A 57,671-nucleotide genomic window follows, 5' to 3' on the forward strand; every position below is an offset into this window, starting at 1 on the left:
CGCCGCTCTGCCAAACCGCTAAGGTAACATCATGAATGCTTGCGAAAACTGTGTTGTTCGGAACCATGCGATTTGTTCGGTCCTCGATATGGACGAACTGAGCCTGTTCAGCAGGATAGGCCGGACCATCAGCTTGGAAAAGGGACAATCGCTGATCTGGGAAGGCGATCAGTCACTGATCGTTGCAAACATTGTTTCCGGACTATTCAAGCTGACGACATCGCTGGATGATGGCCGCGAGCAGATTATCGGCATTGCCTATCCGGCGGATTTCGTCGGTCGGCCGTTTGGAACCACCAACGAATATACCGTTACAGCCCTAACCGACGCGCGGCTGTGCGTGTTTTCCCGAACTGATTTTGATCGCTTTGCACCGGATCATCCGGAGATGGAACACAAGCTGCTGCAAAAGACACTTGATGAACTGGATCGCGCCCGACGGTGGATGCTTTTGCTTGGCCGAAAGTCCGCGCCCGAAAAGGTCGCAACCTTCCTGTTGGAAATGTCGCAAAAACTCGCTGGATCCGGTTGCGATACGGCAGACAAGCAACTCAACGAGTTTGAATTGCCATTTGGGCGGCAGCAAGTGGCTGATATTCTCGGACTCACAATTGAAACCGTCAGCCGTCAGTTGACACAGATGAAAAATTCAAACCTGATCGACCTTCCGGACCGGCGTCATGTGAATATATTGGAGCCTGAACGGCTCGCGCAGATCTCGTCTGCACAAACGGCCGTATAGACATATTCAACTCCGGTTACGGACCGTATAGATCCCCAAATGATCAGTGCCCCATGAGCAACGGAAAGCGGCTTTTGTGCAATAGTTCGCGGGTCACTCCCCCCATCAATGTTTCGCGCAACCGGGAATGGCCATAAGCTCCCATCACGATCGCACTGGCTTCGATTTCGGCAGCAAATTCCTCAATGACTTCAGAAGCCTTGCGTTTCCTTGCGTTGATCTGATGGAGATTTGAAGCAATGCCATATCGCGAAAGATAGGTCGATGCATCAAGCGGAGGCAGTTCCCTGCCCTCATCAATGGTAACAATATGGACATCCGATGCCAGTTTCAGGGCCGGCAACGCAAACCGGATCGCCCGGGCAGCTTCCTTGGATCCGTTCCAGGCAATTGCGATCGGTTTTGTGGAATCGAAAGAGTTGCTCTCGGCGGGAACGATCATCGTGGCAGCGTGCGCGTGAACGGCAACATCGCCTGCAATCGGAAGGGGATCGTTATCCTTTGCCCCTTTTCCGGCCTGTTGACTGACGATCAACAGATCCGCCAGTCCGCTCTGTTCGATTAGCAAGGAAGCCGGATCGCCAAGACCGACCTGCCAGCTCCAGGGCACGTCCTCTGATTTCAGCTGCGCTTCCACCTTTTCGCGATGTGCTCGTTCAAGATCCTGCATTTCCGTAAAATTGATGTCAGCGACAAAATGACCTGCCATCGGAGCATATGTCATAGGCGCGATCTGGATGGATGGTTGCATACAGGTCAGATGCGCTTCGTGCGCCCTTGCAAGATCAAGTGCAACCTGCAGACGCGATTTCAGGCCGCTGTCATCGCCAATGTGTAGCAAGATCGTTTTCATGGTAGTCTCCTCTTTAACTGCCGGTTATTTTGATCGAGTCCCCTCCGCGTTGCATTGATCTGGAACAAATTTACTCAGCCAGCCTCTCAAGCTGCTTCTTGCGCCCCGCGAACGAGCTGCCCAGGGCGTGCATCCGTGCCCTTATCGAACAGACGAATAACTTCACCGGATACGATTGTCGCGTCATATCCGCTCGCCCGCTGGTGCAGGCGCCGCCCGCCAGCAGGCAAATCCCGAACGATTTCAGGTAGATGCAAAGTCAGGGCATCGAGGTTGATCACGTTGACATCGGCCTTGGCCCCAATCTTCAATACGCCGCGATCATGCAAGCCTACGGTACGGGCCGGTTTCTGGCTGAGCATGTGGATCGCGTCAGGCAGATCGATTGTCTTGTCTTGTTTGCCCTTCACCCAGTGGGTCAACAGAAACGTGGAAAAGCTGGCATCGCAAATGGCGCCATAATGTGCACCACCGTCACCCAAAGCAGGAATGCAGTTAGGATGGCTGAGCATTTCATGCACGGAATCGAGACTGTTATTCTCGTAATTACCCAGCGCACCCAGCAATAATCCTTTGCCATCGGTATCAAGAAAGCGGTCATAGGCGATATCTTGCGGCGTGCATCCACGTGCAGCGGCCAAAGCTTCCAGGCTCTGTTCAGCAGGCGGGGCGTAGTTTGGCGGATCGTCGAGCGGGTATAGCCAGCGCCAGTTCCGGCCGAGCTCGTTAAACGGGTGACCGGGATCAGGTTCTTCGGAAATCAGCGCCGCTCGCAAATCCGGGTCGCGCATCGCGGCGACCTTTTCAGATACTGGCAAATGCGCAATTTTCTGCCAGCTGGGGCACATGATAAAAGGATGGACGGATAGCTCCAGTCCTTCAATAATCCCGATCGGACGCGGCATGACCTGTCCTGTCACGGCGGCGCTTTCGGGATTCGTTGCATTGGATTGCTCCATCATCGTCAACACGTTGCGCCAGCGCGGCGGCGCATCATTTCCGCTCGCCAGCGTGAAGGTTGCCGGGCGACCGGTTTCCGCGACGACGGTTTCGATGATCGGATATTCCTTGTCGAAGCCGACAAAGGCATCCAGCACGATCTGAAATGTACCCCCACCGGCATCCGTCATACCGCCGCAGATCGCCGTGAGTTCTTCGACATCGGTCTCGAATGTCGGGATGCTTCCGCCATCGGCCGTTTTGTGAATACTGAGCCGTGATGTTGCAAAGCCAATCGCGCCAGCTTCTATCGCCTCTTTCGACAAGGCCCGCATCTTCGCCAGATCGTCGGCATTGGCCGGTTCGCGGTTGGCACCGCGTTCACCCATGGCATACACGCGCAGCGGGGAATGGGGGAGATATACTGCAACATCAATGTCGCGCTTTCCCTTGTCCAGAACGTCGAGATATTGAGGGAATGTCTCCCAGTTCCATGGCAAACCTTCGGCCATGACGACACCGGGAATATCCTCGACGCCTTCCATTACGTTGATTAGCATATCATGATCATTCTGACGGCAAGGCGCAAAGCCGACTCCGCAATTGCCCATCACTGCAGTTGTCACGCCATGAGAAGAGGATGGCGCCATTTCTTCGGACCATACGGCTTGACCGTCATAATGCGTATGCACATCGACAAAGCCCGGTGTGACGATGCGGTCCTCGGCATCAATCGTTTGCGTGGCCGTTCCGGTCACGTTGCCGATCGCCGCAATCCGGCCATCCTTGATTGCAAGATCCCCCGCAACCGGCTCATTCCCGGTTCCATCCACGATCAAACCGCCACGAATTAGCACATCAAAATCAGTCATGATTCACACTCTCTCTTGCTGTCAGCCGGATTTCACATCACGAAACGGCATATTGCGATCTACTTCCATTTCCCGCGGCATGCCCAATATCCGCTCGGATATGATATTGCGCTGAATCTGGTCGCTGCCTCCTCCAATGCTGTTCATATAGGCTTTGGCAGAATCGAAATTCATATCCGAAGAGTCGGTAAATTCTTCACCATCCAGCAAGCTCGCGGTGCCCAGAATTTCGGCCGCTACTTTCGCTTCGCCATGCTGGATACGGGACATGGCCAGCTTGCCCAGCGACATGAGCGAGGACGAGCCATTGGCCAATATCTCCGCTTTGGCGCGCTGCATGTTGAGAGCATTGAGCTGACGATAGGCCACTGCCTGTGCGATTTTCTGACGCAAGACCGGATCGTCCAGCTTGCCATGGCGTTTGGCCAGTTCGACCAGCGGCGGCAGCTTGCTTTTTTCCTTGCCTTGTCGCTCGGTGGCGCCCTCGCCCATGATCAGCCGTTCATAGGCCAATGCGGTTTGCAGGACTTTCCAGCCGCCGTTTAGTTCACCCACAATGAAGCGCGCAGGCACACGCGCTTCGGTGATAAAAATCTCGTTAAACTCAGACTCGCCAGTGATCTGGTTGATGGGACGGATTTCGACGCCAGCTTGTTTCATTGGAAATATAAAGAAGCTGATCCCGCCATGTTTGGGGACATCCCAGTCTGTGCGGGCCAAAAGCATGCCATAAGTTGCTTCGTTGGCATTCGAGGTCCAGACCTTTTGGCCGGAAATTACATATTCTCCGCCGTCTGGGCCCGCTTGCCATTCCGCCTTTGTACGAACACCAGCGAGGTCGGATCCCGCATTCGGTTCGGAATAGAGCAGGCAGCTGAAACTGCCGGTCAACATGTCGCGCAGCAGTTCTGTTTTCAGCTCCGGACTACCGAGCCGATAGACGGTGACAGCCCCCAGATTATAGCGATCCTGTGATCGTCCGATCACCTTTCGCTTTCTGAATATCCTGTCGATGGTCCGTGCTTGAGCGGAATTCAGCCCGCGTCCATACCATTCCGGAGACCATGTCGGCACAGCATAGCCGGCATCCAGCAATTTCTCCAGCCAGGGTTTGGGATCTGACTTGTCCATCCCTTTTCCGCACCGTTTTTCGTCATCCCAGTGCGTATCAAGCCAGGCATTGACCTCGGTGGCGAGATCCAATTCGGATTCCCGTACATTGTTTTCCATTACGCTGCCTCCAACTGAGCAAGATATTGCTCGCGATGGTGATCGGAAGATCCAAAGAGCCAAAGCCCGGTCCTCGCGCGGCGCCAGTACAGATGTGCAGGATGTTCCCATGTATAGGCGATACCGCCATGCATTTGAATCGCTTCTGCTGAGACATCTCGATAGGCGTCGGCACAAGCAAAGCCGGCAAGATTGATTAGCGCCTGTGCATCTTCGGCTTCCGTGGCGATCGCCCGTGCGGCATGTTGCGCGGCCGAAGTCGCAGATTCCACTTCAACCAGCATGTCCGCCGCCATGTGTTTAAGTGACTGATAGCTGCCGATCTGACGACCAAATTGATGACGCGTGCGCAGATAGTCCATGGTGATCTCGAATATGCGCTTCACACCGCCCGCATGTTCACCCGCCAGCGCGACCCGAGCCAGGTCCAGCGCGGTGCTGTAGGATTGTGCATCGATACCCGGCAGATGTCGAGCCGATACATCGGAAAAGTCGATTTTGGACAATCGTAAAGTGGGGTCATTGGCTTTGAGACGGGAGATGGTCAGGGCGGATTGCGAAGGGTCAACGAGAAATGCTGCTAAACCGCTATCGGTCCGCGCAAAAACCAGCAACGTGTCTGCTCCGGCTGCATGTACAATGTAGGAAGCCGTCCCGCTGAGAGTCCAGTCCTCGCCGTTTTTCGATGCGCTGACTGCGATATCGTCCGCTGTCCACAGACCGCGTTCTCCCGTTGCCACCACGGCAAAAATCTTGTCCCCAGAGCAGATCGCACCGAGCAATTCCTCTTTCAAGGCTGCGTCAGATACATCAGAAAGCAATCGCGCGGCCCACACGGAAGTAGAAATAAACGGACTACATAACAGATGCTTGCCGGCTTCTTCCATCAAGCTTTCCAGCAATATGGCATCGCCGCCAATACCGCCATGCTTGGGATCAATGATGAGGCCAAGCAAACCCATATCCGACATCAGTCGCCACAGATCATGATCATAGCCATCTTCCATAACCATGGCATTGCGGACATGATCTTCATCACTATGCTCCGCCAGCAGCCGGGCAAAGCTGTCTCGCATGGCCGCCCGCTCTTCGGTCGAAATTATGGACACAAACACCTCTCCAAGCCTTGTCTACTATTTGGCATCCTCTCAGAATGCGCAGAAATTATCGCATCAAACCGGCAAAAAACAACCTGTCAATAAAGAGGCTTCAGGCACGCAAAGCTGCATAAGTAGCGTCGATCAAGCTCTGACCCCGGTCGTTGAGCAAAAGGCCCGCACCCATTTTGTTCATCGTGTAACTGAAGGCCAGATCATGGTCCGGATCGGCAAAACCAATAGAACCACCAGCCCCCACATGTCCGAAAGCGGCTTCACCCAGCACAGCCGACATCTGATCGCCGCCAGGATAGGCGCGGTTATCCATCGATTTCATAAATCCGGACGCAAATCGCGTCGGCGCCAGCAAGGTCGCATCAATCTGGGTCGCTGTTGACACCTTGCCCATCTCCGCCAGTCGTGCCGCCGAGACCAGCGTCACACCATTGATGCTACCGCCATTGGCCAGTGGTTCGTACATGGCAACCTGACCGCGCGCATTGGCAATCCCGCCTGCCCCACCGATTTCCGCCTTGTGGGCTTCCGGATCGTTGGGCGTCCATCCACCATTGTTGAGAAAGGACAATGCCTGGATCGACTGCGGTTCGGTGAGCAGTTTTTTGGTGAAGGGAGACAGTTCCATTTTGGGATCGGGCACAAAAGGAATTATGGGTGCAATCGGCTGGGAAAAATCATCGGGTATTCCGATCCAGAATTCGGCGCTCAAAAGTGACGCTACTTCATCACGGAAAAATGTGCCCAACGACTTTCCTGAAACACGCCGAACCAGTTCGCCGACCGTCCAGCCAAAATTGACCATGTGATAGCCATTGCGCGTGCCGGGTTCCCAAAACGCCTCTTCATCTTCCATGCGCTGGATCATGTAATCCCAATCGAGAAACCCGCCAGGTCGGATGGGCTCCCGCTGCGCCGGAATGGCGCTTTCATGGTTGAGCATCATCTGGACCGTCGTCAGTTCCTTGCCGTTTTTGGCAAATTCCGGCCAATATTCTGAAACCGGAGCGTGTAACTTCAGCAACCCGCAATCGACCAGGATATGGGCGCATAAAGCAGTGGCGGCCTTGGTACAGGAAAAAACGATCGAAACCGTATCGCGTTCCCATGGTGTTTCTGTGGCTGGATCGGCCGTACCACCCCATAGATCAACCACCGTTTCACCGCCGACACTCACACAAACCGATGCGCCCACCTCTCCGCGCTCTGCAAAATTTTTCGCAAATTCTTGTTCGACTGCCGCAAATTTGCCGGCAGCCTTGCCATTGATATTATGGCTCATATGGGGTCACTCCAAATCTGATTATTGCAAGGGTTCACTGTTTGCTAGCCTTGCGGAATATTCTGGTTGAATCGCTCATCCCGTGCGCAGACGTCATAGTCTTTCTGGATCATGTGGTGGCGGTGGTCGATAAAGGGTTTCATTTCGGGATGTGTGAATATGTAGAAGCGATCTGCTTCCACGCATTCCGCAACATAATCCCCGACAATGTTTGCGCTGATCCCGCCTTCAACGACGGCCTTGATTTCCTGAAAACGAGGATCTGCCATGGCTTCTTCCTCGCTCTGATCCATGGCCGGCCGGCCAAGACTGCTTTTGTGGATATCAGTACTCACCCAGGCCGGGCAAAGGACGCTGATACCGATGTTGCTTTCTGCCAGCTCTGCCTGCAGGCTTTCCGAATAGCCTACCACAGCAAACTTGGTTGCATGATAGGGCGCCATGGTCGGTGATGCGACATGCCCCGCCATCGACGCCACATTGACGATATGCCCACCCTCTCCGTGGCTCTTGATCAGGGGCAGGAACGCCTCGATGCCATGAACAACGCCCATCAGGTTAATCCCGACTATCCAGTTCCAGTCCTTCAGGCTCGTCGCACCCGACTCTCCGCCAAGGGCGACGCCTGCATTGTTCACGATGATATGGACAGAACCAAAGGCAGCGATCGTAGCATCTGCGGCGGCCTGAACTTCATTTGGTTTTGACACATCGCAGACGATAGATTCTACCGTCGCCCCGGCATCACGGAGGCTCTTTTTCGCAGTTTCAAGCTGAGACTCATTAATGTCTGCGAGCATCAATCTGGCTCCACGTTGCGCCAGGCTTCGAGCCATGGCAAAGCCAAGGCCCGATGCGCCGCCTGTTACGAATGCGGTCTTTCCGGCGATATCTGTCATAGGTGTTTCTTTCTGTTTTAAAATTGTCAGCGGCTGCAGGAAACACAGCCACCAGGTGGGGTTCAGAGTTCCGGAACAGAGCTAGTCATTATCGTTCAGTCTATCAATCGGCTTCAAGTTCTCGATCATTCCAGGATTGGAATTTCGCAATTATCCGTTTTTTGCCGCGATGCTCCAACAGCGCCAACGCCGGGATCAGCAACTGCAAGATTACCGCCCCGAACAACACACCGAACCCGAGGCTGGCGGACATGGGTATCAGAAACTGGGCCTGAATGCTGGTTTCAAAGGTGATCGGTGCAACACCGAGAAATGTTGTCAGGGAAGTGAGCATGATCGGGCGGAAACGAGATTTTGCCCCTGACAATATGGCTTCCTCGATCGGCATCCCATTGCGCAGATTTTCGTTGATAAAATCGATCATCACCAGCGAACCGTTCACAATGACACCTGACAGGGCGACAATACCGAAAATGCTCAGGACAACCAGTTGCAGCCCGAGCAGCATATGCCCGATCAGCGCACCGATAATGCCAAAAGGAATAACCGCCATGATGATAAGCGGCTGGACGTAGGATTTAAATGGAATTGCCAGCAAAGCATATATCGCAAGCAGTGACAGAAGCATGGCCGTACCAAGACTTCCGAACGATTCTGCCTGTTCTTCCTGCTCGCCGCCGAAGCTGTATAGCAGTTGAGGGTAATTGGCTTGCAACTGGGGCATGATATCGCGATCTAGCGCGTCGGCAATTTCCTGACCGGTTATGACATCACTATCAATATCCGCAGTCACGGTGGTGACACGCCGACCATCCGTCCTCCGAATAACCGAGGGCGCCTCGCCAAAGGAGACATCCGCCAGTGTGGCCAGCGGAACTTCGCCGCCGGGCACGCGAACACGAAATCTTTCGACGTCAGAGATTGAATTGCGTTCTTCTTTCGGCAAACGAATATACACTCTGACATCCTCACGTCCGCGCTGCACCCGCAACGCCTCGCTACCGAAAAAAGCTGCCCGGACCTGCAAGGCGACGTCTTGCAAGGTAACGCCCAACGTCCGTGCTTCCGGCTTCAAACGAAGCTGAATTTCCTGCAATCCCGCATCCTGATCGGATTGAATGTCAAAAATGCCGTTGAAGCGTTTGAGCTCTTCCATCAATTGCGCGGATACTTCGTCAACGACTGCGGGATCAGGATCCGACAACTGAACACTGACCGGAGCTCCCACAGACACAATATCAGATGCAAACACCAGAGATCGGACTTCTGGCAAAGGACCTACGGTTTCGCGCCACAAATTCTCGAAATCCTTCGCGGCAAGATCCCGATCATCACCAGGCTCAAAGCTAAACTGCACATTCGCAACACTCGAGGAAAGCTGGCCTCCGGTTTGCTGAGGGCCTCCGTCAATTGCGGTCCGTCCGACAATAGTAGAAATCCCGCGCAACGGAGACGGCTCTTCATGATCCTGACCGGCTTCGAATTTTTTCAGCGCCTCGCGCCCGCCAATTTCGACTAATTCCGCAATTCTGGCAGTATCCTCAATCGTGGTGCCTGCAGGCATTTCGAGATTGGCAGTAACCACGTCGCCTTCAACAGAAGGGAAGAAACCCACCTTGATTACGCCTGCCGGAATAAACGATGCGAACAATATCAACAGCGCTATTGACGCAGCCACAATCACATATGGCATTTTCAGCGAAAAGTTCAGCGCACGGTCCAGCGGACCGTCGACAAATGCCTGATAATATGTATCGACCTTCTTCTGCAGCCTTTCAAAAAATCGGGTTACCGGGTTTCGGGTTGGTGTTCCGGGTGCCGGCAAATGGCTGAGATGATTTGGCAGGATCAAAAGGCTTTCAATCAAAGACAATATCAGAACGCACAGCACCACCAACGGAATATCGGCAATCAGCTTCCCGATCACACCGCCGACCGTTAAAATCGGCGAGAATGCAGCCAGTGTAGTGAGCACGGCAAAAATGACCGGTACAGTTACCCGCCTCGCGCCTCTCACTGATGCACCAAGGCCGGTCCGCCCCCCTTCCCTTTGCGCATAGATATTTTCACCAACCACAATGGCATCATCCACCACAAGACCCAGCGCTAGAATGAAACCAAAAAGAGAGAACATATTGATGCTCGATCCCGCAATATCCAGCAACGCAATCGCCCCGATAAACGTCACGCCAATGCCGACCGCGGTCCATGCTGCCAAGCGGATGTCCAGAAACAGGGTCAGTGCCAGCAGAACAAGGACCAGTCCGATCGCTGCGTTCTTCATCAGCAGGCTCAACCGGTCTTGCAGTAGCTCGGCGTCATCGGACCAGATGGCATAGGAAACGCCCTCTGGCAGCGATGGCGCAAAATTCGTCGTCAGATAATCCTTCACCGCAGCGGCAACATCCAGAACGCGCTCGTCACTGGTTCGGAAAACTTCGACAAACGCCACTGGCTGACCGTTATAAATCGAAATCAGGTCCGACTCCTGAAATCCATCCTTTATGGTGGCAACCTGACCGAGCCTGATGAGAGTTCCATCGGTATTGCTGACCAGCACGATGTCTTCGAAATTTTGCTGATTGTAATTCTGCCCGATGGTGCGGACGCGGACTTCTTCGGTAGAAGTATCAATGGAACCGGCTGGACTGTCGAGACTATTGGCTGCGACAGCACGCGAAACGTCATTCAGTGAAATCCCCAATGATTGCAACGTACTCTGTGGTACTTCTATGGAGACTTCATAGTCTCGAATCGAGCTGGTATCGACGAATGAAACCTCGTCCAACGCCGCCAGAGAATCCTCCAGCCCATAAGCGACTTCTTTCAACGCCGATTCCGAAACATCGCCGAAAATAGCTATCCGCATGACTGTTTGTCGGGTCGTCAGTTCCCGAACGTCGGGCTCTTCGGCGTCGTCCGGAAAGGTTTGAATCTGATCAATTTCGGCTTTGATATCGTCCAGTGCGCGATCGATATCCACACCATATTCCAACTGCACCGAAACGGTTCCGGACCCCTCGGTGGCATTCGCCTTGATCTTCTTTATACCTTCGACAGCCTGTACGGACTCTTCGATTTTCTGGACGATGGATTCTTCGACCTCGTCCGGCGTCGCGCCCGGATACACGACCTGTACCTGTACGGTATCAAGGCTGTTTTCCGCGAAGACTTCCTGAACAATCGTGCGGAAGGAGAAAATCCCAGCCACCAAAATGAAAATCATCAACAGATTCGCCGAAACCCCGTTTCGCGCCATGAATGCAACAAATCCTCGCTGCTCCATAACTTCCCTGCTGGGCTGTTCGGGGATTCGGGTCATGAGGCGCTATTGGCCTTTTTCCTGGGTTTGTTTGCCTTCGGTTTTTCAATTTCCGGCTTTGTCAGTGCTGGCTTTTCGGCCCGTGCCTCGGCGACCCGGACCTTTTGCCCCTCAGTAGCCGCTTTCAAACTGCCAATGATCACAACAGATTTCGCATCTAGACCATCGCTGGCGATAAGAGCCTGTGTGTCGGTGCGCTGCAAAAGTTCCACCGAAACTATCCGCAAACGACCATCCTTGACCAGCCAGATCGTGTTCCCCCGCCGCAATGCGGCGAGCGGCAGGACCGCGTATTGATCCAGCTCCTTGCCATTCATTTCGGCATCAACAAAACTGCCGACAAAGAGTGGAGGTGCAGCGGATGCCGTATTCCCGTTCCCTTTCGTCCCCTGTTCCGCAGCCGGAGCCCCGCCCCTCAACGGATTGGGGATACGCAGAAAGATATCGATCGTGCGGGTTTGTGGATTGAGGACGCTGCTCGCACGATCCACAAATGCCTGCCAGCGATATCGTGTACCGCCATATTCCGAATAGACCGAAGCCTCGATCCGCCGACCGGAGTCACGTTTCCAAAGAGCGGGGATAAGGGCTGCATCTTTTTCTGATAGGGGAATGACAGCCTCCAGTTCGGAGGTTCCCACCATCGAGCCTAGCGATTGTCCTGGCGCCACGTAACTGCCAAGCGCGACCTGCTCTGATCGTACAACCCCGGAAAAAGGAGCCCGAACAACGGTACGTTTCAAAGAGATCTGTGCGTTGGACAACTGGGCTTGCGCGCGCCGGAGTCCGGCTCGGGCGGACTGCAATTGCGGCTCTCTTGTCGCGAGGCCGTTCGGAATTCTCGCCACGGGCTTCTTTTCCGAAACGGCAGTTTTCAGCTGTTCCGGGGGCAATATCCGCGCTGCATAATCGCTATCATCGACACTCGCCAGGGCACTATTTTCACTGCCCCGTTTTTCAAAGCGCTCCAGTTCTGCCTTGGCAAGTGCCACTTCCTCTCGTGCTTGCAACAAGGCAACGTTCTGGGCCGCGACATCGGCTTGAGCAGTTTGCACTGCATTGCGGTAATCAGCCGTATCTATTCGGAACAGCGTCGTTCCTCGCGTCACGGTTTGCCCTTCCCGCAAGCGCGGGTTCACGTAAACAAGCTTGCCGGCGACCTCTGCGGCCAGCGTAACTTCTTCCCGTGCCCGGACCGTGCCAGATCCACTGACCAACAGATTGCCCGACCGAATCTCGACCGGCGTAACCTGAACCAGCGGAATCAGTTCTTCTGACGGTTTGCCCTCCGGATCGGTTTGAAAATAAATCAGCAGAGCTGCGACTATTATTGCTCCCAGCACAATCAGACCACCTATAACGCTCTGTCGGTGCATCTAGTCTTCTCCCTGATTTACTGGACGGACTTCGGTGTTCTGAAGTTCCAAATCCCAGTTTCCGCCCAAAGCGCGATGAATCGCCAGACGGGACAAGGCAACATCCTTGCCGGCGGATGAAAGCGACGACTGGACCTGAAATTTGGCCCTCAACGCGTCCAGATACTCAACGTAGCTGCCGACACCGTTTGAAAACCTGCGGGATTGCAACTCAGCGGTGGCTTCTGCCTCCCCGAGCTGGGAGAATAGAAAGCGATACCGCTGACGTTCTTCTTCATATCTCTCCATCGCAACGCCAACTTCCTGATAAGCTGTTAGAACAGTACGCGCATAAATTGCTGTTTGCTGGGCATATTGAGCATCGGCAATAGCAATGTTGGCGCGAATACGCCCGCCCTGAAAAATCGGTGCAGTCAAACTGGCCCCGAGGCTCAATACCCAATTATCAAATATGTCGAACACGCCAGATACATTCGCAGCCTGGGTGCCGGTATTTGCCGAAAGCCCAAGCGATGGAAAACGCTCTGCCTTGCGGGCGCCAAGCCTAAAACGTGCTGCCTCCAGACGTTGCCCTGCGGCAGAAACGTCAGGGCGCTGGGCCAGCAAGTCGATTGGCAAACCTGATGGAATATCCGCAAATATCAGTTGCGGTGCCATTTCAGCTTTCAGAAAAACATCCATGTTGCTGGAATAGCGTCCGACCAGAACCGCGAGTTGCCCCTCGATTGCTGCCAACTGGCTTTCCCTTTGGGGCAGGCTCGCCTGAACATTTCGAAAGTCCTGACGGACCTGATAAAGTTCGAAGGATGTAACCAGTCCGCGCTGATACCGGTTTTCCGTTTGCTCTACCCGATCCCCTAGCACATCAATGGTCTTGGCGGTCAAAGCAATCTGATGTCGCGCATCGACGATGTCAAAATAGCTGGTAATGGTTTCCGCAAGAACGGCAAGCCGTGCTGCTTGCATATCTCCAGCAGCAGCAAAAGCATCCGAACGTCCGGCTCGAGCCTCGTTTCGCAATTTGCCCCAGATATCCAGTTCATAAGAAAACCCGAGTCCGGAAGAATAGGTTTCGGTCTCGAGTCTTTGAGCGCCGGCTCCTCCGAATCCGCCAAAGGCTGTACCAGACAAGGGAGAATCAGAATAATTGCTACCCAGGTTGGCATTAATCTGGGGGAACAAACCGCTTTTGGACAATCTCGCTTGCGCCTCCGCGGCACGCAAACGTGCACGTGCTTCGGCAAGATCGAGGTTTTTATCCAAAGCCGCTTCAAGCAAACTGTTCAGCACAGGATCCTGAAATGCCCTCCACCATCCAGCGGATTCATATGCGCCATCTGCTCCGGATTTGTTGAATTTCGCGGGGATTTCAGCAGCGATTTCAGGCGCAGCGGATGGCGGAGCCAAGCTGACACAACCGCTGGTCATCGCTGAAAGCAAAGCGAGAGACATCAGTGATGGGAAAAACCGGTCTACCAAAATATGATCCGTATTGATCCGGCCAGGAAAATACCAAGCAGTTGCAAAATGCCATTGAAAAAAATGAACGTCAACGTTTTATTTGAACGCGATCGTTCATTTTGCTAGAAACGAACTTCACAAAGGGGTCTGGCCGTGACCAACACAAAAGAAATTCATCCGCAACCGATTACCAAACGCCGTGCAAGCCAACGGAAAATCGATGAAATTCTGGTCGCTGCGCGATCGGAATTTTTCACCAATGGATTCTCTGCATCGACAATCGAAGCCATCGCTGCTCGGGCCGAAGTGTCAAAAGTAACAATCTATAGCTGGTTCAAGGATAAGGATAACCTGTTCGCCGAAGTCGTGCGCGCGGAATGCAACCACATGCGCCAAAACTTTATCGTGGAAAACCTTGAGGACCGAAGTCTGCGCGAGATATTACTGACCGCCGGGGTTGGGATGCTCGAATTTCTGATGCGTGACGAGATGGTAAGGTTCGAGCGCATGTTGGCTGCAGAAGTTAATCGCGATCCCAAAATTGGCGAGCATTTCCTCAACAACGGACCGCGCACGTTGTTGACTGCTCTCACCCGGTTGCTCACCGTTGCGATTGAGAACGGCGATATAAAAAGCGATGACGCAACGGCGTCGGCAGAAATGTTCGCCGGACTGGTCATGGGCCGCATGGATCTGTTTATGCGCTATGGCAAAAAGATCAACATGACGGCAGAAGATCGGGAAAAACGCGCAAAGCGCGCGGTCGATGCCTGGATGCTCATTCATCGAAACTAGGCAGGCTCGGTTCGTCTCAACCCGATGCCGTTTATCGAAATCAACCCCATCTTGGTCGAAATCGGCTGAATAAGTTACGTTTGTTACGATAGCCCCACTCTCGTGTTCTGAGGAGGGGTTTGATGAGCTTGACGAATATCGCCTTGAAATATCCGGCGGCTATTGCTGCAGCGCTCGCGCTGATAGCGCTGATCGGACTGGTGTCTGCATTCAGTACCCCGATCCAGCTTTTCCCAAATATCGAACGACCGAGCCTGACCGTACAGGCCAACTGGCGCGCCGCCAGTCCCAAGGAAATTGAATCCGAAATCACGATTCCGATTGAACAGGAATTGCGCGGGCTACCAGGACTGTCATCGGTTCAGTCCTGGTCCAACAATGGCAATGTCTGGCTTAACCTTGAATTTGCCCTGGGCACCAACATGGACAAGGCCTTTGCGGAAGTATCCAGTCGGGTTCAACGCGTTCGAAATTGGCCGCTGGATGCAGATCGACCTTCGGTAGGCGGTGCCAACGGCGATCAGGGGGAATCGCTGATCTACCTGTTCCTGCAGGCTCTTCCGGACAGTAATATGGATGCTGAGGCACTGGCCCGATTTTCCCGGGATACAATCATTCCCAAAATTGAGTCCGTAGAGGGCGTGCAGGGTGTCAGCCTTGAAGCCCCGACCGGCGAGCGAATCTTGCGGATCAAATTTGATCCCTGGCGGATTGCCCAGCTCAATCTTACGATCGAAGAACTCGCCCGCGCGGTCGGACGGTTTCAGGATGTCGGCGGCGGCACGGTCGATGTCGGTCGGCGGGGCTATGCCTTGCGGTTTGAAGGGAATTTTACCGCAGATCAGATTGGCGACCTGACTGTTGCCCAGCGCGGCAACACGGTTATTCGCATGCGCGATGTCGCCGACATTAATGTAGGCCCTGACAAGGCGTTTGGCGTGACATATCAGAACGGCAACCCGGCCATCGGCATGCGGGTTATTCGGCAGCCCGGAAGCAATACACTCGATGCCATTGACGGTGTTCTGTCTGAAGTTGAGAGCTTTAACGAGAACGAACTCAATAGTGTCGGCGCCAGAATCGAGAAGAGCTTTGATCCGTCGGTATTCATCAAGCGCGCGCTTTCATTCCTCGGCGGCAATTTGCTGCTGGGAACGTTCCTCGCAGTGGGATTACTCTGGCTCTTCGTTAGAAAATGGCGCGCCACGCTGATCATTGCCGCGACGGTCCCGGTCTGCCTTCTCGCAACTCTTGCTGTTATCGGCATGACCGGAAGGACGATTAACGTGATTTCACTGGCCGGCCTCGCTTTTGCGACCGGAATGGTACTGGATGCCGCCATCGTGGTGATGGAAAATTTCGTCCGGTTGCGAAAACAGGGTCGATCTCCAGGCGAGGCAGCCGTTGAAGCGGTAACGCAAGTGTGGCCGGCACTGTTTGCGTCTACTGCAACGACTGTCGCGATCTTTATCCCGATCATGTTTATCGAAGATGTGGAAGGTCAATTGTTTGCGGATCTCGCATTGACGATCGCGATTTCAGTTGTAGCCAGTCTGATTGTCGCTGTCACCGTTCTCCCCGCTGCCGCCCGTCATTATGCCGGCACGTTGGATATGGAAGATAATGACAGCCGATGGGACGGCTATGCAGACCGCATATTCAGCCTCATCGACAGTGACAAAAAGCGGAAGATCTGGATTCCCTCCCTGATCATCGCACCCCTGGCAATATCGTGGCTGCTGTGGCCCCAAACCGACTATCTGCCCGACGTCAAACGTGATGCCGTCGATGCGTGGGTAGGATTGCCCTCCGGTGCGACACTGGAATCTGCCCGCACGGAAATTGCAGAAGAAGTCGTACAACGCCTCGATCCCTATTTGACCGGTGAAAAACAGCCGGAACTGCTGAACTATTATCTGTTTGTGAACCCTTGGGGCCTCAATACCGGAATCCGGATCAAGGATCAGTCTCGCATCGAAGAGATGACCGGCATCGTGAACAATGAAATACTTGCCGGCTTCCCGGACGTTCAGGCCTTTGCTCAGCAAGGCAGCCTGTTCGGAAATTTTGGCGGCAATGGTTCCATTGAACTCTATCTGCAGTCTGAAAACGATGAGTCGTTAAGAGAAGCCGCTCTGGTCGCCGTTGATGCAGTGCAGGCAGCCATTCCCGGCTCCATGGTTCGGCCAAACCCCGACCCTAATGTTGTTGTGCCTGAATTGCGGCTGACGCCCAATGATCGTCGCATCGCCGAACTCGGTATGACCCGGGATCAGGTAGGTCGCGCAATGCGGGCTTTTGGTGATGGCCTGTATCTTGGCGAATATGTATCGGACGGGGAACGGATGCGCGTTATCCTGCGCGGCCTGGAAGCCGCTGGACCGGAAGCCATTGAAGGGGCACCGCTGGTGACCCCCAATGGTGGCATTGTTCCCATGCGTGAAGTCGCCACCCTTCTCAGGGGTGTCGGCCCGACCCAGATCAGTCATGTTGATGGCCGAAAAACAGTCACGCTTAACATCAGCCCTCCCCCCGGAGTCGCTCTCGGTGAGGCACTGGAAAAAATCCAGACAGAGGCCGAGCCAGCCATATCTGCCGCACTGGAGACCGGTGATACGCTGCGCTATGGCGGTGATGCCGATGCGTTGCTCAAGGCAATCAAGTCACTCAGCACCAATTTCATACTGGCAGGCGCATTGTTGTTTGTCATCATGGCCTCCGTATTCCGGTCCGCCCGCGATGCTGCACTTGTGATAATCGCCCTGCCCCTTGCAACGGTCGGAGGTGTCATTGCCATCCAGATACTTAATCTGTTCAAGCCCACGCCGCTGGATTTGCTGGGCATGATCGGGTTCGTCATATTGCTCGGTATCGTGGTCAACAATGCCATCCTGCTGATGGCGCAGGCACGCGACAGCGAAGCCGAAGGCATGACACGTACAGAAGCTGCCAAGGCAGCGCTAAGGTTGAGACTTCGTCCGATACTGATGACCACTGGTACATCGGTCATGGGCATGCTTCCACTGGCTCTTGTCCCGGGGCCCGGCAGCGCGATTTATCGCGGTCTTGCGGTAATCATTGTCGGAGGCGTTCTGGTTTCCACAATCTTCACTCTGGTATTGCTGCCTGCGCTTATTCAGCTGGGATCTGCACGCAAGGATGTGCCGAATCAGCCAGATGAACCGCGTGGTCCCCGCAACACGCCCGAAAACAAACCCAAGCCAGAAACCCCCCGGCCGGACTTTGGTTCCGGTCCTGCATTGGAGCCCGCCGAATGAACCTTGCACTCCCTGAAGTTGTCCGTGAAAACCTGCGTTGGTTTTTAGTCGGCGGCGCGCTGTTGATTGCTGCGGCATTTTACTTTCTGGTCTTTGCAACGGACCCCGCAGAAGGTCAGCAGGGTGGACCGGGCCAAGGCGGTCCTCCGCCTGCAATCGTCAGCCTGACGGCGGTTGAACTGTCGGCAATCACACCGAATTTCACTGCTCCCGGGGATATTGTGGCTGACCGGGACTCTGTTGTCGCCGCCGAAGTTGCAGGCCGCATCCAGCGAACCTTGAACATTGGTGCGCGCGTGCGGCGCGGCACCGTTATCGCGGTCATCGATGATCGGGCAGCAAAGCTGGCCCGTGATCAGGCCAGAACAGAAATTGCGCGGCTGAAATCGGATTTAACCTATCAGAACCGACTGGTTGGCCGCCTGGAACAACTGCTCAAGGAAGAAGCGGAATCAGAAGCGTCACTGGATGAAGCCATTTCGTCTCGGGACCAGACACGCGCGCGCCTGGCTGCGGCACAGGTTGCACTGAACACTGCCAATTTCGACTTGTCACGTACGAGCATACGTGCACCGTTTGACGGACAGATGGTGGAACGTCGGATCGAAGTTGGCGAATATGCGACGCCTGGCCGCGAGATTGCCCGCATTGTCGGACGTCAGGGATCCGAAGCACGCGTTCGCATACCAATAGCCGCAGCCGGCTCACTTTCACCCGGCCAAGAAGTCACGATTATTGCAGATGGACAGGAACGAAAATCGCGTGTTCGCACCGTGATCGAAACCGGCGATGAGGTCAGTCGAACAATCGAGGTTCGTGCTCCCATGGGAACCCACAACATGAAAATGGGTAGCGCCATTTCGATTACAGTCCCAACGGGATTAGAGACGGAAGTGCTAACTGCACCACGCGATGCGCTGGTTCTGCGAGACAGTGGAATCTTCGTCTATGTTGTCGATATGAAGGAAAAAACAGCGAAGAAAGTGGATGTCGTAGTCGGTGAGCCGGATGGCGACAGGGTCGCGATTTCCGGACCGCTCAAGGCCGGCGACATGATCGTTGTTCGTGGCGGCGAACGTTTGCGGGATGGCCAGTCAGTCAGCTGGAAAGAAGACAAGAAGCCCGAAGAAAAATCCGATGGGAAACCCGAAGCTTCCTCCGACACATCGGCTGGATAGAACAGAATGAACCGTCATTTTTCATCTCTCGCCATCCTGATGTTGCTCTCTGCATGTGCCGTTCGTGGTGGTCCGGATCTGGATCAATCAACCATCCCGGCCGCTCCTGACGCATGGGCTGCAAGACCGGACTTGCAAGTCACTGCCAATGGGCCCGGCCAACCATCCGCATTCACCCAAAATGGCTGGGTCCGCGAATTTGGTGATGCGCGGCTCACAGATGCGATTGGAGAAGCTTTTGCCAATAATCGCAATTTGCAGTCGGTGCTGGCACAGCTTCGTGCTGCACGCGCGGCGATGCGGGTTTCTCGTGCAGACCTCTTCCCGAGAATTGATTTGTCCGGTTCCGCAACAGATGCAGAAAATTCGGCGACTGTTTACAATGGTGAACTGGCTGCCAGTTGGGAAGTCGATATCTGGGGTCGAAATCTTTCACTCGCGCGCGCCGGCAACGCCGATACCAGAGCTGCAGCGGCGGACTATGCCGCAGCCCGACAAGCGCTTGCCGCTGCGGTTACCCAGGCCTGGTACGACCGCAGCGCCGCGGGGATTTCACTCGACCTCGCAACAGATGACCTCGATCGGCGAAAGGATACAAGGCGTATCACTGATGCACGTTTTCGTGCCGGGCTCGCCTCGCGACTCGATGTCCGATTGGCGCAAGTTGCTGTTTCGAATAGCGAAGACCGCCTGGAGGCTGCCAAACGAACCGCGCGCAATGCGGCCCGAGCGCTGGAAGTTTTAACCGGGCGATATCCATCTGGCGATGCAACCGGTGCCAATGATTTGATTGCACTGAATGCCCTGCCCAGTCTGGCGGCACCTGTTTCCGTCCTTGCCGGACGGCCCGACCTGATTGCCGCTGAAGCACGAGTGGATGCAGCAGGATTGCGGGCAACCGATGCCCGGCACGCGATGTTCCCGCAGCTCACTCTCCAGTTCAACGCCACCACTCAGTCGGGAAGAATTGGCGATCTGTTTGATCCCGGCACCTATATTGATGCGATAACCGGAGGATTGCTCCAACCGCTGTTTCGCGGTGGTGCACTGCTCGCCGAGGCCGAGAGACAGGGTGAACAGGCCCGGTCAGCTCTATTTACATATGCCCAGCTGGCTCTGACTGCTTTTCAGGAAGTCGAAGACCGGATTGATGCAGAAGCAACGCTTGAACGGCAAGTTACCGCAACCGCCACCGCCGCAGAAGAAGCCCGCACCGCAGTTGGTTTGACGCGCAGTCGCTACATAAATGGTCGTTCAACCATATTCGATCTGATCAATGCGCAGACAACTGCCATTGCAGCCGAAACCCGAGCCATCGAGGCGCGCCGGGCCCGCATCGAAAATCGCGTCAACCTGCATCTTGCAATGGGGGATGAACCTCTACCAGCCGGTCCGCTGCAACTCGCCGCAGGATCTCAATAGATATTAGAGACCTAGCGATCCCGGATTCATCAAATTCTTCGGATCCAGTGTCTTTTTGAGTGTCTGCAACAACTCGTCTGCCGCCGGATCGAGACTTTCACGATATTTATAGGTGCGCCCAATTTGCATGTGCGCGGCCCCATGTTCGAGGAACAGCTCGACCAGCGCCGTTTTCATCTGATTAGCGAAAGTACGAGCTTCCGGATTGGCATCAAGTGTCGGCAGTTTTGCGAAATGAGACGGTTCCATTGAAGCTGCATGGACTGGATTGGATGCATCCGGCCAATAAAGACAAGGCTCGATAATGGCTCCCGATCCGCTCACCGCCGAAACAAGGGTTCCGGTAAATATCCCGAGACGATCCATTTCCTCACGATGTGTATCGAACAATGCAACTATGGCATCGTAACAATCAACGGCTTTCGAATGCGGGAGCAATCCGTGGACAGGCGCCCAGCGCTCGCCATCTGGACCGAGCATGCCGTTCAACGGACCAAACGGATTGGCCCGAATGATCTTAGGAATGGTGTTGTCGGTTTCCGTCGCGCCATGGGCCATCGCGATCGCGCGAGCGCGTTTGAGGTCTTCGTCAGCCGCCGCCTGAATACGTCCTTCGGTCAGGACGTGGAGCGAAAATTTCGCTTCATCCAGAAAATCACGGCCCGCTGCGACGACCTTTGCGCCCTCTTTGATAGCGCCCCAGACAGAGCCCTGTTTTTTCATCATTTTGCCCAGTGCTTTGGCATCGCTGCCCAGGCTTTCGCGTTGCATGCGGATCGCATTCAGTTTCGGATCAAAGCCGAAGCATTCTGTCGTCACACCGGATCGCTCAATTGCTCCCATGGCCGCCAACGTGTCTTCATGTGTCTCGAACGAAAAACTGGCATAACCATGTGCTTCCGCTTCCGGAATCAAACGCAGGGTAATCGTCGCCTTCATCCCCAAAGCCCCGGTATCTCCGAGGAACAGACCGGTCAGATCAGGACCGTAAGGGCGAGTGAATTCCTTGCCTGTTTTAAGCAAGGTTCCATCAGCCAGGGCAATTTCCATGGCAATACAGCTTTGCGCTGCTGTTCCATAACGACCGGACCCCCAGAACAGGCAGTTTTGACTCATGCCTCCGCCAATGGATGCTTTCAGTCCGGACAATGTCCCCCAGAACGGCGTGCGCAATTTCAGCGGAGCGAGTGCTTCGTAGAGCTTTGCCCAGGTACAGCCAGCTTCCACCGTAACAGTCATGTCGGTCTCATTAATATCCAGAACGCGGTCCATGGCGCCGAGATCAAACAGGACGGCACCTGGCTCGTCGGTCACATATCCACCGGTATAACTCATACCGCCACCACGCGGGATAACGACTTTATCATGAGATGTCGCAGCAGCGATCGCGGCGGCAAGCTCCATTTTATCTTTCGGTCGGACCACGCAAAGCAGATCTGCCCCGCGCGAATAGACATCATGACCAAAGAAATCGAGCGATTCCGGATCGGTGAGTACTTCCGCTCCGCTCTCCGCGATATAATCGATCGCGGTCATGTTTGGCCTGGTTGCCATAATCTATTCTCCCATCTGGATCGGAATATGTCAGATCCGGGTCTTCGTGTCAGAAAGGAAGGCGCATTCGCTCTGAACCGCCTTCCCTGTCTCTATATTTGTTCGCTTTGACTGCGCTTATCAGAATTCAAACCGTCCCTTGATCAGGAATGACCGTGGAGGGTTCAGATAGCTGAAATTCGCCAGCGTTGATTCAACAGCCTCTTGGTCAAAGCAGTTTTTGCATTCGGCAGTCAGCGACCAACCGGCTTCACTTTTCAAAGCAATGCCCGCATTTACGATCCAGCGATCTTCTGAAAAGGAACCAGTGATAACATTACCATTGCCCTGCGTGTTGGATGGGAAAACCGCTCCGCTCAAACCTGTCACGGGCTGGTCGAACAGTGTCACCTGGCTTGTACCTGTTTCACTGCTGCTGCGCCAGTTGGCGTTGACGGAGGGAACCAAAGAAAGTCCCCCACCCATTTCCGCCGTATAGCTGCCGCCGATCGCAACCGTCCAGTCAGGCGTGCGGACGGGTTCTGCAATCGACCCATCGGGTGCAACAATACCGACACCACAAGAAGCGGCTGTATCCCCTCCTGCGACATTTGGGATCAATCCCGCTGCCAGTTGCGCCTGACAGGCAGCCTGCTGCGCATTAACAGATTGCACGCCAAACGGATCGAGTGCCGGTGCATTGCGGTTAATACGGTAGTTGTCATCCTGATATCCGACTGAGGCAAATATATTCAGACCATCAACGGGCGCGGTGTTCAATTCGAATTCCAGGCCGCGGTTTCGATAATCGGCGAAGTTTCGAGTAATGAAGGCCAGGGAGCCATCGGGCCGTATGAATGCCGATGGTGTTTGCAGTCCGCCTACATCCAGCTGGAAAGCAGTTACGTTCAAGCGCACCCGCCGGTCGAGAAATTCCGATTTAAAGCCCGCTTCATAACTCCAGGCGGTTTCCGGCCCGAATGGCAGCAATTCGCTCGGCGAAGTGCCGCGCGCATTCCAGCCGCCCGATTTAAACCCACGTGTTGCGGAAGCAAAAACCAGAATATCGTCTGTGACGCTATAGTTGATCGCAAATCTTGGTGTCCAGATTTTCACATTCTGGGTCTGCGGAATTGTGCTCCCATTATTCGCAACAAGATTGGCACTGTCGATACAAGTACTTGGTCCAAACTGGAACGGCCCGAAACATGTATTCTGTCCCATGGCATTCGTCCCCACAACAGGTCGATTGTCCCGAACAGCAAATGTTTTCTCTTCGTCCGTATATCGAATGCCCGCTGTTACTTTCAGCTGATCCGTGACATTTACGTCAGCCTGCAGATACCCTGCCCATGCGGTCGTTTCGTTGCGAATTTCCCGATCTGCCAGCACCAAAGGAAAACCAGCCGGCAAAGGCGGGAATGCAAGCGAGAAAATGTCTCCGAAATCGGTTCGGTTATTCTCGTCAAAATAGTAAACACCGCCGACAAAATCGATAAGCCCGTCGGCAATTGATCCATTGATCTTGATCTCTTGCGTGAACTGATCATGTTCACCCTGGTTGGCGATCGTGAAGCCACCATTGGTAAATCCAATCACAGGAGGAATTGGGGAGGACGTGCTTGGCAACCCTCGGCCATCCGCAAAATCCAATCCGAAATTCTGGCTAAGGTCAATAAACCCGGTAATCAGGTTGACCGTGAAGTCTCCCAGTCCGATTTCCAGATTTGATGAGACGAAATCCATCGTCACATCATTGCCCAGTCCGAAATTGCTTTTTGGACCAGTCAATATGCCGTTGAAATTGCCATCTTTGGACAAGCCGGTCGTGACAAACCGTCCACTACAATTTGCTGGATTGGCCGGATCACAATCAAAGTTCAGCGTGTTGCCGGAACTGGCATCCGTATGCATGTACGAACCGGTCCAACGCACATTGTCGGAAAGTTCACCGCGAACCCCAAGACGGAGACCCCAGCCGTCATTTTCGTTAATCCGCTCACCCGTCGTCGTATTCTGGGCATAGCCCTGATCATCTTGAAAATAGCCAGATACCTTGATTGCGAAGCTATCCGCCAACGGGATATCCACAGAAGCACGCGTCATGTAGCGTTCATAGCTGCCATAGCCCGCTTCGACATAACCGGCGAACTCGTCACCCGGCTCTTTCAGGATGACATTGATCGCACCTCCCGTCGTGTTCCGGCCGAACAACGTGCCCTGCGGACCGCGGAGCACTTCGAGGCGTTCGATATCAAAGAACGAAAGATTGTTTGCGTTCTGTCGAGACATATAGATATCATCGACATAGGTTCCGATCGGCGGATCAAAGGTCGCGATTGACTCGGTATTGCCTACGCCGCGCAAGAAATAGGAATTCGCTGTGCCAAGGCCTGTATTGTTTAAGCCAACGAGGTTTGGAACAAACTGCGTAACCTCGAGTGCGTTGGAAACGCCGCGAGTTTCGAGTTCTTCGGCAGAGAAGGCGGAAATTGCGATCGGGATATCCTGCACACTCTCTTCGCGACGCTGAGCGGTCACAACGATGATGTTCAATCCCCCAGACTGTGCAGTCTCTTGATCCTGCTCTTCTTGAGCCAGGACCGGTGTGCTGATGAGCCCCGACAAAGCCAAGCCGAATATGGCACCAGTTTTCAAACCTGTTTTTCGCGAAATCATTATTTTCTCCCTGTCGCTGCCGCTTCCCATGGTTACGAATAACCTGAATAGCCATTTGTCCAGACAAATATCCACTCTGACTTTCGCTAATCTTCTTCATCAGCCGATAGCCAACAACCAATATGACAAATGATACAACCAATATGTGATTTCAGTACCGTTATGGCTTTTCAGCCACAGTTGCTCCTCGCCATTTCTGCATTCCAATAACCGACCGACAGGCGGCCAATAGCTCGTTCTTCAAGCTCTGAGCCGCCGGCTGTAAAACCGAGTTGCGACGATAAGTCAGATAGGCGTTGCGGCTATTGGAGAAAGGGGAATGTTCAATCGCGAAATATTGATCCCGTTCGGGAAACGTTGCGACCAGTTCCTTGGCCATTAGCATGATGCAATCGCTCTGAAGCAAGGTTGATTTCGCCAGAATGACAGAATCAATATCGACATATTTATCTGGTGGAGCCAATCCTGCTGCGAGGAAAATATTGCAGATCCGCTGCCATTGTTCCTTGAGCTGCATCGAAGCCAACCAGGTTTGCGATGCAAGATCTTCAAGCGTCAGGTCCGCTTTGCTGGCCAGCGGGTGATCGCCGCGCATCATGATCACGTCCCGGTCTTCAAACAGTTCCTGGGTTTCCAGTGCGTCATCTATAACCATATCTTCAGGTGGTGCGCTGGCGACAAACTCAACGTCACCCTGAAGCAGCTTTTGATGCAGGGTCTTGGAATCCCCAGAGGTAATGCTCAGCGTGATTCCCGGCTGGCGCTCGCTAAATCGGTTGATCAGCAATGGTGCGATACGGGTCAGAAAAGACCAGCCCAAACCAATCCTCACATAGCCGCGGTCCGCCCCCCGCAAAGCGCTGATCTCTGCAGCAGCTAGTCGAGTCTCTGCCGTGATAACCTTTGCGCGGCGAGCCAGTGCATGACCAAAGCTGGTAGGTTCGGCCCCATATGCCCCCCGCTCAAAGAGCCTGACCGCCAGTCCCTCTTCGAGTTTCGCCACGCTTTTGGATACAGCTTGCTGGCTGACATTATTACTGGTCGCTGCGCGCGAAAAACTGCCAGTGTCATAAACCGAGAGAAAATGCTGCAGTTTTTGGGGGTCCATGGTTGGCTTGATGAAGCGCTGACGCAAGTCCGGATCTTTCAATGCTGATCTCCCGAGTAACACACATACAATCAGTGGATGTGTAAAAGTAATTATTGGTTGTTATTCGATCATTACCAATTGATCTACCGCTAACAAAGAAAATAGTCGGATGAAGGCAAGACAGTTGTCGGATAAAAAAACGCAGTTGCTGGCGGGAATCATGCCAGGCATGCTGAAACACGAAGGAAAATGGGAAGGTGTGTACCGCCACATCGACACCGAAAACCGGGAAGTCGATCGCCATCAGGCGCTGGTAGAATGCATATTCCCTGCTGAAGGACCGTTCGCCTATATCCAGAAAAACATATTCACCTGGGATGACGGACGCGAGTATCGCTCCACGCTGAACGGCGTATTGCGTGAAGGCAAATTATGGTGGGATAATGAGAATTTTAACGGATGTGGATGGGAAACGGATTTTGGACTTGTGCTCCTCAATCTCGACCGAAAAGATGATCCCGATGCCAATTTCTATGAAATAATCTGCCTGGGAGATGATGGCAACCATCGCTCCAGAACCTGGCATTGGTTCAAACATGGCAAATTGTTCAAACGGACGCTATGCGATGAACATCGTGTCGCTCCGATCATGAAGGATGATGACTGACATGATTTCAAGACGGCAATTGATGACTGGCACCTCCAGCCTGTCCGCCGCTGCATTGCTTGGAATGACTTCCAAAACAAGCGCGAAATCTCCGAGAACTACCGAACGGGCTGCAATACAGAATTTCGTGCTGGTCCATGGCGCATGGCACGGTGGCTGGTGCTGGCGCGATGTGACGTCAGGGCTGCGTGCAAAGGGACATAATGTGTTCACGCCAACTCTGACCGGACTGGGTGAGCGATCGCATCTGCTGACCCCGGAAGTTGGTTTGCAAACCCATATTGACGACATTCTGTCCGTGATCCGTTTTAATGATCTGGAAGATGTTATTCTGATTGGCCACAGCTATGGCGGCATGGTGATTACCGGCGTTGCCGATGCCTTGCGCGAGAAACTGCAACATGTCGTATATCTGGACGCCGCCCTGCCCCATGACGGTGAAACGATGATCTCTCAAGGTCCCGTGCGCGCACCGGAAGCGTTGAAGGCCGCCGAAAACCAGCTTCGAACACTTGCCCCCGACGGTATTGGGATGAACACTTTCCCTCCGGAGTTTCTCGGCATCCCCAAAGACCATCCTGGCCATGATTGGGTGGCACGGCATATGACGCCGCATCCGCTAAAAACCTGGTTTGATCCGATTAAGCTGAAAAACGGCGGTTCAGATGGACTTGCTCGTACCTATATTCACTGCAATGATCCTGTCTTGCCTGGTACCAGCTTCGCATTTCATTCTGCCCGGACGGGATCGGATCCAAGCTGGAACAGCCTCACTCTGGCAACCGGACATGATGCCATGGTGACGCGGCCTGGCGAATTGTCCGAAATTCTATTGTCACTGTAATCAGCCGAAAATCGAGCGGTCTAGAATTGTATTTTTCCGGCAAGAATAGCTTCATGCTGATCGGACTCGAGAGGCTGATAAGCCTTGACTGTTGAGGAGAAAAACCAGATTTGATCCTCGATCTGACCGACATCGAAACCATCTTTCACCAGATCGACTTTCCGATATTTGAAAGTCCCGGTAGTTTCGGCCTCAGGCTGCTGACGGAGAAATACCGGAATGGCATAAGGTGGCAGATTTTGAGACAGATAGGCGTGCAAACCCGCAATTTCAAAGCCTTCCCCAATTGTTAGCGACGCCATGCCGGCCTTGCCGTCGGTGCCCGGAATAGGGACCCCGTAGACGTTGGCCGTTTTTACTCCGGGAAATTGCGAGAGAGCTTCCGCCACTTCATTGGTGGCCACATTTTCACCCTTCCAGCGGAACGTGTCGCCAATGCGGTCGTTAAAATAGATGTAGCCGGCCTTGTCCTTGCTCATCAAATCACCGCTGCGGAACCAGGCATCGCCTTTTTCGAAGACATCGCGCAAGATTTTCTTCTCGGTTGCGGCCTTGTCATGATAACCGGAGAAATCCGACGGCCCCGTATCATCTATCTTGCCCAGCAATTCGCCGGGCTCGTCCAGCGCTGCCGGAATACAATATCCATCATCGCCCCGAACCGGCTCTTCCGAGACAACATCAAATTTCACAATCCGGACATCACCAAATTTGCCTTCAAGATATTTCGGAATGCGGCCGACAGCACCGATTTTCCCGTCAAAATTCATCAGAAAAACATTGCCTTCGGTTGATCCATAAATTTCCAGCATGTGTCCAACCTGAAACCGGTCGACAAATTTCTGCCAGATATCAGGGCGCAAACCATTGCCAATTCCAATACGAATATTGTGCGCCTGTTGCTTCGGGTGATCCGGCTGATTGAGCAAATAGCGACAAAGCTCGCCAATATAGACAATCACTGTTGCTTGATGATCTGCAGCATCATCCCAGTAGTGTGATGCCGAAAACTTGGTACGCAATATCGTTGCTGCTCCGCTGAGCAATGCGCCGCCCAGTCCCAGAAAACCGCCGGTGACATGATAAAGCGGCAAGACGTTATATACGCGATCTTCGGGTGTAAGGTCACAGGTGGAAATAGCGATCCGGAAACTTCTGCGCGCACGGACATGAGAAATGCGCGCAGCCTTTGGCAATCCCGTTGTTCCCGAAGTATAGACATAGAAAATCAAATCGCGTCCGATCAGTTCCGACCGTTGTTCTTTGCCGGGACGATTGTCGGACAGTGCCCCGAGTGCCGCGTTCAGATTTTGACCTGCAGCACCGTCCCAATCCCAGAGTACCGGATCGCCATCGAGTTGATCGGCAATGTTACGGACGCGATCGGCAATTTTCGAACTCGCAATAACGGCTTTGACAGCACCTATGTTTACGCAGTGGGCAAGCCCGTTGCCTTCGAGATTGTTGTTGATCAACGCAGAGATCACGCCAACTTTGGACAAGCCAAACCATGTTGCCACGAAATCCGGGCAATTTTCCATGTAGATTGCGACCGCATCACCTGCTTTGAAACCTTGTGCTAGCGCCCAATGGGCGATCCGGTTCGCGCGCGCGTCAAATTCTGCATAGGTTTGGGATTGACCTTCGAACCAGAATACAACCCTGTCGCGATGCGCATCGACGCTGGCCTCGATATCATCAGTCAGCAAGGTGGACGACGTCAGGTCAATGCCATCCATATTGCCCATCAGACGTTTCAGCGACCGCGTAAATCCAATTTCCCGTTTGATTACACTGAGTAGACCCACGCAGACATCCCCTTTTGAACAATCGTGATTCCGGTTCTAACCCTGATTCGGATATGTCGCAATTCCCGAGTTTGTCACTTGTGGTTCGGCAGAGAAGGTGATTGAACGGCGGGATAACAAAAAGAGGGATCCTTTATGTACACAATCCACGGCGCACTGGGTTCTCCCTATTCCATGAAGATGCGCGCCTTGATGCGCTATCGCCGGATCGTGCATATCTGGAACCATGGGATGGTTGCTCAGAGCGCGGCTCTCGCAAAGGTGAAAGCACCAGTTATCCCGGTCATCGAGTATCCCGACGGCAGTTTTCACAATGATTCGACACCGATTGTCTATGATCTGGAATCCCGTCACGTCGGTCGGAGCGTCATTCCTCCCGATCCTGCGCGCGCATTTCTGTCTCATTTACTCGAAGATTTTGCCGATGAATGGCTGACCAAGGCGATGTTTGGCTATCGCTGGCTGGAGAACGTCGATCAGCTCCAGATGAGCCGGTGGCTGGCATTTGATGCTGCCAAAGGCGGGGGGCGTGAAACCAGCGAAGCCTTTGCTGAACAGTTTCGCAGTCGGCAGGTCGGGCGGATGGCAATAGTTGGCTGCACAGCCGAGAATTTTCCGCTGATCGAAGCGTCAACCCGAGCTGTCCTGCAGGCACTCGAAGATCATGTCGGTGACAGGTTTTGTCTGTTCGGAACCCGGCCGTCGCTGGCCGAATTCGGGATTTACGGGCAATTGTCCCAACTGGGCGTCGATCCCACTCCGCAGGCCATGATGCGGGCAGATTTTCCTTATAGCTTCCGCTGGCTACTTCATATCGACGACATGTCAGGTATCGAAGGAGAATGGGATGACCCGTCTACTCCGCTTGCCCCGGTTGTGAACTTGTTGCTGAAGCAGGTGGGATTGATCTACGGCCCCTTCCTCCTCGCAAATGCCGCTGCTCTGGAAAAAGGTGAAGAGACCTTTTCCCTTGAAATAAACGGTATGCCTTACTCGCAAGGCACATTCAAATATCAGGTCAAATGTCTTGCAGACCTGCGCCAGCGATACGCCGCATTGGATGACAAGACGCGCGCTGATCTTGACCCGCTGCTTTCAGAGTGTGATTGTCTGGACTTTCTCACTTCCGTGTGACCTTTGAACTGGTCCGGTTTCGCAAGAAAAATGGAGCGGGCGAAGAGATTCGAACTCTCGACCCCAACCTTGGCAAGGTTGTGCTCTACCCCTGAGCTACGCCCGCTCGGCGCTGCTGTGACCTCGGGTAATTACGTCGTCGTCATCAGCAGTTGAGGCGCGCGGTTAGCATGGGTTATACACCCCGACAAGCCCCATTTTCATATCGCTAGCAACTAAAAGTAAAAATATGCTTGGCTTTGCTGCCCCCATCCCCACATAAAGCCTTGAGACAAGGGCAATCAGGGCGTGATTCCGTCATGGACCATAACCCCTGAAAGATGTTTACAGGAGCATGAATTGGCTACAGCAGGACTTACCGTAGACGAGCAGCAGGCGGTTGCAGAATTTCAGCAATCCGTCGTGGCTCCCAGCATGGACAAGCTGGTTATCCTCGATTTCTGGGCAGAATGGTGCGGTCCGTGCAAGACGCTGACACCGGTTCTGGAAAAAGTGGCGGCGCAATATGCCGACAAGGGCGTTATACTGGCCAAAGTGAATGTGGATGAGAACAAGTTCATCGCATCCCAGTTTCAGGTTCAGTCCATCCCCACAGTCTACGCAATATTTCAGGGAAAACCCGTCGCCGATCTTACCAGCGCAAGAACCGAGAGCCAGTTGTCGGGTGCTCTGGATCAATTGCTCGAAAAACTGCCCGTCGGCGAAGGTGGCGAACAGCCTCAGCAGGATATTGCCCCGTTGCTGGCAATGGGCGAAGAAGTCCTGGTTGAAGGAGACGGCGAACGTGCAGCCGGAATATTCGCACAAATAGCGGATATGGCACCAGACAATGTCGATGCGGTTGGCGGACTTATCCGATCTCTGGTCATGGCCGGGCATTTGGAACAAGCAGAAAAAGCCCTGTCCGATTTGCCGGATGAGATTTCAGGCAATCCCGCAATCGAACGTGCACGGTCAACCCTGCAACTGGCGAAAGACAAGCCGGATGACAGCGCGCTCGAAGGACTGCGGGCCGCTATTGATGCCAATCCAAAAGACCATCAGGCTAGACTGGATCTGGCGAGCGCCTTGATCGCATCGGGCGATCATGACGGTGCTGCCGATCATCTGTTGAGCATCATCGCTGCAGACAAGGACTGGAATGATGGCGCAGCGCGTGAAAAGCTGCTTTCGATGTTTGAGATGATTGGTCTGGAAGACGACTGGGTTTCTGCGACCCGGCGCAAATTATCGGCGGTATTGTTCGGATAGCATGACACAGGGCGTTCGAATCTCGATTTTTCCTTTGGCCGGCGCATTGCTGTTTCCCGGCATGCACCTGCCCCTGCACATTTTTGAAGAGCGCTACCGGGCGCTGATCAATGATGCAATGGCGCGCGACCGCCAGATTGGCATGATCCAGCCCAAAACATCCGGTGATGTACCAGAATTGTTCACGGTGGGCTGCCTGGGCAAAATCATCGATATCGAAGCGATGGATGATGGCCGCTTCAACGTGGTCCTTGAAGGTGTCTCTCGATTTCGGGTCATCGAGGAGATTGACGCCACCACTGCTTTTCGCCAGGTGCGCGCCGAAGTCGAAGATAACAAGGAAGATGACGAGGTTCTCGCCAGTGCCGAACGGGCTGCGCTGGAAATCGAATCCCGCAAATTCGCAGAACTGCAGGGATATCAGGTTGACTGGGATTCCATCGGGCGGCTGGACGATACGTCGTTCGTCAACGGGATTGCACAAATTGCACCATTTGATGCGGCTTCCAAGCAAGCCTTGCTGGAAATTGACGGGCTATCCAACCGGTCCGAACTGATCATCCAGCTGCTCCAGTTTTTTGGTCGGCAGGATGGCGATGAAGGTCGTGTGACACTGCAGTGAGCAAAAACTCCGCCGCCGTTGATCCCAAACTATTGGAAATACTGGTCTGTCCTGTGACACGCACCAAAATGATCCATGATGAAGATGCGCAAGAGCTGATTTCGGAAGCCGCCGGCGTTGCCTATCCGATCAGAAATGGTGTACCGGTCATGCTGATTGAAGAAGCCCGGAAGCTTTAAAAGCTCGCCTTTAATCCATCGACCACAAACTGAATGGCCAGCGCCGCCAGAATCACGCCAAGCACCCGGGTGATGACGGTTTCCACTTTTTGCCCCATGATCTTCATCAGCGGTCCGGCAAGCAGCATGGAAAAAAGCATAACGATCAGGATAACCCCGACTGCAGCCAGAACCACCCATTGTTCCATTGCCGTTTCCGCACGACCGATGAAAAGCATGAGCGCAGCAATAGACCCGGGCCCGGCGATCATCGGCATTGCCATGGGGAAGATCGAAACATCTTCGATTTCAGGTGTATCTATTATTTCCTGTGCCCTGTCCTCTCGCCGTTCCGTGCGTTTTTCAAAGACCATTTCGAGCGCGATCACGAACAACATAATACCGCCAGCGATGCGGAAACTGTCGAGACTGACGCCAATGGCAGACAACAGCGCCTCGCCAAAGAAACCGAATACAAGCAGAATGATCGCGGAAACAAAAATCGCCCGGAAAGCCATGGCCCGACGTTGGGCCGCTGTGGCTTCCGTCGTCATGCTCGCATAAATTGCCGCACAGCCAGGAGGATCGATCGCCACAAAAAAAGTGATCAGTGCAGAGACAAACAGTTCAGTCATTTCTGCGCGATGCCAAATTCTTTGCTGACCACCTGACGCAGGCCTTCGCCATCCCAGAGGGAAACGCTCACAACCCGGTTACCGTCCGCTTTTTGTACGGCAGCCCAGTGGAAGCTGTTGTCGGTGGATTGATCACCAACCAGCTTTACGTTTTCCGCCACCGACCTGATCGCTGGTGCTGGGTCTCCGGAACAGGACGCTACTTCCGTTTCTACAAAATCAGGTTCGGGCAAAGGTTGATCAAGGGCTTCACCATGATCAAATACCCATTTCCACTCAACGTCTTTGCCTTTTAGCCGGCGTTCCCGGGCGTCCTGCTTTTCCCAGATAGTCACGAAATAGCCGGTATTTCCGTTCGCCGCCTGCCAGGCGCCCGTCGATACGCCCATGCTGCCATCGCAGGACATATGAATCTTGTGTGGTTGCCAGTCGACAGCCTGTTTCGGGTCCGCCTTGTCCTTCAGCCAGACTTGCGCGCTGGTCAGATCAGGCACGAACATGACCGCTTCTGCAGCGGCTGTTTCACGAAAGGCGGTCCATTGCCCTTCTTCCCGTGCGAGACGTGCAAAACTGAGTTCCGCCTTGACGATATCGCTGGGATTGGCAACCGGCTTGCCTCCGGCCCGCAAGAACCGTTCGCGATCCGAAGGACGACCACCACCGCTCGCACAGCTGGCGAGCAGCAGGGAGATTCCAAAAGCAGCAGCAATTTTTTTCATGGCCCTATAACCCTTCCGGTGTGGACAGTCCGGCACGCAGCGATGCCGCGACCAGAGTGTTGCGCAGCAAAACCGCGATCGTCATCGGGCCTACACCTCCAGGGACCGGAGTAATAGCCCGGACGTGACCCACGGCTTCCGAAGTTGCGACGTCTCCGACCAGTCGGCCTCTTTCTTTTCCCGGTTCCGGTGCAAGGCGGTTGATCCCGACATCAATGACAACTGCGCCTTTTTTCAGCCAATCACCTTTAACAATCTCGGCCCGCCCGACGGCAGCAACCACAATATCTGCCCGGCGCACGACCTCTGGCAAATCCCGGGTTCTGCTGTGAGCCATAGTGACTGTGCAATTTTCGGCCAGCAACAATTGCGCCATTGGTTTGCCTACCAATATGGAGCGACCAACCACAATTGCGTTGAGGCCAGACAGGTCACCCAACTGATCTTTGAGAAGCATCAGACTGCCCAGAGGTGTACAAGGCGTCAACGCCTCTTCCCCGTTGGCCAGCCGCCCGGCGTTGATCACGTGCAGACCATCCACGTCCTTGTCCGGGTCTATCGCCATCACGACTGCTTTTTCATCCAGATGATCCGGTAGCGGAAGCTGCACGAGGATACCGTCGACAGTTTCATCTGCATTCAGCTCTTCAACCAGCGAGATCAGATCGGCCTGATCCGTATCCGCCGGCAGACGATGCTCGAAGCTTTCCATGCCCGCAGCGATGGTCGCTTTGTGCTTCGAAGCGACATAAACCTGACTGGCGGGATCGTCACCTACCAGCACCACAGCGAGACCTGGTGCGCGCCCGGTCTGTTGTTGAAATTGGGGAACGGCCAGCCTGATGCGTTCCCGCAATTCTGCGGCGAAGCCTTTGCCATCAATAAGCCGTGCGCCGCTTTCCCCTTCCCCGCCGCTCATCTCAGGTCAGCAAAGCCATGGCGATGGGAGGAAGAATTGCATCCTGCAATATGATGATTCCGATAATGACAACCATCGGGGTCAAATCAATCGATCCGAAATCCGGCATGATCTTGCGTATGGGATTGTAAATCGGAGCGGTTAGCGCATCGAGAGTCGTCCAGATGGCGCGGGCAATATCATTCTGCAAGTTGATGACATTAAACGCCAAAAGCCAGCTCATGATGGCCTGCACAATGATGATCGTCAGTGCTACATTCAGCAATATGCCAATAATCTGAAAAATCGCAAAAACCATGAAACACAACCTTTTTTATCGTTGAAACGGCCCATAACCTTCCAGACCGCCGCTGCCAAGAAAACTATGACAGCTAATTAGTGTACCATCAATATAATACAGTTGGTCAGTTTCTGCAAGTTCAGGCTGGCCCGTCCTTGATCAAGGTCCCTGCCCCTTTGCTGGTAAAAATTTCCAACAGCATCGCATGCGGGATCCGGCCGTCGAGAACGACCGCCGCGTCCACACCATGTTCAACGGCTTTGACACAGGTTTCCAGTTTGGGGATCATACCGCCGGAGATTGTACCATCCTCTGACAGCGCGCTGATCGCTTCGGGGTCGAGGTCCGTCAAAAGCGTGCCTTGCTTGTCCAGCACCCCGGCGACATCGGTCAGCAGAAACAGCCGCGATGCCTTCAATGCGGCAGCGACGGCGCCCGCCATCGTGTCAGCATTGATATTATACGTATGTCCATCCGCACCCACACCAATGGGCGCGATCACCGGAATCATGCCGGCTGTCGAAATCGTGTCGATCACGCTGCGGTCGACCTTTTTCGGTTCACCGACGAAGCCGAGATCAATGATCCGCTCGATATTGCTGTCCGGATCGCGTGCTGTCCGGCGTAGCTTGGATGCCTGAACGAAGCCGCCATCCTTGCCGGATATGCCGATTGCGCTGCCGCCGGCCTGCTCTATCCAGCTGACCAGTTCTTTGTTGATCGCGCCCGACAGGACCATCTCTGCAATCTCGGCGGTTTCCTTGGTCGTCACACGCAAGCCGTCGACAAATTTCGATTCCACTCCGACGCGCTCGAGCATCGCACCAATTTGCGGACCACCGCCATGGACAACTACGGGATTTATCCCGACTGCTTTGAGCAAGACGACATCTTCCGCAAAATTTTTCGCCAGCGCAGGATCACCCATCGCGTGGCCGCCATATTTGACCACAAATGTCTTGCCCGCATAGCGTTGCAGATATGGCAGAGCCTCAGTCAGTGTCTCTGCTTTGGCGAGCATCGCCGGATCGGGCGCGTGAGTATCAGAATGTTCGGTCATGGCCGTCTTTCAGTCCAGCTGTGCGGGAAATGCAACATAATTGTGCAGATCACGGTTGATCAAGTGCATTCTCTTTCGACAATTCCCGGACCTTTTTAAGTGTCTTGGTCACATGACCTCTGGGGTCCTGCGCGCTGTGGACAAATGCAATTTTCTGATCCTGATCGATCACGTAGCTCGTACGATTTGCCAAGGCGAGTGTGGGCGCCATCCGGACCTGATAGCCATCCATGACCGATTCATCCGCCCGCGCCACCGCAAATTTGTCGCGGCACTCTGAAACTGAAAATTTCGCCAGCGTTTCCATGCTGTCACCGGACATGCCAATTACGGTCGCGCCAGCAGCTTCAAAATCCGCGCTCGCCTCGGCAAACATATTGGCTTCAATTGTACACCCTTCAGTAAACGCCTGCGGGAAGAAATACAGAACCACCGGTCCGCTTTTGAGCTGCTCGGACAGTTTCAAATCGAATTGTTTTCCGGCCAATGCTCCGGTTGTTTCGATATCCGGTGCCTGTGCTCCCGGTTCAAGCGGCTCTGCATTGTCGCTGCGCGACTGAAAGACATAGAGCGCGCCCGCAAGCAAAACAACTGACATGATGATGAGGATCCAGCGGTTCATGACTTGTCTTCGCCTTCCAGCAATGTTTTGAGCGCATATAGCTGTTCCAGTGCATCGCGCGGACTGAGTGCATCAATGTCAAGGTCGCTCAACGTTTCACGGAGCACATCCTCTTCGTTTTCCGGTTCAGCCAGACTGGCTGCAAACAGGGGCAGATCACCCAATCCAGCGGCCAGCCCTCCGGTTTCTGCTTTTCCTGCTTCCAGTTTTTCGAGCACCGATTTTGCCCGTTTCAATACCGGCTTTGGAATACCGGCCAGCTTCGCAACCGCCAATCCATAGCTGCGATCCGCAGGCCCCTTGGCAAGTTCGTGCAGCAGCACGAGATCTCCCTTCCACTCACGGGCCCGAACATGGTGGAGCGACAGGGCATCCAGCCGGTCGGCAAGGCGTGTCAATTCATGATAATGGGTCGCGAACAAACAGCGGCAGCGATTGGTTTCATGGACGGCTTCGACAACCGCCCAGGCCAGGGCAAGTCCGTCATAAGTTGACGTGCCGCGACCTACTTCGTCGAGGATGACAAAACTGCTTTCCGTGGCTTGAGACAATATCGTGGCTGTTTCCACCATTTCGACCATGAACGTGGAGCGTCCCTGTGCCAGATTGTCTGATGCCCCGACCCGGCTGAACAAGCGATCTACCAGGCTAAGTCTGGCGGATGCAGCCGGGACGAATCCTCCAGCCTGCGCGAGAATTACAATCAACGCGTTCTGCCGGAGAAATGTCGATTTACCACCCATGTTCGGGCCCGAGACCAGCCAGAGCCGTTCATCGTTGCGAAGCGCGCAGTCATTGGCGACAAAGGGATCACCGGTCGCGCTGAGCGCTGCCTCGACCACCGGATGGCGGCCACCGGTTATCTCCAGCACATTGCCGCTACAAAATTCCGGTCGACACCATTGCCCCTCAAAAGCGCGTTCAGCGAGCGCGGATCCAACATCGATACGCGCCAACGCATCAGCGCTCTCTCCAATCATCGTCTGACGCGCCAACACGCGCTCAACAAGATCCTCGAAATGCGCGGCTTCCGCTGCCAGAGCATGCGCGCCGGCTTGCGTGACCCTTAGCGCTTCCTCGTGAAGTTCGGTGGAATTGAAGCGAACGACCCCGGCCAGTGTTTGCCGGTGCGTAAAGCCCGAATTCTCGGTCATCAGGCTGTCACCGTGACGCGCCGGAACCTCAACAAAATATCCCAGCACTGCATTATGCTTGATCTTCAGCGTGTTGATACTGGTGACTTCCCGATATCGCGCTTCGAGCAAAGCAATAGCCTGGCGCCCGTCCGATCCGGCGCTCCGCAACTCGTCCAGAGCAGCATCGAAATCCTGAGCAATATAGCCGCCATTTGTCATTTCCGTGGGCGGAGTTTCGACGAGCGCGCGCGCCAGATGATCGACCAGTGCCCCGTGACCATCCAGCGCCGGAAGCAAGACATTCATCATGTCGGGCAAAGTCATGTCCTGAGACAATTGTTCACGCAATAAACGCGCGCCGTTCAAACCATCCCGTATTTGTCCAAGATCCCGGGGGCTACCCCGCCCCGCAGACAAACGACCGAGAGCACGACTGACATCCGGAAGCGATTTCAAGGCCAGCCGCACAGCATCCCGCACTGCAGGGTTGTCATGAAACCACTGTACCAGTCCGAGCCGCTGATTGATTTTGGATGTATCAAACAGCGGAGCGGCGAGATCACGAGACAGCAATCGCGCACCGCCCGGAGTTACGGTTCGGTCGATAACATCAAGAAGACTGCCCTTGCGTTCCCCGGCCAAAGTTCGCTCAATTTCAAGGCTTGCCCGGGTTGCACCGTCGATCAACAGATATTCGCCGGGATGACGTTGGACCGGCGGCTTCAGAAACGGCGTATCATCCTGCGCTGCATGCTCGACATAGCTGACAAGTCCGCCAGCAGCAGCCAGCTCCGCGCGGGAAAAATCTCCAAAACCGTCCAGAGTCGATACATCAAACAGCTGCATCAGACGCTTTTCGGATTTCAGGCTGTCAAAATCCTCCTTCGGCCATGTCGTGGATTGCTCGAGTTTATCAGCAAGATCAGGCATGCAGATAATTTCGGATGGCGCGAGACGGGACAGTTCCGCCAGCAATGCATCAGACGATATTTGCAACAGTTCGAAATCGCCTGTCGATATGTCAGCTGCAGCCAGACCGACCTGCCCCTGCACTTGGGAAACCGCAACCAGCACGTTGTCCGATCGGGCGTCGAGAAGCGTATCTTCGGTCAGCGTGCCAGCTGTAACAAACCTGATAATGTCACGGGCGACCAGCGCCTTGTAACCGCCGCGCTCTTTTGCTTCGGCCGGGGTTTCGGTCTGCTCCGCAATTGCAACCTTGAAACCGGCCCGGATCAGTTTGGCGAGGTAGGATTCCGCTGCATGCGCCGGAACCCCGCACATCGGAATGGCCTCACCTTCTTTTTTTCCGCGGCTGGTCAGCGCGATATCAAGCGCGGCCGACGCCAACTTCGCATCGTCATAGAATAGCTCGAAAAAATCGCCCATGCGGTAAAACAGCAGGCAATCCTCGGCTTTTTCCTTCAACGCGAAATATTGCTCCATCATTGGAGTCAATTTTGGCTTTGCGGCCTTTTTGGACCCTGTCTTCCCCGGTTTCGCCGCTTCGGGTTTGGGTTTCTGCTGAGTCCGTGTTGCCATGCCAGTGCGATAGCGGAGAGTCCGGTCCGGGAAAAGGGTCGTCGGACTTCTATAATTGCATGAGCTTATTCCAAATCAGCAATACAGCAAGCCTTGCCCTTGCCATGTCTTCCAGAGTAGGGCTGACACGGGACGCGCAAAGGCCGGACAGCAAAACCGGACCTTCATCGGGAGACAAGAATTGGCTGACAAGAACAAGAGCAACGTAGAATTTTCTGAACGCGAAGCGCTTCTTTTCCATTCCCACGGCCGGCCCGGCAAAATCGAAATCATCGCATCGAAACCGATGGCAACACAGCGCGACCTGAGCCTCGCCTATTCTCCCGGTGTCGCAGTTCCCGTCCGCGCTATCGCTGAAGACCCCTCAACCGCCTATGATTATACGGCAAAGGGAAACCTGGTCGCTGTCATTTCCAACGGTACCGCAATTTTGGGCCTCGGAAATCTCGGCGCATTGGCCTCCAAGCCAGTGATGGAAGGCAAAGCCGTTTTGTTCAAACGCTTTGCCGATGTCGACTCGATCGATCTGGAACTCGATACCGAAGATGCCGAAGCCTTTATCAATGCCGTTGCGCTGATGGAGCCGAGTTTTGGCGGAATTAATCTGGAAGATATTGGAGCGCCTGCCTGCTTCATTATCGAGCAGACATTGCGCGACAAGATGAACATTCCCGTCTTTCATGATGATCAGCACGGTACCGCCATTATCGCCGCCGCCGGTATTATCAATGCCTGTTTGCTGACCGATCGCAAAGTCGAAGACATCAAAGTCGTAGTCAATGGCGCCGGTGCCGCCGCAATCGCTTGCGCCGCGCTGATCAAGGCTATGGGCGTGCCACATGACAGCCTGACCATGTGCGATCGCAGCGGAGTCATCTACCGGGGCCGTGACGGCGTTGACCAGTGGAAGTCAGCGCATGCCATCGACACCGACGCGAGAGACCTCACCGAGGCATTGAAAGGTGCTGATGTTTTCCTCGGACTATCTGCTGCCGGCGCTTTGAAACCCGAAATGGTCAAAGACATGGCCGACAAACCGATTATCTTTGCCATGGCGAATCCTGATCCCGAAATAACGCCGCCTGATGCCAAAGCCGCACGGCCGGATGCGATTGTCGCCACCGGCCGCTCGGACTATCCCAACCAGGTCAACAACGTCCTTGGCTTCCCGTTTATCTTCCGCGGGGCGCTGGACGTCCGGGCTACGCGTATCAACGATGAAATGAAGGTCGCGGCGGCCACCGCAATCGCCGAATTGGCACGTGAACAGGTTCCGGAGGAAGTTGCGGCCGCCTATGGTGGCCAGGCACCTACATTTGGCGTTGACTATATCATCCCGGCGCCGTTTGACCCTCGTCTGATGGATGTGGTCTCTGCAGCCGTGGCCAAGGCGGCGATGGATAGCGGCGTGGCCCAAAAGCCGATTGAAGATCTCGATGCTTACCGTCAAAGCCTCAAAGCGAGGTTGAACCCAACCACATCCGTTCTGACCCAGGCGTATGAAGTCAGCCGTCAATCGCCAAAACGCGTGATTTTTGCCGAAGCAGAAGAAGATGTCGTCCTTCGCGCAGCTATTCAGTTCCAGGACGGCGGTTACGGCACCCCGGTCCTTGTAGGACGCGACGATCGCGTACGGAAAAAACTACAGGAACTGGGCGTCGGCGATGCGGACCGGTTTGAGATTCACAATAGCCGGAACAGTCCGCTCGTACCGGATATGGTCAATATGCTGTACAAGCGTCTCGCAAGGCGCGGTTACATGGAGCGCGACATCAAGCGCATGGTCAACCAGAGCCGTAACATATTTGGTTCCGCGCTGCTCGCCATGGACCAGGGCGAAGCGATGATCACCGGCGTTACCCGGCCTTATTCCCAGACGTTCAAAGATATAGCCAAGGTTATCGACGTGGCACAGGAGCGCACGGCTTTTGGTATTCACGTCATGGTGGGTCAAAGCCATACGGTTTTCATGGCGGATACGACTGTCAATGAGCGTCCTTCTTCACAGGAACTGGCAGATATTGCCGAGCAGACTGCTGCCGTCGCCCGCAAAATGGGTCACGAACCACGGGTAGCTTTCTTGAGCTATTCCACTTTCGGCAATCCGGAAGGGCGTTGGCTGGAAAATATTCGTGAGGCCGTTGCACTGCTTGACGAGCGCCGCGTCAGCTTTGAATATGAGGGCGAAATGGCGCCGGATGTCGCGCTCAATCCCAAGCTGATGGCCAATTATCCGTTCAGTCGGCTTTCCAGCCCGGCAAATGTTCTGGTCATGCCTGGCCTGCAGTCGGCTAACCTGTCTGCAAAATTACTGCGGGAACTGGGCGGAGATGCCGTTATCGGCCCGATGCTCGTCGGACTGGATAAATCGGTACAGATTGCGACAATGGCGTCAACGGCATCCGAGCTGGTGACGCTGGCTGTGCTGGCTGCAAGCGGCATAGCCAAATAGTCGCCAGAAATCAGGCCATGTAAAGATTCAGATCAGGGACGTGTTCGGTCGTTGCTGGGGCCGTTCGCTCCGGGTGCACCGACTGCGCCGATGTTACCGAACAACTCTTCAAAAAAGCTCCGTTCGCGGCCCAATGTCGGAGTTTTGTCGCCTTCGGGGCTGATGCTGGCAACCAGCTCAAGACCTGTGCGGTCTACGGTCTGCACATTGCCTGCTTCATCAAACTGGACCCGCATCACGAGCTGATTGTTCGGCCGGGGCGAGCTAAATCCAAACTGTCGTGTATCGCGAGATACATAGTACCAGGTGTTTTCATCAAACTGGCCAGAAAATGTCGGACGACCGAGCGTGGCTTCGACGGACTGGCGATTGTCAACACCGGGCTGCACTGCTTCCATCAGGAAGGAATCGGCGATATAACCCTGATGCCCGCGCACTTGCGTACAACCTGCTACCGCAAGGCTTCCAGCAACGAGTCCCACCAGAGCGACACGCGCTCTTAGGGTCATGGCAGATTGGCTAGTCATCGACATTGTTCTCCAGCGGGCTTTTTGTTGCTTGTCCAATATTCCGGACCTTTAATATAATGGCCCATTGCATCTCGCGCCATAAATATCAATATGCCCTGTACACAGACTTAACACGGGTAGACTCGGCGACGACCAAAACGCCGTATTCCTCTCACAACAAACTGCCGAAAAACGAGCAACACATGTCTTTTCTTACAAAATTGTTCAATCGGGATAATCCCAACACGGTAATGCAGCCGCTTTACGACGCAGTCATTGCGGAAGGTCGGCGACTGGGCTGGTATGAATCAGGTGATGTGCCCGATACGCTGGACGGCCGGTTTGACATGATCACGGCAATCCTCTGCCTCGTCATGCTCCGGCTAGAACAATTTGATGAAGCGAAAGATGAAACCGTCTGGCTGACGGAGTTATTCGTCCGGGATATGGATGGTCAACTGCGTCAAATCGGGATTGGAGACATGATCGTTGGCAAACATGTCGGCAGGATGATGGGCGCCTTTGGAGGGCGTCTGGGAGCCTATCGCGAAGCTTTTGACGGCAAGCAGGATCTGGAAAGCGCTCTTGTTCGCAACATTTATCGCGGCGAAACTCCCGATCAGAAAGCTTTGGATTTCACCAGCGCTACTCTTCGCAATTTCCGGGCCCGGCTGGAACAAACAGAATTATCCGCCATTTTGCGCGGACAATTGCCAGAAGCAGCTTCGACATGACCAATAGCAATCCCGAATTTTCAAAGATCATTAAATTGTCAGACATTGGCGATGTTCCCCTGCGCGGGAACATCGTCGCGGATGCAGATCAGTGCGAGGCCCTTGCGAAACGGTTTGGCATTCCGAGCATCCAAAATCTGCACGCGGAATATGATCTGGATGGTAGCGGGGAACGGATCGATTTCACCGGCACTCTGCAATCCGTGCTTATGCAGAACTGCGCGATCAGCGGTGAAGAATTTCCTGTAACTGTTTCAGAAGAATTCAAAATTACCTTCGTTGAAAAAGCAGAGGAATTGGAAAATCAGGAAGAAATTGAACTGGAATCCGACGATTGTGATTTGATTGAATTTGAAAATGCGCGGATTGATATTGGCGAAGCCATTGCGCAGACCCTGTATCTTGCTCTGGAACCATACCCTCGCGGCCCCAATGCCGAGGCTGCGATCAAGGCAAGCGGACTAAAAAGCGAAGAAGAAGCGGGACCATTTGGTGCCCTTGCCGCATTGAAAGACAAGCTGGGCTAAGCGGCCTTGTTCCGGCTGTTTTTTGGCCGGGCGGCGGCGGTCAGCTTCTTTTTCAGATTGTTAAGCCTGGCGACGCTCTCGATTTTCGCACCCAGAAGGTCGGTAACATAAAAGGTATCGACGGCCCGCTCGCCATAGGTTGCGATATGAGCGCTGTGCACTGTCACCTTCGATTCAAACAGGGCATAAGCCAGTTCGTTCAAAAGAGCGGGCCGATCCTGCGCATTGACCTCAACCACCGTGAAACGGTTGGATGCATCGTTATCAACCATTGCCACCGGCGTGATCTTGAACGCTCCCGCGCGCGAATGCGACAGCGGACGGGCATCCAGTTTGGTGGACAATTTGCTGCGATTGGCAAGTGCATCCTCGACCGCCACTTTCAGCCTGTCGAGCTGGTTCTCCTCCGAAAACGGCTCGCCATTTTGATCCTGAACCAGGAAATTATCGAGCGCCATTCCGTCACGCGTCGTGTGAATGCGTGCGTCAATAATGTTCCCGCCAGCCACATGAATTCCGCCGGCAATCCTGAAAAACAGGCCCGGATGATCGGCTGCATAAATGGTCACAAGAGTAGCACCCCGATCAGGATAAGCATCTGCTGAAATGGCGAGACTATCGTCACCAGCCGCGATCATCAATCGGGCATTATGCTCGATAACATCGTCAGATTCTGCGATCCAGAATGAATCCGGAAGCCGTTTTACAAGTTGTGCAAATCTCGCTTTTGGCAGTTTGAGTGCGGTCCCGAGTGTCGCCTTTTTCGCGGCAATGCGCTCATCGCGACCCCGCTGCTTGTGACCCAGGCGCAACATCTCTTCGGACGATTCAAACAAGTCGGTCAGCAATTGGCGTTTCCAGCTATTCCAGACACCGGGCCCGACCGCTCGAATGTCGACGACGGTGAGAACTGTGAGCAGGCGAAGCCGCTCGATACTTTTTACCTGACTGACAAAGTCCTGAATGGTTTTGAAGTCTGACAGATCGCGTTTGAATGCCATTGCCGACATCAGCAAATGATGTCGTACCAGCCAGGCAACCAGTTCTGTTTCATGTGGCTGCAATCCCAATCGCGGACAGAGCTTCATGGCGACTTCGGCGCCCAGTACACTGTGATCGCCGCCCCGCCCTTTCGCAATATCATGCAACAATGCTGCAACGAACAGCACTGTGCGATTCTGCAGTTTTTTCATCGTTTCAGTGGAGTTTGGGTGATCATCAGCCAACGCGCCGTTGCCGATTTTCGCCAGCAAACCGATGGCCCGAATGCTGTGTTCATCGACTGTATAATGGTGATACATGTCAAATTGCATCTGCGCGACGACACGTCCAAAATCGGGTATGAAACGTCCGAATATGGAAGCTTCGTTCATCCACCGCAACACCAGTTCCGGATCACGCGGGGAGCTGAGCACGTCCAGGAACAGGCGATTGGCACGCCGGTCTTTGCGTATCTTGTTCGTTATCAGCTTCGCATCTCGCCGTGCAGCGCGCATTGCCATGGGATGGATTTCCAGCCCATGTTTGTCTGCGAGCTGGAATATCTCAATCAACCGCACCGGGTCTTCTTCGAAAAACTCTTCGTCGGGCAGAGCCAGTCGGCCGCGGTCAAGAGTAAAGCCTTTAAGCTTTTTTGGTCGGCGAACGATGCTGGGAATGAAACGCCTGACACCGGCATTATGCGTTTCATCCAGATGTGCCAGAAAAACGCCGGTCAGATTACCCACAACTTTTGCGTTGAGAAAATAATATTGCATGAACCGTTCAACTGCGGATTTACCAGTCCGGTCGGCAAATCGCATTCGGCGCGCAATTTCCGGTTGAAGGTCAAATGTCAGCCGGTCTTCGCACCTTCCGGTGATGTCGTGCATGTGACAGCGCACCGCCCAGAGAAAGTTCGCAGCCTTGCGGAAACGTTTGAATTCGGCACCCGTCAGCAACTCGACATCGACAAGCTCTTCGGCAGAAGACACCCGGTGGATATATTTTCCAATCCAGTAAAGCGTCTGCAGATCACGCAGGCCGCCCTTGCCTTCCTTGACATTGGGCTCGACGACATAGCGACTGTCACCCATCCGGATATGTCTGGCATCACGTTCAGCGAGCTTTTCGGATACAAAACTGCTCTGCGTTCCAGCGACGACATCGGAATAAAACCGCAGTTTTGCTTCTTCATAGACGTCAGTATCTCCCCAGACATAGCGTCCCTCGAGGAGCGCAGTCCGGATTGAGAGGTCCTGACTTGCCATCCGCACCATTTCATCAATCGAACGGCTGCTCTGCCCGACCTTGAAACCCAGATCCCACAACCAGTAGAGCATCGCCTCAATCGCCTGTTCGGTCCAGCTAGTTTGCTTGAACGGCGTGATGAACGCGATATCGACATCACTGTGCGGTGCCATTTCGCCGCGCCCATAGCCGCCAACTGCCATGACCGAAATCCGCTCGCCGGCAGACGGATTGTTCACCGGATATTGGTGCCCGACGGCGATGTCATGAATCAACCTCACCAGTTGATCGACCAGAAAGGATTGCGCAGCAGCAGCTTCATGCCCCGACGAAGGTTTCTCGATCAACCGCCGGCCAATTTCCGTCCGACCTTTCGCGAGCGCGTCCTGCAAAAGCGGCAAAATTTGGGCGCGGGCCTTCGCTATTCCGTGTTCCGCTATCAGATCATCAATCTGCCCGGCCAAAGCCCGGCGATTAATCACATCCCGTTGCCGCACGACCCGCTTTCCAGGATCAGCGGCAGGTTTCGGGATGTCAGCGCGTATGTTCATCCGGTTTCAGCGAGCATCTTGCGGTGTTTCTTGGCCAGCACGATCTTTGCAATCTTGGCTGTACCCAGCTTGGGCAGCGGTTCGTCATATTCCCAGATATGCACCGGCATTTTGAACGGCGCGAGCTTGTCTTTCAGATAAGCCAGCAGTTCATCCTGCGGAACGCTGTGACCATCTTTGACATGATAAACCAGCGCGGGAACTTCGCCAAACCGCTCGTCATCCACACCAAAAATACAGGCCTCGGCGATGGACGTGTTGGAATATATCGCTGCCTCCACTTCCTGACAGCTGATATTCTCGCCGCCACGAATGATAATCTCTTTCTTGCGATCCACGATGTATAGATAAGCATCGTCGTCGAAATAGCCGATGTCGCCGGACCGGAAATATCCATTGTCCGTAAATGCTTCTTTGGTTGCTTGCTCGTTATTCCAGTAGCCGGTGAAATTGGCAGCTGTCCGAATGCAGACTTCACCACGCTCGCCTTGCGGAACTTCGTTGCCGTCATCATCCAAAATTGCGACATCGACAATCGGCGGCGTTGCGCGGCCGGTGCTATCCGGATGGGCGAGATAGTTTTCATTCTGGTTGGAACAGCCCACCCCGTTGGTTTCAGTCAAACCATAGCCAATGATGGGGAAGCCTTCGCCCATTGCTTCCTTGATCCGTTTGACATGCTCGACCGGACGCGGGGCGCCGCCAGCTGCCATGGAAACACAGGTACTGAGATCGTAATCCTTGAGATTGGGGTGGGAATAAATTTCCATGCTCATCAGCGGAACGCCAACAAAGTAAGTCACTTTTTCCTTTTCGATCAGCTTCATCGCAGCTTCTGCATCCCATTTGTTCAGGAAGACGAGCTTGCGGCCAATAGCATAGCTGACCAGAACCAGCGGTACGGATGCGGTGACGTGGAAAAGCGGTACAGCCACCATTGCAGTGGGCTGTATATCCGGCATCGTACCCGCGTCTTCCATGATTTTGACCATGACAGCGACGGCACCCACGAAACTCATCGCTCCCTGGACAACAGACCGGTGATCCGCGTATGCGCCTTTCGAACGTCCGGTCGAGCCAGAAGTGAACAGGATTGTCGCATTATCCTCCGGGCCGATTTCAGGCATCGCGGTTTCGGCGTTCCCGCCTTTCGCCAACATGACCTTCAACCCGTCCAGCGGCATCTTGTCATGTTCAAAAATCAGTAATTCGGCACCGGTGTCCCGATCCAGTTCCGTCAAACGCGCGGCGCGTTGGGGATCGGCGAAGACCAGTGTACAACTCACATCTTCAATCCCGTCAGCCAGTTCGTCACCCTGCCACCAGCCGTTCAGCTTTGTGCTGACCCCGCCTGCAATCGTGATCGCCATGTCCAAAATGACCCAGTTGGCAGAATTTCGGGCAGCGATTCCAATCCGGTCGCCCTTTTTAATGCCATATCCCTCAACCAGTCCGCCCGCGAGAGTTCGGGCAGCGGCATAGGTTTCACCGAATGTCAGTCGAATATCTCCATCGACAAGAAACTCGGTATCCGCATGCTGGTGACAGAAATAGGCCAGAAAATCCGCGACATTCTGCGGCGCATTCTTGAAAATCGGCAGATCAACGCCAAATTTTTGCACGGAATCCAGTTCCAGCAACTGACCAGGCGCTGTCATCGCAGTGAGTGTTTCGCGTATTTTAAGATCTAATTCCGATGGCATTTTTCAAGCTCTCCCGTTAAGTCGCGTGTGTTTCCCTCTTGGTATAGGGGAATTTCCCTTTATATGCCTATGCCATATACGATGAAACCGAACGGGGAAAAGAGTTGATTGACATTATTCTGGCGAGCGCCGGCCAACATATCCAGTTTTCGGAGCTCGGCCTGTCTCCAAATGCCCTCGATCTGGGGTTTTTCCAGCTAAAATGGTATTCCCTTGCCTATCTGGCCGGGATCATCATCGGCTATTGGTATCTGACCAAAATGATTGCTCAGCCGGGTGCGCCCATGGCGCGGCGGCATGCTGATGATCTGATTTTCTGGGCAACGTTGGGAATCATCATCGGTGGACGTCTGGGGTATGTGTTCTTTTATCAACCAGGCATATTGGCGAACCCGATCGATATTTTCAAAGTCTGGAACGGCGGCATGTCGCTGCACGGCGGAGTACTCGGCGTTGTGCTTGCTCTGTGGTGGACGGCACGCAAGGAGAAGCTCAATTTTCTGCGGATGTGCGACTATATTGCCTGCGTCATTCCGTTCGGTCTGTTTTTTGGCCGAATGGCAAATTTCGTCAACGGCGAGCTCTGGGGTCGGGAAACAGATGTGGCATGGGCCATAGTCTTCCCGTTAGGCGGCGAAGTCGCTCGCCATCCAAGTCAACTCTACGAGGCGGGTCTGGAAGGAATTCTCTATTTCATCATCACATCACTGTTGTTCTGGAAAACCGACGCCCGATACCATCCCGGCAAGCTGGTCGGTACCGGATTGCTGGTCTACGGGTTGAGCCGTTTCACGGTGGAGTTTTTCCGGCAACCCGACGCAGGTCTCGAAAATCTCAGCTGGGGCCTGACTATGGGCCAGACGCTGACGGTACCCATGATCTTGCTCGGCATCTGGCTGGTGATCACCGCCAAAGGTCGCCGGGTTCGCGTCGAACCACCCGCAGGGGAAGAGACCATTGCCTGACGGCAAAACAGCCGCACATTTGCTTGCCGAACGAATAGACAGAAGCGGGCCGATCCCGCTGGGCGAGTATATGGCTGTGGCCAATAACGCTTATTATGCCGGAAAAGACCCGTTTGGCGAAGACGGTGATTTCGTCACCGCGCCAGAGATCAGCCAGATGTTCGGAGAACTGGTTGGTATCTGGCTATCCGATATTTGGATTCGTGCGGGACAGCCCGGCAATTGTTCCTATGTCGAACTCGGCCCCGGACGCGGTACATTGGCGAGCGATGCCTTGCGCGTGATGCAGAAATTTGATTGCGTGCCCGCGGTCCATTTTCTCGAAACCAGCCCTGTTTTGAAAACCAGTCAAGCCGCTCTCCATCCAACGGCAAGCTGGCATGAAACCATCGAAAGCCTGCCCAAAACGGGACCGATGTTAATCGTTGCCAACGAGTTTTTTGACGCCCTGCCGGTCGAGCAATTTGTGCTGACAGAGGCCGGATGGCGAACCCAGATGGTTGCGCGCGATCGCAGCAAGTTCGTCCCCGTTGCCGGAGAACAGACCATCGACAGCCCGGTTACCCGGTCTACGAGCCAGTTCCCGGTTGGAACAATATTGGAATCGTCGCCAGAAAGCGTTCGATTGCTGGGAGAGTTCGCAAGCCGACTGGCGGTTCAAGGCGGCGCGCTACTGGTCATCGACTATGGCTATGACAAGCCCGGAACCGGCAGCACCTTGCAAGCGGTAAAGGATCACATGCCGGTCAGTCCTTTTGACAGTCCGGGAACCAGCGACCTGACAGCCCATGTTGATTTCCTCACGCTTGCCAATGTTGCGCGCACAAGGCTGCTGTCCGTCCATGGTCCTTCCGAACAAGGTCAGTGGCTGAAATCACTGGGCATTGATCAGCGGGCGAAGGCACTTGTCACGGCACAGCAGGACGAGGAAGAGAATATCAAAGCCGCCCTGCGCAGGCTCACGCATGTGGATGAAATGGGCCGGCTGTTCCGCGTGATGGCCGCGACATCGATGAACTGGCCGGAACCCGAAGGTTTTGTTTACGGCAATGAACCTGCCGATTTATAGCCAGATCTAACCGATCCAGTCCGCAACCTCGTCAACCACCTTGTTCGCAGCTTTGTTGAGCGATTCTCCGACAGGACCGGGCTCAGCCGTAAAAACGGGCTCACGCGCCTCAAACCGGCGTTTTTCAACCGGCTGGCCCACTTTCATTTTGACCGCATCATAGGTCACGACAACTTCCAGACGCGGACCATCCAGTCCAAAATTGACCAGCTCTCCGGATAAGTAATGCTCGGCCTTTCCGCCAGCCTGTGTCGATGTCAGCACCAGGCGTTCGTTTTTGGCAGCGATGGTTTCGGTCAGCATCCCGTGGAAAAGGCGCACTGGCTTGTCCACCCAGACCGCATCTTTGAGATAGGCGATACCGGTTGCCCGAGTCTGAACCGGGACACGCAATGTGTTCAATTTTTGTGGCGAAGACGGCAAGCGCACGACAAGCGCGTCGGCTTGCTGTCCACTACGTTCAACCCCGCCATCCACCTTTATGTCGGATGTCAGCGACATCAAAAATGGCGGCGGTTCGGATGCGCCAAAGCTGACACAGCCAGCGAGTGTTCCGACAGTTGCCAGCAGAATCAAAGACCGCTTCATGCTCAACCCCATTATCCTGATCCCTTAGTTGCCCGGCTCGTAGTCCGGCAGTGTTGGAGCGGAAATCAACGACCCGGCTCCCCCCTGATCCAGTCTTTCGGTGACCGATGTGAGTGATTTTGTCAGCGCCTGCATGTCCTCAACCAGCTGATCGACTTCCGGCAGTGTCTTCGCGCCCAGTTGCTGCATCCCGGGCCGCACGTCTTCGAGCACTGCATTGAGCGCAACCATGCTCTGTTCGGCGGCCTGCAAGGTCTTGCCTAGATCTTTTGCCAAAGGCTGGCCATTATTATCGAGCAAGGCATTGGCGTTGTCGGCCAGAGCGGAAAGTTTTGCGGCGGTATCACCAGCATTACGGATCGCGAGCTGCGATTCAGCCATCAACGCTTCCAGTCCGGGTGCTGTTCGCGCAAGCGACCCGGTGAGCTTGTCGGTATTTTTCAATATACCGCCGATCGATTCCTGATTTTCATCAGACAACAACAAAGTGAGCCGGTCGGTCAGCGTCGCCAGCCGTTCCACTACCAACGGCGCACTGTTCAGCAATTCTCCCAATGCGCCCGGTTTGGTTGGAATAACCGGAACGCCTTCGGGGCCAAGATCGGTAATCGGCGGCGCGTCTTTGACTGCACCATCCAGTTGGATATTCGGCGGCGCAGTGAAGCTGATACTCTGGATGGTCGCGGTCGTTCCTTGTAAAATCGGTGTTTTTTCACTGACCGCTATTCTGACGCGGACAAAGTCCGGATCCTTGTCCCACAATTCGACCTTCAGCACCTGCCCGGACGGAACTCCGGCAAAAGTGACCCCCGTGCCTTGCGCAAGACCGCCAACCGACTGTGCAAAAAAGATATCATATTCTTTCTGGGCGCCATCACCAAAGCGCACGATCCAGACCAGAAACGCCGCGACAAGCGCAAGCAATCCCAATGTGATAGCACCTACCAGAATATGATTTGACCGAGTTTCCATCTAGTTCACCGTTATGAAGACAGGCAAGCGCACCTGCAAGAATTCTCTTGTTCGTCTGCATGGCATCATCGAACCCAACATCATTTGGGTGCTGCCATACGGCCGCGCGGACCGTTGAAATATTCCTGGATCCACGGATGGTCCATTGCCAGCAATTCATCAATAGTCCCCACCGCGATGACCTTTTTGTCAGCCAAAACAGCGACACGATCACAAATCGCATGAAGCGTATCGAGGTCATGGGTGATCAGAAATACGGTCAGACCCAATGTCTGCTGCAACTCACGTGTCAGGCTGTCAAAAGCCGCCGCGCCAATCGGGTCCAGCCCGGCGGTCGGTTCGTCAAGAAAAAGCAGTTCCGGGTCCAGAGCCAGCGCCCGGGCTATACCGGCCCGTTTCTTCATCCCGCCAGACAGTTCGGACGGATATTTGGGCGACGCATCAGGCGGCAGACCCGACAGACACACCTTGTATTTGGCGACTTCCCGACGGAAATCGCGGTCCATATCCGGATAGAATTCACGGATCGGAATCATGACGTTTTCGGCGACGGTCAGAGTGGAGAACAGCGCACCCCCCTGAAACAGTACGCCCCATCTCTTGCGAATCTCGACCGTTTCGGCATCTGATCTGCCGAGCAGGGATTCTCCAAAGACTTTCACATCGCCCTCATCCGCTTTTTGCAGGCCGATAATTGCGCGCATCAAAACGGATTTTCCTGTGCCCGATCCGCCGACAACGCCCAGGATTTCGCCTTTACGCACATCAAGATCAAGATCTTCATGCACAACCTGTTCGCCAAAACTGGTCCGCAGGCCTTTGACGCAGATAATCGGCCCTTCAAATTCGCGATCAAAGGCAATGGGTTTTTCGCCGAGCATCAATTCCACCCAATCCAGCTAAAGAATACCGCAAAAAAGGCGTCCAGCACGATTACCAGAAAGATCGCCTGCACAACCGCTGCCGTCGTGCGCTTGCCGACATCTTCGGCATTGCCCTTGACCTGCATGCCCTGATAGCAACCACAAATCGCAATAATAGCACCGAATACAGGCGCTTTTGCCAACCCGACATAAACGTCAGTAATGGGGACGACTTCCCGAATTCTCGCGAAAAATGTCGCTGGCGGGATATCCAGTTCCACCCAGCTCAAAAGCCCGCCGCCAATGATTGCCACTACCGAGGCATAGAAGCCCAGCAGCGGCAACATAATGATGGCAGCCAGAAATCGCGGCAAGACAAGCGCTTCGATCGGCGAAACTCCGATCGTGCGCATGGCGTCAATTTCTTCAGTCAGCTTCATGGTGCCAATCTGCGCTGCAAATGCGGAACCGGATCTGCCCGCAACCATGATTGCTGTCATCAGCACACCCAGTTCACGCAGCGTCAGACGACCAACCAGATTGACAGTGAAAACCTCAGCCCCAAATTGCCGCAATTGCACCGCGCCCTGCTGTGCGATCACCAGACCGATGAGAAAACTCATCAGGCCGACAATTCCAAGTGCCCGAACTCCGACAACGTCAAAGCGCTGGATGACCGCATTCCACCGGATGCGCCCCGGGTGGCGAAGCAAAGACAGCATTGCCATGATTACAGCACCGAAAAAGCCGATCAAACCGGCGAGCGTAGAAAAAGCGATTGTTGTCGCTTCTCCGATTTCATTCAGAACACGGATGAAGGGATTGGGCGGCGGCGGACGAACTTCCGCCGCTTGATCAACAGCTCCAACCGCTGCGATCAGGCGTTTGGCTTCGTCATCACCGCCGGTGATTGTCGCCCCCATGTCGCGTGCCGTACGATGAATCAGCCACGCTCCGACCGTGTCAATATAGCCAACATCAGAAAGATCGAGACGTTCCACGCCGCCCGGATAGTCGCGCAAACGCTCGGGAAGATCAGCAATGGATGCGATCGACATGTCACCAGAAAAACGAAGGGATGTCGCTCCCTCGGCAGTTATTTCCTCAACAAAATCGCTCGACCGTGTCATCGCTGCTATTGGTGACGGAAAACCGTTGAAAGCTCAAGCCATTATAGCGGTTCATTTTTTTGGTGCATTTTTCGCGCTGCTGCTAAGAGCGGTTCAAATCATACCTGAGGATCTATGCAAAAGCTGGCTATTTACGACATGGATCGAACGATTACAGTTCGGGGAACATATACGCCCTTTCTCCTCCACATGGTTATGGCAATCGCGCCATGGCGCCTGCTTTTGCTCCCTTTGCTGCCATTCGGATTCATCGGCTACGGTCTGAAGCTGATCAGCCGCAAGGGGCTGAAGACCTATAATCAGCGCCTGCTGCTCGGAAGCCATCCCGCCGTCAGTAAACTCCAGCCCCATATTGACAATTACGCGGATCAAACCATCCGCAAGAACAGCTTCAAGCAGGCTTTTCAGCAAATCGAGCAGGACCGGGAGGAAGGCCGCCTGTTGATTCTCGCCACCGCTTCCTACGAGCTCTATGTCAACGCGATCGCCAAACGGTTGGGCTTTGACCATGTCATCGCCACCCGGCTGGAAATCAACGATCAGGGACAGGTTCTGCCAAAAATCATTGGCGAAAATTGCTATGATACCGCCAAGCTGGATCGCATCCAGGCATTTCTGGACGACCAGAATCTCGACCGCGCGCAATTGCACATCCGCGCCTATTCAGATCATGTCAGCGACGCGCCGATGATGGACTTTGCCGACGAAGCCGTGGCCACAACACCCAGTTCCGCGATGCGAACGCTGGCCCGAAAACGCGGTTGGAAAATCGTCGACTGGGATCCGGTTTAACCGATATTGTGCGTCACACCTGCGCAAGCGCCTGATCGAAATCAGCGATCAGATCTTCGGCATCTTCCACACCGATTGAAATTCGCACCAGGTTGTCGGTAATCCCCAGGGCTGCCCGGCGTTCATCCGGAACCGACAAATGGGTCATCGCCGCAGGCAGGCTGGCCAGGGTTTCCGTTCCGCCCAGACTCACGGCCAACTTGGCAATTTTCATGGCGTCCAGAAACGCAAAAGCTTCCTTTTCTCCGCCCTTGATAAACACCGAGAATGTCGACCCTGCGCCACTGCAATGGCGATCGTAAATATCCTGCTGTGACTCATCCTCGATGAAACCAAGATAGCCCAGGCCTTCGACCTTCGGGTGATCACGCAGGAAGGCGCACACCTTTTCCGCATTCTCTCCGGCGCGGCTCATTCGCAATTCCAGTGTTTCGAGACTGCGCAACAACATCCATGCTGTATTGGGATCACAGATCGTCCCAATTGTATTCCGGATCGCGCGGATCGGGTCCATATGGGCCTTTGATCCCAGCACGCCGCCGGCGACCAGATCACTATGTCCGCCGGCATATTTGGTCAGGCTGTAGATCACGATATCTGCACCATGTTTCAGTGGCTGCTGCCAGAGCGGGCCAAGAAACGTATTGTCGATGGCGATAGGAGGCACTGCTCCATCCTCGCCGAACACCTGTGCCCTTGCATCTGCAACACCTTCAATATCAACAAGCGCATTGGTCGGATTGGCCGGGCTTTCAAGATAAATGATTGCGACCTTGCCGCCATTGGCATCCGCTTCTGCTTTGGCTTTTTCAAGCAGTGCGTTCACCTCGGCAGGGCTGGCACCGGCTGGAAAATCCATAAAGGTAACGCCGAAACGGCCGAGGATCTTGTTGATGAGGGTTTCCGTTGCCGCATATAGCGGGCCGCTGTGAACAACCACGTCACCCTGATTGACATTGGCCAGAAGGACCGTTGCAATGGCCGACATGCCGCTGGAGAAAACCAGTGCATCTTCCGCTTCGTCCCAGATACTCAGCCGATCTTCAAGAATTTCCTGGTTAGGCCCGTTAAACCGGGAATAAACCAGACCGTCTGCACCGCCCGGACGTTTTCCGGTTATTCCTTCGAAAAAGCGCTTCCCTGCTGCGGCGCTTTCGAAAGCGAATGTCGAAGTCAGGAAAATCGGCGGCTTGAGTGAACCTTCGGACAGGACCGGGTCATAACCATGCCCCATCATTAGCGTAGATGGCTTCAGCTTGCGTCCGCCAATTTCCTCAATGGGAGCTTTGGGCATGCGCCGCGGAGCAACCGGAACGTCGTCTTCGTTGTGATCCGACATGTTTTCTCTCCAGACAAAATGTTGTTGGAGCGCCTATGCCTCAGCCACTAACTAATTACAAATGAAACTAACCAGATTGTTCCGATGATGATCGGTATTCCAGTCAGGTCGAGAAGAAAACCCGATTTGAGCATACGCGGCAAGGCTATGTGATTGGTCGACCATGCAATGGCATTGGGACCGGTTCCGGAGGGCAGCATAAAGCCCCAGCTGGCCGCCATTGCAGCGGGCACGGCAAGCAATACCGGATCAACGCCTGTGGCCAATATCAAACTGGCGACTACCGGCATGATGCCGCTCGCGGTTGCCACGTTGGAGGCGAATTCCGTGACCAGAATGACAAGCGCAACCAGCGCAATGGCGATGACAATGACCGGCACGGTTTGCAGCGGAGAAAGCGCCTGCCCCAGCCAGTCTGCCAGCCCGGATCCAATGATACCGGCGGCAAGGGCAAGACCGCCGCCAAACATCATGATGACACCCCATGGCGCGCGGTTGGCTTCATCCCAGTTGAGCAGACGGCGACCGGTTCCATCTGGCAAGATAAAGAGCAGCATTCCGCCGATAATAGCGATGGTGCCGTCGACAACAGCCTTTTCAGGGAAGAACGGTTGAATTTGCTTCAGGAAAAGCCAACCCAGAACGACAATGGCCACAACCGGTACCAGACGTTTTTCAGAAATGCTCCAGGGTCCGGGCTTTCCGATCGCTGCTTTTGCATCTTGCCCGTCAAAGCTGTGACGTCCGACTTTCTGGACCAGGATCAGGATCGCCGCACATACCGGCAGTCCGATAATCACGATCGGCATTCCGAACTTCATCCAGCTGACAAAATCGAGTTCCATGCCAAGTGTTTCGTTGATAAGGCCGGCTGCAATGGCGTTTGTCGGACTGCCAACCAAAGTGCCAAGTCCACCGATGGAGGCCGCAAAGGCGACGCCCATGATCAGCGCACCGGCAAAGCCGTCCGTTTCCCCGGCTTTCACTCCGCCTGCCGCCAGAACAGCCAGCGCAATTGGTGCCATGATCAGCGTCGACGAGGTGTTGGATATCAGCATACTCATCACCGCTGTCGCGATCATGAAGGCCATCAGGATGCTCCAGGAGCTTTTCCCCGCCAGCCCGATAATCGCGAGCGCCAGTCGGCGGTGCAAGCCGACCCGTTCAATCGCCAGTGCGAGAAAGGCGCCCCCCAGAATGAGGAACAATATTGGCGAGTAATATTTGCTGGCCGCTTCGGCTGCCGTCATCACGCCCGCCATCGGCATCACGATGAAAGGGAGCAAGGCTGTCGCAGTCAATGGTATGGCTTCGGTCATCCACCACGTCGCCATCAGCAATGTCAGCGCGGCCACATGCCAGGCTTGCGTGCTCATCGATTCCGGTGCCGGAACCATCAGCATTGTTACAAAGACGATGAGACCCGCGAATAAACCAACCCGTTGCGCATTCATTCCGATTTCAACCCCTTAGACCGATGAGAGATATCTGCCGACCATAGCCCGCCTCATCCCGATGGCAACTGCGACGATAGCTATAATAGCGATCCGCTGCGGCATAGGTGTCCAGTCCGAGCTTTTCAGTTTTGACAATACCGGCCAGTTGCAATCGATGCGCGACATAGGCTTCAATATCGAACTGGAAGTGCTCGGGCTTTCCCGCTGCGAAAAAACCGGCATTGGCCGGGTCCGCGTCCACAAATCGTTTCTGAAATTCCGCGTCAACCTCATAGCTGGCCTGTGCAATGCATGGGCCAATTGCACAGGCGATCCGGTCACGCGATGCACC

General features: G+C 54.3%; 47 protein-coding genes and 1 tRNA gene (1 of these 48 cut by a window edge). 17 read left to right on the plus strand and 31 right to left on the minus strand.

What is annotated here, in order from left to right; translation table 11 throughout:
• The first annotated feature begins 88 nt into the window (after positions 1–88).
• Positions 89–742: a helix-turn-helix domain-containing protein gene (locus ABJI30_RS15980; RefSeq protein WP_348017681.1), complete on the plus strand. Its 654-nt coding sequence runs from the start codon at positions 89–91 to the stop codon at positions 740–742.
• A gap of 43 nt (positions 743–785) precedes the next feature.
• Here ABJI30_RS15980 and ABJI30_RS15985 read toward each other — a convergent pair whose 3' ends face one another.
• From ABJI30_RS15985 to ABJI30_RS16025, 9 genes are all read right to left on the minus strand, one after another.
• Complete coding sequence (locus ABJI30_RS15985; RefSeq protein ID WP_348017682.1) at positions 786–1,595, minus strand: universal stress protein; 810 nt, start codon at positions 1,593–1,595, stop codon at positions 786–788.
• A gap of 86 nt (positions 1,596–1,681) precedes the next feature.
• Positions 1,682–3,406: an amidohydrolase family protein gene (locus tag ABJI30_RS15990; RefSeq protein WP_348017683.1), complete on the minus strand. Its 1,725-nt coding sequence runs from the start codon at positions 3,404–3,406 to the stop codon at positions 1,682–1,684.
• Positions 3,407–3,427: 21 nt separating this feature from the next.
• Positions 3,428–4,636, minus strand: a complete 1,209-nt coding sequence (locus ABJI30_RS15995; protein ID WP_348017684.1) for an acyl-CoA dehydrogenase family protein — start codon at positions 4,634–4,636, stop codon at positions 3,428–3,430.
• Positions 4,636–5,745, minus strand: a complete 1,110-nt coding sequence (locus ABJI30_RS16000; RefSeq protein ID WP_348017685.1) for an acyl-CoA dehydrogenase family protein — start codon at positions 5,743–5,745, stop codon at positions 4,636–4,638. Before ABJI30_RS16000 ends, ABJI30_RS15995 begins: the two co-directional genes overlap by 1 nt.
• A gap of 100 nt (positions 5,746–5,845) precedes the next feature.
• Positions 5,846–7,030 carry a serine hydrolase domain-containing protein gene (locus ABJI30_RS16005; RefSeq protein ID WP_348017686.1) on the minus strand — a complete coding sequence of 395 codons (1,185 nt, stop codon included), beginning with the start codon at positions 7,028–7,030 and terminating at the stop codon, positions 5,846–5,848.
• 44 nt (positions 7,031–7,074) lie between these two features.
• Positions 7,075–7,929, minus strand: coding sequence for an SDR family NAD(P)-dependent oxidoreductase (locus ABJI30_RS16010; protein ID WP_348017687.1), 855 nt, complete (start codon positions 7,927–7,929; stop codon positions 7,075–7,077).
• A 103-nt stretch (positions 7,930–8,032) separates the two neighbouring features.
• On the minus strand, positions 8,033–11,251 hold the full coding sequence (locus ABJI30_RS16015; protein ID WP_348017688.1) for an efflux RND transporter permease subunit: 3,219 nt from the start codon (positions 11,249–11,251) through the stop codon (positions 8,033–8,035).
• Positions 11,248–12,627 carry an HlyD family efflux transporter periplasmic adaptor subunit gene (locus ABJI30_RS16020; RefSeq protein WP_348017689.1) on the minus strand — a complete coding sequence of 460 codons (1,380 nt, stop codon included), beginning with the start codon at positions 12,625–12,627 and terminating at the stop codon, positions 11,248–11,250. The genes ABJI30_RS16015 and ABJI30_RS16020 overlap by 4 nt, the downstream gene beginning before the upstream one ends.
• The gene (locus ABJI30_RS16025) at positions 12,628–14,106 is read right to left on the minus strand and encodes a TolC family protein (protein ID WP_348025462.1); all 1,479 of its coding nucleotides are present in this window, start codon (positions 14,104–14,106) and stop codon (positions 12,628–12,630) included.
• Positions 14,107–14,241: 135 nt separating this feature from the next.
• On the opposite strand from ABJI30_RS16025, the gene ABJI30_RS16030 reads away from it, so the two are divergent.
• The 4 genes from ABJI30_RS16030 (at position 14,242) to ABJI30_RS16045 (ending at position 20,761) form a co-directional block, all read left to right on the plus strand.
• Positions 14,242–14,883, plus strand: coding sequence for a TetR/AcrR family transcriptional regulator (locus tag ABJI30_RS16030; protein WP_348017691.1), 642 nt, complete (start codon positions 14,242–14,244; stop codon positions 14,881–14,883).
• A gap of 122 nt (positions 14,884–15,005) precedes the next feature.
• Positions 15,006–18,161 (plus strand): efflux RND transporter permease subunit, encoded by a 3,156-nt coding sequence (locus tag ABJI30_RS16035; RefSeq protein ID WP_348017692.1) that lies wholly within the window; start codon positions 15,006–15,008, stop codon positions 18,159–18,161.
• Complete coding sequence (locus ABJI30_RS16040) at positions 18,158–19,339, plus strand: efflux RND transporter periplasmic adaptor subunit (protein WP_348017693.1); 1,182 nt, start codon at positions 18,158–18,160, stop codon at positions 19,337–19,339. Before ABJI30_RS16035 ends, ABJI30_RS16040 begins: the two co-directional genes overlap by 4 nt.
• Before the next feature lie 6 nt (positions 19,340–19,345).
• On the plus strand, positions 19,346–20,761 hold the full coding sequence (locus tag ABJI30_RS16045; protein ID WP_348017694.1) for an efflux transporter outer membrane subunit: 1,416 nt from the start codon (positions 19,346–19,348) through the stop codon (positions 20,759–20,761).
• Between the two features lie 3 nt (positions 20,762–20,764).
• On the opposite strand, the gene ABJI30_RS16050 is transcribed toward ABJI30_RS16045, so the two are convergent.
• The 3 genes from ABJI30_RS16050 to ABJI30_RS16060 all read right to left on the minus strand — a co-directional run bounded on the left by ABJI30_RS16050 (position 20,765) and on the right by ABJI30_RS16060 (position 26,123).
• Positions 20,765–22,315 carry an FAD-binding oxidoreductase gene (locus ABJI30_RS16050; protein WP_348017695.1) on the minus strand — a complete coding sequence of 517 codons (1,551 nt, stop codon included), beginning with the start codon at positions 22,313–22,315 and terminating at the stop codon, positions 20,765–20,767.
• A gap of 120 nt (positions 22,316–22,435) precedes the next feature.
• A complete protein-coding gene (locus tag ABJI30_RS16055; RefSeq protein WP_348017696.1) occupies positions 22,436–24,973 on the minus strand; it encodes a TonB-dependent receptor in 2,538 nt (845 codons plus the stop codon).
• A 160-nt stretch (positions 24,974–25,133) separates the two neighbouring features.
• Positions 25,134–26,123, minus strand: a complete 990-nt coding sequence (locus ABJI30_RS16060) for a LysR family transcriptional regulator (protein WP_348017697.1) — start codon at positions 26,121–26,123, stop codon at positions 25,134–25,136.
• A gap of 124 nt (positions 26,124–26,247) precedes the next feature.
• Between ABJI30_RS16060 and ABJI30_RS16065 the strand changes: the two genes are divergently transcribed.
• A complete protein-coding gene (locus ABJI30_RS16065) occupies positions 26,248–26,730 on the plus strand; it encodes a hypothetical protein (protein ID WP_348017698.1) in 483 nt (160 codons plus the stop codon).
• A 22-nt stretch (positions 26,731–26,752) separates the two neighbouring features.
• Complete coding sequence (locus tag ABJI30_RS16070; RefSeq protein WP_348017699.1) at positions 26,753–27,574, plus strand: alpha/beta hydrolase; 822 nt, start codon at positions 26,753–26,755, stop codon at positions 27,572–27,574.
• A 20-nt stretch (positions 27,575–27,594) separates the two neighbouring features.
• On the opposite strand, the gene ABJI30_RS16075 is transcribed toward ABJI30_RS16070, so the two are convergent.
• Complete coding sequence (locus ABJI30_RS16075; protein WP_348017700.1) at positions 27,595–29,382, minus strand: long-chain-acyl-CoA synthetase; 1,788 nt, start codon at positions 29,380–29,382, stop codon at positions 27,595–27,597.
• A gap of 135 nt (positions 29,383–29,517) precedes the next feature.
• Here ABJI30_RS16075 and ABJI30_RS16080 point away from each other — a divergent pair, with 135 nt between their 5' ends.
• Positions 29,518–30,516, plus strand: coding sequence for a glutathione S-transferase family protein (locus ABJI30_RS16080; protein ID WP_348017701.1), 999 nt, complete (start codon positions 29,518–29,520; stop codon positions 30,514–30,516).
• 31 nt (positions 30,517–30,547) lie between these two features.
• On the opposite strand, the gene ABJI30_RS16085 is transcribed toward ABJI30_RS16080, so the two are convergent.
• Positions 30,548–30,622: transfer RNA gene (locus ABJI30_RS16085), tRNA-Gly, on the minus strand.
• 233 nt (positions 30,623–30,855) lie between these two features.
• Here ABJI30_RS16085 and ABJI30_RS16090 point away from each other — a divergent pair.
• The 3 genes from ABJI30_RS16090 to ABJI30_RS16100 are packed head-to-tail and all read left to right on the plus strand — an operon-like array spanning position 30,856 to position 32,568.
• Positions 30,856–31,767 (plus strand): tetratricopeptide repeat protein, encoded by a 912-nt coding sequence (locus ABJI30_RS16090; protein WP_348017702.1) that lies wholly within the window; start codon positions 30,856–30,858, stop codon positions 31,765–31,767.
• Position 31,768: 1 nt separating this feature from the next.
• Entirely contained in the window at positions 31,769–32,389 is a 621-nt protein-coding gene (locus tag ABJI30_RS16095) for an LON peptidase substrate-binding domain-containing protein (protein WP_348017703.1), read from the plus strand.
• A complete protein-coding gene (locus ABJI30_RS16100) occupies positions 32,386–32,568 on the plus strand; it encodes a Trm112 family protein (protein ID WP_348017704.1) in 183 nt (60 codons plus the stop codon). The genes ABJI30_RS16095 and ABJI30_RS16100 overlap by 4 nt, the downstream gene beginning before the upstream one ends.
• On the opposite strand, the gene ABJI30_RS16105 is transcribed toward ABJI30_RS16100, so the two are convergent.
• From ABJI30_RS16105 to mutS, 7 genes are all read right to left on the minus strand, one after another.
• A complete protein-coding gene (locus ABJI30_RS16105; RefSeq protein ID WP_348017705.1) occupies positions 32,565–33,182 on the minus strand; it encodes a MarC family protein in 618 nt (205 codons plus the stop codon). The two genes, ABJI30_RS16100 and ABJI30_RS16105, sit on opposite strands and share 4 nt — an antisense overlap.
• On the minus strand, positions 33,179–33,901 hold the full coding sequence (locus ABJI30_RS16110) for a hypothetical protein (RefSeq protein WP_348017706.1): 723 nt from the start codon (positions 33,899–33,901) through the stop codon (positions 33,179–33,181). Before ABJI30_RS16110 ends, ABJI30_RS16105 begins: the two co-directional genes overlap by 4 nt.
• A 4-nt stretch (positions 33,902–33,905) precedes the next feature.
• The gene (gene folD / locus ABJI30_RS16115; protein ID WP_348017707.1) at positions 33,906–34,820 is read right to left on the minus strand and encodes a bifunctional methylenetetrahydrofolate dehydrogenase/methenyltetrahydrofolate cyclohydrolase FolD; all 915 of its coding nucleotides are present in this window, start codon (positions 34,818–34,820) and stop codon (positions 33,906–33,908) included.
• Position 34,821: 1 nt separating this feature from the next.
• Positions 34,822–35,118, minus strand: coding sequence for a YggT family protein (locus tag ABJI30_RS16120; RefSeq protein WP_348017708.1), 297 nt, complete (start codon positions 35,116–35,118; stop codon positions 34,822–34,824).
• A gap of 121 nt (positions 35,119–35,239) precedes the next feature.
• The gene (argB, locus tag ABJI30_RS16125) at positions 35,240–36,160 is read right to left on the minus strand and encodes an acetylglutamate kinase (protein WP_348017709.1); all 921 of its coding nucleotides are present in this window, start codon (positions 36,158–36,160) and stop codon (positions 35,240–35,242) included.
• A 49-nt stretch (positions 36,161–36,209) separates the two neighbouring features.
• Positions 36,210–36,782 (minus strand): redoxin domain-containing protein, encoded by a 573-nt coding sequence (locus ABJI30_RS16130; protein WP_348017710.1) that lies wholly within the window; start codon positions 36,780–36,782, stop codon positions 36,210–36,212.
• Complete coding sequence (gene mutS / locus ABJI30_RS16135) at positions 36,779–39,367, minus strand: DNA mismatch repair protein MutS (RefSeq protein WP_348017845.1); 2,589 nt, start codon at positions 39,365–39,367, stop codon at positions 36,779–36,781. Before mutS ends, ABJI30_RS16130 begins: the two co-directional genes overlap by 4 nt.
• A gap of 274 nt (positions 39,368–39,641) precedes the next feature.
• On the opposite strand from mutS, the gene ABJI30_RS16140 reads away from it, so the two are divergent.
• Positions 39,642–41,912, plus strand: coding sequence for an NADP-dependent malic enzyme (locus tag ABJI30_RS16140; protein WP_348017711.1), 2,271 nt, complete (start codon positions 39,642–39,644; stop codon positions 41,910–41,912).
• Positions 41,913–41,944: 32 nt separating this feature from the next.
• Here the strand turns inward: ABJI30_RS16140 and ABJI30_RS16145 are convergent, their stop codons facing one another.
• The gene (locus ABJI30_RS16145) at positions 41,945–42,421 is read right to left on the minus strand and encodes an outer membrane protein assembly factor BamE (RefSeq protein WP_348017846.1); all 477 of its coding nucleotides are present in this window, start codon (positions 42,419–42,421) and stop codon (positions 41,945–41,947) included.
• 203 nt (positions 42,422–42,624) lie between these two features.
• Here ABJI30_RS16145 and ABJI30_RS16150 point away from each other — a divergent pair, with 203 nt between their 5' ends.
• Positions 42,625–43,155 carry a ubiquinol-cytochrome C chaperone family protein gene (locus ABJI30_RS16150; RefSeq protein WP_348017712.1) on the plus strand — a complete coding sequence of 177 codons (531 nt, stop codon included), beginning with the start codon at positions 42,625–42,627 and terminating at the stop codon, positions 43,153–43,155.
• Positions 43,152–43,682, plus strand: a complete 531-nt coding sequence (locus ABJI30_RS16155; RefSeq protein ID WP_348017713.1) for a YceD family protein — start codon at positions 43,152–43,154, stop codon at positions 43,680–43,682. The genes ABJI30_RS16150 and ABJI30_RS16155 overlap by 4 nt, the downstream gene beginning before the upstream one ends.
• Here ABJI30_RS16155 and ABJI30_RS16160 read toward each other — a convergent pair.
• Complete coding sequence (locus tag ABJI30_RS16160) at positions 43,679–46,462, minus strand: [protein-PII] uridylyltransferase (protein WP_348017714.1); 2,784 nt, start codon at positions 46,460–46,462, stop codon at positions 43,679–43,681. The two genes, ABJI30_RS16155 and ABJI30_RS16160, sit on opposite strands and share 4 nt — an antisense overlap.
• The gene (locus ABJI30_RS16165; protein ID WP_348017715.1) at positions 46,459–48,165 is read right to left on the minus strand and encodes a class I adenylate-forming enzyme family protein; all 1,707 of its coding nucleotides are present in this window, start codon (positions 48,163–48,165) and stop codon (positions 46,459–46,461) included. The genes ABJI30_RS16160 and ABJI30_RS16165 overlap by 4 nt, the downstream gene beginning before the upstream one ends.
• Positions 48,166–48,269: 104 nt before the next feature.
• Between ABJI30_RS16165 and lgt the strand changes: the two genes are divergently transcribed.
• Together lgt and ABJI30_RS16175 are read left to right on the plus strand one after the other, a co-directional pair.
• A complete protein-coding gene (gene lgt, locus ABJI30_RS16170; protein WP_348017716.1) occupies positions 48,270–49,130 on the plus strand; it encodes a prolipoprotein diacylglyceryl transferase in 861 nt (286 codons plus the stop codon).
• Complete coding sequence (locus ABJI30_RS16175) at positions 49,123–50,199, plus strand: SAM-dependent methyltransferase (protein ID WP_348017717.1); 1,077 nt, start codon at positions 49,123–49,125, stop codon at positions 50,197–50,199. Before lgt ends, ABJI30_RS16175 begins: the two co-directional genes overlap by 8 nt.
• Before the next feature lie 6 nt (positions 50,200–50,205).
• Here ABJI30_RS16175 and ABJI30_RS16180 read toward each other — a convergent pair whose 3' ends face one another.
• The 4 genes from ABJI30_RS16180 to ABJI30_RS16195 form a co-directional block, all read right to left on the minus strand.
• Entirely contained in the window at positions 50,206–50,787 is a 582-nt protein-coding gene (locus tag ABJI30_RS16180) for an ABC-type transport auxiliary lipoprotein family protein (RefSeq protein ID WP_348017718.1), read from the minus strand.
• A 24-nt stretch (positions 50,788–50,811) separates the two neighbouring features.
• Positions 50,812–51,759, minus strand: a complete 948-nt coding sequence (locus ABJI30_RS16185) for an MlaD family protein (RefSeq protein ID WP_348017719.1) — start codon at positions 51,757–51,759, stop codon at positions 50,812–50,814.
• An 80-nt stretch (positions 51,760–51,839) separates the two neighbouring features.
• Positions 51,840–52,640 (minus strand): ABC transporter ATP-binding protein, encoded by an 801-nt coding sequence (locus ABJI30_RS16190; protein WP_348017720.1) that lies wholly within the window; start codon positions 52,638–52,640, stop codon positions 51,840–51,842.
• Positions 52,640–53,752 (minus strand): ABC transporter permease, encoded by a 1,113-nt coding sequence (locus tag ABJI30_RS16195; protein WP_348017721.1) that lies wholly within the window; start codon positions 53,750–53,752, stop codon positions 52,640–52,642. The genes ABJI30_RS16190 and ABJI30_RS16195 overlap by 1 nt, the downstream gene beginning before the upstream one ends.
• A gap of 114 nt (positions 53,753–53,866) precedes the next feature.
• Here ABJI30_RS16195 and ABJI30_RS16200 point away from each other — a divergent pair, with 114 nt between their 5' ends.
• Positions 53,867–54,544 carry an HAD-IB family hydrolase gene (locus ABJI30_RS16200; protein WP_348017722.1) on the plus strand — a complete coding sequence of 226 codons (678 nt, stop codon included), beginning with the start codon at positions 53,867–53,869 and terminating at the stop codon, positions 54,542–54,544.
• Positions 54,545–54,557: 13 nt separating this feature from the next.
• Here the strand turns inward: ABJI30_RS16200 and ABJI30_RS16205 are convergent, their stop codons facing one another.
• The 3 genes in view from ABJI30_RS16205 to pgeF are tightly spaced (at most 47 nt apart) and all read right to left on the minus strand, a layout consistent with a single transcriptional unit that may run on beyond the window.
• On the minus strand, positions 54,558–55,883 hold the full coding sequence (locus ABJI30_RS16205) for a cystathionine gamma-synthase family protein (protein WP_348017723.1): 1,326 nt from the start codon (positions 55,881–55,883) through the stop codon (positions 54,558–54,560).
• 47 nt (positions 55,884–55,930) lie between these two features.
• A complete protein-coding gene (locus ABJI30_RS16210) occupies positions 55,931–57,337 on the minus strand; it encodes a DASS family sodium-coupled anion symporter (protein WP_348017724.1) in 1,407 nt (468 codons plus the stop codon).
• 7 nt (positions 57,338–57,344) lie between these two features.
• On the minus strand, positions 57,345–57,671 hold the end of the coding sequence (pgeF, locus tag ABJI30_RS16215) for a peptidoglycan editing factor PgeF (RefSeq protein WP_348017847.1). It continues 432 nt past the right edge of the window; only the last 327 of its 759 coding nucleotides appear in the window; the start codon falls outside the window, past its right edge; the stop codon is at positions 57,345–57,347.

The organism is Parasphingorhabdus sp., assembly GCF_039968395.1.
In the GTDB taxonomy this organism is placed as follows: Bacteria; Pseudomonadota; Alphaproteobacteria; order Sphingomonadales; family Sphingomonadaceae; genus Parasphingorhabdus.

Bases quoted from the DNA above. Each gene is read 5' to 3' on its own strand.
- ABJI30_RS15980 (WP_348017681.1), top strand. From the start codon at position 89: ATGGACGAACTGAGCCTGTTCAGCAGGATAGGCCGGACCATCAGCTTG.
- ABJI30_RS15985 (WP_348017682.1), bottom strand. From the start codon at position 1,595: ATGAAAACGATCTTGCTACACATTGGCGATGACAGCGGCCTGAAATCG.
- ABJI30_RS15990 (WP_348017683.1), bottom strand. From the start codon at position 3,406: ATGACTGATTTTGATGTGCTAATTCGTGGCGGTTTGATCGTGGATGGA.
- ABJI30_RS15995 (WP_348017684.1), bottom strand. From the start codon at position 4,636: ATGGAAAACAATGTACGGGAATCCGAATTGGATCTCGCCACCGAGGTC.
- ABJI30_RS16005 (WP_348017686.1), bottom strand. From the start codon at position 7,030: ATGAGCCATAATATCAATGGCAAGGCTGCCGGCAAATTTGCGGCAGTC.
- ABJI30_RS16010 (WP_348017687.1), bottom strand. From the start codon at position 7,929: ATGACAGATATCGCCGGAAAGACCGCATTCGTAACAGGCGGCGCATCG.
- ABJI30_RS16015 (WP_348017688.1), bottom strand. From the start codon at position 11,251: ATGACCCGAATCCCCGAACAGCCCAGCAGGGAAGTTATGGAGCAGCGA.
- ABJI30_RS16020 (WP_348017689.1), bottom strand. From the start codon at position 12,627: ATGCACCGACAGAGCGTTATAGGTGGTCTGATTGTGCTGGGAGCAATA.
- ABJI30_RS16035 (WP_348017692.1), top strand. From the start codon at position 15,006: ATGAGCTTGACGAATATCGCCTTGAAATATCCGGCGGCTATTGCTGCA.
- ABJI30_RS16040 (WP_348017693.1), top strand. From the start codon at position 18,158: ATGAACCTTGCACTCCCTGAAGTTGTCCGTGAAAACCTGCGTTGGTTT.
- ABJI30_RS16045 (WP_348017694.1), top strand. From the start codon at position 19,346: ATGAACCGTCATTTTTCATCTCTCGCCATCCTGATGTTGCTCTCTGCA.
- ABJI30_RS16050 (WP_348017695.1), bottom strand. From the start codon at position 22,315: ATGGCAACCAGGCCAAACATGACCGCGATCGATTATATCGCGGAGAGC.
- ABJI30_RS16055 (WP_348017696.1), bottom strand. From the start codon at position 24,973: ATGATTTCGCGAAAAACAGGTTTGAAAACTGGTGCCATATTCGGCTTG.
- ABJI30_RS16070 (WP_348017699.1), top strand. From the start codon at position 26,753: ATGACTGGCACCTCCAGCCTGTCCGCCGCTGCATTGCTTGGAATGACT.
- ABJI30_RS16080 (WP_348017701.1), top strand. From the start codon at position 29,518: ATGTACACAATCCACGGCGCACTGGGTTCTCCCTATTCCATGAAGATG.
- ABJI30_RS16095 (WP_348017703.1), top strand. From the start codon at position 31,769: ATGACACAGGGCGTTCGAATCTCGATTTTTCCTTTGGCCGGCGCATTG.
- ABJI30_RS16105 (WP_348017705.1), bottom strand. From the start codon at position 33,182: ATGACTGAACTGTTTGTCTCTGCACTGATCACTTTTTTTGTGGCGATC.
- ABJI30_RS16110 (WP_348017706.1), bottom strand. From the start codon at position 33,901: ATGAAAAAAATTGCTGCTGCTTTTGGAATCTCCCTGCTGCTCGCCAGC.
- folD (WP_348017707.1), bottom strand. From the start codon at position 34,820: ATGAGCGGCGGGGAAGGGGAAAGCGGCGCACGGCTTATTGATGGCAAA.
- ABJI30_RS16120 (WP_348017708.1), bottom strand. From the start codon at position 35,118: ATGGTTTTTGCGATTTTTCAGATTATTGGCATATTGCTGAATGTAGCA.
- argB (WP_348017709.1), bottom strand. From the start codon at position 36,160: ATGACCGAACATTCTGATACTCACGCGCCCGATCCGGCGATGCTCGCC.
- ABJI30_RS16130 (WP_348017710.1), bottom strand. From the start codon at position 36,782: ATGAACCGCTGGATCCTCATCATCATGTCAGTTGTTTTGCTTGCGGGC.
- mutS (WP_348017845.1), bottom strand. From the start codon at position 39,367: ATGATGGAGCAATATTTCGCGTTGAAGGAAAAAGCCGAGGATTGCCTG.
- ABJI30_RS16145 (WP_348017846.1), bottom strand. From the start codon at position 42,421: ATGACCCTAAGAGCGCGTGTCGCTCTGGTGGGACTCGTTGCTGGAAGC.
- ABJI30_RS16150 (WP_348017712.1), top strand. From the start codon at position 42,625: ATGTCTTTTCTTACAAAATTGTTCAATCGGGATAATCCCAACACGGTA.
- ABJI30_RS16155 (WP_348017713.1), top strand. From the start codon at position 43,152: ATGACCAATAGCAATCCCGAATTTTCAAAGATCATTAAATTGTCAGAC.
- ABJI30_RS16160 (WP_348017714.1), bottom strand. From the start codon at position 46,462: ATGAACATACGCGCTGACATCCCGAAACCTGCCGCTGATCCTGGAAAG.
- ABJI30_RS16165 (WP_348017715.1), bottom strand. From the start codon at position 48,165: ATGCCATCGGAATTAGATCTTAAAATACGCGAAACACTCACTGCGATG.
- ABJI30_RS16180 (WP_348017718.1), bottom strand. From the start codon at position 50,787: ATGAAGCGGTCTTTGATTCTGCTGGCAACTGTCGGAACACTCGCTGGC.
- ABJI30_RS16185 (WP_348017719.1), bottom strand. From the start codon at position 51,759: ATGGAAACTCGGTCAAATCATATTCTGGTAGGTGCTATCACATTGGGA.
- ABJI30_RS16190 (WP_348017720.1), bottom strand. From the start codon at position 52,640: ATGCTCGGCGAAAAACCCATTGCCTTTGATCGCGAATTTGAAGGGCCG.
- ABJI30_RS16195 (WP_348017721.1), bottom strand. From the start codon at position 53,752: ATGACACGGTCGAGCGATTTTGTTGAGGAAATAACTGCCGAGGGAGCG.
- ABJI30_RS16200 (WP_348017722.1), top strand. From the start codon at position 53,867: ATGCAAAAGCTGGCTATTTACGACATGGATCGAACGATTACAGTTCGG.
- ABJI30_RS16205 (WP_348017723.1), bottom strand. From the start codon at position 55,883: ATGTCGGATCACAACGAAGACGACGTTCCGGTTGCTCCGCGGCGCATG.
- ABJI30_RS16210 (WP_348017724.1), bottom strand. From the start codon at position 57,337: ATGAATGCGCAACGGGTTGGTTTATTCGCGGGTCTCATCGTCTTTGTA.